This is a genomic window from Burkholderia sp. FW306-1C-G01B (assembly GCF_058781685.1).
The window spans coordinates 338,679-394,280 of record NZ_JBYSWZ010000004.1; the positions used below are offsets into that span (position 1 = coordinate 338,679).

The following is a 55,602-nucleotide window of genomic DNA, read 5'->3' on the forward strand; positions in this document are numbered from 1 at the left end:
GATTGCCGGCCTCGTCGACGTGACCGAACTGCACGCGGCCGAGCGGCATCGCGAGGAAGCGCTGCACCTGCTGTCGCACGACATGCGCTCGCCGCAGGCTTCGATCCTCGCGCTCGTCGAGATCGAGCGCGACCGCGTCGACACCGATGCGATGCGCGGGCTGCTCGCGCGGATCGAGCGCTACGCGCACCGCGCGCTGTCGCTTGCCGACGAGTTCGTGCAGCTGGCGCGCGCGGAGTCGCAGGCGTACCAGCTCGAAGCGACGAGCCTCGTCGACGTGCTGATCGATGCGAGCGACGAGGTATGGCCGCAGGCGCAGGCGAAGCACATCCGCATCGACACCGACGTCGGCGCCGACATATGCTGGGTGCGCGCGGACCGCTCGCTGATCACGCGCGCGTTCGTGAACCTGCTGAACAACGCAGTCAAATACAGTCCGTCCGACACCGTGATCACGTGTACGCTGACGGTCGAGCACGCGTCGAAGCGGATGTTCTGTACGATTCGCGATCAGGGGTACGGCATTGCGCCGGAAGATCATCGGCATCTGTTCGAGCGTTTCAAGCGATTCCATGCCGGCGAGCGGCCCGAGATCCCGGGTTCCGGGCTCGGCATGGCATTCGTAAAGACGGTCGTCACGCGCCATGGGGGCAGCGTGTCGGTCGACAGCGAAGTGGGTGTCGGCACCGCGGTGACGGTGTCGCTGCCCGCGATCGACGAGCCGTCCGCCTGACAGGGCCGGGCGCGACGGCAGGATTGGGGAAAGCCATGAGAAAGGAATGGGCAGCGACCGCGCTGGCGGCGTCGTTGTTGACGGGTTGCGCCGGCGTGACGAGCGGCGTGAGTGCGGTCGGGCAGCCTGATGCATTCGCATCCGGCGCGCACGGCTACGATTTCGTCCGGACGGCCGCGCAGGCCAACGATGCCGAATACCGGCAGATCGAGACGCTCGTGCGCGACGAACTCGCGCGCAGCGGCTTCGACGCGCAGCCGCTCAAGGACGCGCGCTACCGGCTGTCGATCGCGTATGCGACGCAGCCGGCGGCGGTCGCGGCCAGCGCCGACCAGTGCGGCGCCGCGAGCAGCGCGTGCGTGACGGTCGACGGGCCGTCGCCGCCCGCGCTGCCGTTCGCGGGTAGCGTGTATCGCCACGTGCTGACGCTGCGTTTCGTCGATGCGAAATCGGGCGCCGACGTCTATCGCGTGACGGCCGCAATGCGCGATCGCGAACCGGCCACGCAGCAGGCCGCGCCGGCGCTCGTGAAGAGCGCGCTCGCGAAGCTGCCGTTCGGCGATGGCGGCGGCTGGCTCGTGAAGACGAAAAAAGACGACGCGGGCGGGATGCCGGGCGTCGTCTCGGTGAAGCCGGCCGAAGCGCGCTGAGCGCCGGCCGGTGAGGTGAGGGCGGGCCCGCCGGGGCGAGCCCTTGCCGCGCTCAGGCGGCCGGTTGCGCGCCGCCGCGCGTGCGCAGGTATTCGTCGAATTCCGCGCCGACTTCCGGGTGGCGCAGCGCGAATTCGACCGTCGCCTTCAGGTAGCCGAGCTTGCTGCCGCAGTCGTAGCGCGTGCCCTGGTACTTGTAGGCCAGCACCTGCTCGTCGGCGAGCAGCGCCTGGATCGCATCGGTGAGCTGCAGTTCGCCGCCCGCGCCCGGCTTCAGCGCGCGCAGGTGTTCGAAGATCCGCGGCTTCAGGATGTAGCGGCCGACCACGCCGAGGTTCGACGGCGCGACTTCCGGCGCGGGCTTCTCGACGATCGCCGACATCTTGACGATCGACTCTTCCCATTCCTTGCCGTCGACGATCCCGTACGACTTCGTTTCCGACGGCGGGATCTCTTCGACGCCGATCACCGAGCTGTGATAGTGGTCGAACACGTCGACCATCTGCTTCATCACGGGCGGGTTGCCGTCGAGCAGGTCGTCCGCGAGGATCACCGCGAACGGGTTGTCGGCCACCAGCTTCTCCGCGCACAGCACCGCATGGCCGAGGCCGAGCGCTTCCGGCTGACGCACGTAGAAGCAGTCGACATGGCTCGGCTTGATGCTGCGCACGAGCTCGAGCAGCTTTTCCTTGCCGCGCGCCTCGAGCTCGGCTTCGACCTCGTACGACTTGTCGAAATGATCCTCGATCGCGCGCTTGCTGCGCCCGGTGACGAAGATCATCTCGGTGATGCCCGCGGCGATCGCTTCCTCGACTGCGTACTGGATCAACGGCTTGTCGACGACCGGCAGCATTTCCTTCGGGCTCGCCTTCGTTGCCGGAAGGAACCGCGTGCCGAGGCCGGCAACGGGGAATACCGCCTTGGTGACTTTCAACATGATCGAACCTTTATTCCTGTAATCGACTTGTCAGACGATGTATGTTCACGTCCGCATTATAGTGAACGCAAACGGCCTTACGGTTTGTTACGCAGGCAACCGCTCGAGCTGCGCACGCAGTTTCTCGAGCGTGCTCTGGAATTCGGCGACGCGCTTCTGCTCCTGTTCGACCACGGCCGGCGGCGCTTTCGCGACGAATGCCTCGTTGCCGAGCTTCGCGTTGCACTTCGCGATTTCGCCCGTCAGGCGCGCGATTTCCTTCGACAGGCGCTCGCGTTCGGCCGCGACGTCGATTTCCACCTTCAGCACCAGCTTGTTCGGGCCGACGATCGCGATCGGCGCGCCGTGCGCTTCCTTGTCGAGCGTCGCTTCGTCCGCGAGGATCTGCACTTCCGACAGGCGCGCGAGCGCCTGGACGTACGGCGCGAACGAGCGCAGGCGCTCGGCATCGCCGGCCGCGAGCAGCGGCACCTTCGTCGCCGGCGACAGGTTCATCTCGCCGCGCAGGTTGCGGCATGCGTCGACGATCGCCTTCAGGTCGGCCGCCCACTGCTCGGACGCCTCGTCGATCTTCTGCAGGTCGGCAACCGGATAGGCCTGCGTCATCAGCGACGCTTCGCCCTCGGCCGAGCCCCGCGGATAGCGGCCCGCGAGCGGCGCGACCTTCTGCCAGAGCGCTTCGGTGATGAACGGGATGACCGGGTGCGCGAGGCGCAGCACCGTCTCGAGCACGCGCAGCAGCGTGCGGCGCGTGGCGCGCTGCTGTTCCGGCGTGCCGTTCTGGATCTGCACCTTCGCGAGTTCGAGATACCAGTCGCAGTACTCGTCCCACACGAACTTGTAGATGCTGGTCGCGACGTTGTCGAAGCGGTAGTCGGCGAAGCCCTTCGCGATGTCGGCCTCGGTACGCTGCAGCAGCGACACGATCCAGCGGTCGGCCGCCGAGAAATCGAGGTAGCCGCCGGGGCCGCAGTCGCCCGCGCCGCAGACTTCCGGCTTGTCGGCGCCGCAGTCGTGGCCTTCGCAGTTCATCAGCACGAAGCGCGTCGCGTTCCACAGCTTGTTGCAGAAGTTGCGGTAGCCTTCGCAGCGCGCGAGGTCGAAGTTCACGTTGCGGCCGAGCGTCGCCATCGACGCCATCGTGAATCGCAGCGCGTCGGTGCCGAACGCGGGGATGCCGTCCGGGAATTCCTTGCGCGTCTTCTTCTCGATCGTCGCGGCCTGCTTCGGATTCATCAGGCCCGTCGTGCGTTTCGCGACCAGCGTCTCGAGGTCGATGCCGTCGACGATGTCGATCGGGTCGAGCGTGTTGCCCTTGCTCTTCGACATCTTCTGGCCTTCCGCGTCGCGCACGAGGCCGTGCACGTAGACGGTATGGAACGGCACCTTGCCGGTGAAGTGCGTGGTCATCATCACCATCCGGGCGACCCAGAAGAAGATGATGTCGAAGCCCGTGACGAGCACCGACGACGGCAGGAAATGCTTCAGTTCAGGCGTCTCGTTCGGCCAGCCGAGCGACGAGAACGGCACCAGCGCCGACGAGAACCACGTGTCGAGCACGTCTTCATCGCGCTTCAGTTCGCCCGTGTACCCCTGCGCGGCGGCCTTCGCGCGCGCGTCTTCCTCGCTGCGCGCGACGAACACCTCGCCGTTCTCGCCGTACCACGCGGGGATCTGGTGGCCCCACCACAGCTGGCGCGAGATGCACCAGTCCTGGATGTTCTCGAGCCACTGGTAGTAGGTGGTCGTCCAGTTTTCCGGGACGAACTTGATCTGGCCGTTGCGCACGACGTCGAGCGACGTTTCGGTGATCGACTTGCCGGGATTGAACGTGCCTTCCGGTGCCGGCTTCGACATCGCGACGAACCACTGGTCGGTCAGCATCGGCTCGATCACGACGCCCGTGCGGTCGCCGCGCGGCACCATCAGCTTGTGCGGCTTCACGGAGTCGAGGAAACCCAGCGCGTCGAGATCGGCGACGATCGCCTTGCGCGCGTCGAAGCGGTCGAGGCCGCGATACTGCTCGGGGCCGTTATCGTTGATCTTCGCGTCGAGCGTCAGGATCTCGATCGGCACGAGATTGTGGCGCAGGCCGACCTGGTAGTCGTTGAAGTCGTGCGCGGGCGTGACCTTCACGACGCCCGTGCCGAACTCGCGGTCGACGTAGTCGTCGGCGATCACCGGGATCTCGCGGCCGGTCAGCGGCAGCGTGACGAGCTTGCCGATCAGGTGTGCGTAGCGCTCGTCTTCCGGATGGACCATCAGTGCGACGTCGCCGAGCATCGTCTCGGGGCGCGTCGTCGCGACGGTCAGCGAGCCCGAGCCGTCGACGAGCGGGTAGCGGATGTGCCACAGGTGGCCGTTTTCCTCTTCGCTCGCGACTTCGAGATCCGACACCGCGGTGAGCAGCACCGGATCCCAGTTGACGAGGCGCTTGCCGCGGTAGATCAGGCCCTGTTCGTGGAGCGTGACGAACACGTCGCGCACGGCGGCCGACATCTTGTCGTCCATCGTGAAGTATTCGCGCGACCAGTCGGTCGATGCGCCGAGGCGGCGCACCTGGCCCGTGATCGTCGAACCGGACTGCTGCTTCCATTCCCACACGCGCTCGACGAACTTCTCGCGGCCGAGGTCGTGGCGCGACACGCCCTGCGCGTCGAGCTGGCGTTCGACGACGATCTGGGTGGCGATCCCCGCGTGGTCGGTGCCGGGCACCCACAGCGTGTTCTCGCCGAGCATCCGGTGATAGCGGGCGAGGCCGTCCATGATCGTCTGGTTGAACGCATGGCCCATGTGCAGCGTGCCCGTCACGTTCGGCGGCGGCAACTGGATCGCGAAATCGGGGCGGGACGGATCGAACGCCGGGGCGGCATAGCCGCGTTTTTCCCACTCCGGCCCCCATTGGGACTCGATGGTATGGGGCTCGAAGCTCTTCGCAAGCGTGTTGTCGCTCATGTTGGAAATCTGCCGAAAAATGCGTGAATTGGATGCCGAATCCGACAATTATAAATGGATGCACATCGACCAGCCATCGCATTGCCGGCGCAGGCTTGTCGCGAAGCGGCCGCAACGCGCTTGGCGGCGCTCGACCGAACGGATCGGGAACGGCATCGCGCCGCCGACTTATAATGTCGGGTCCGCATTTTTCTCGCCCGTCTGCCGCCGCTCCATGCCCGATCTGCTCGCCAATCTGAACCCCGAACAACACGCCGCCGTCACGTTGCCGAACGAACCGGCGCTGATCCTCGCAGGGGCGGGCAGCGGCAAGACCCGCGTGCTGATCACGCGCATCGCGTGGCTGATCCAGCAGGGCTACGCGTCGCCGCCCACCGTGCTCGCCGTCACCTTCACGAACAAGGCCGCGCGCGAGATGATGGCGCGCCTGTCGGCGATGATGCCGATCGACACGCGCGGGATGTGGATCGGCACGTTCCACGGCCTGTGCAACCGGATGCTGCGCACGCACTGGCGCGACGCCGGCCTGCCGCAGACCTTCCAGATCCTCGATACGGCCGACCAGCTGTCCGCGATCAAGCGGCTGATGAAGGCCGCGAACGTCGACGACGAGAAGTACCCGCCGAAGAACGTCCAGTACTTCATCAACAACGCGAAGGAGCAGGGGCTGCGTCCCGACAAGGTCGACGCGACCGACAACTTCAACCGCAAGTTCGTCGAGCTGTACCAGGCGTACGACCAGCAGTGCCAGCGCGAGGGCGTCGTCGATTTCCCCGAGCTGCTGCTGCGCTGCTACGAGCTGCTGGCGTACAACGCGCCGCTGCGCGCGCACTACCAGGCGCGCTTCAAGCACATCCTCGTCGACGAGTTCCAGGACACCAACAAGCTGCAATATGCGTGGCTCAAGATGCTCGCGGGCGGCCAGAACGCGATCTTCGCGGTCGGCGACGACGACCAGTCGATCTACGCGTTCCGCGGCGCGAACGTCGGCAACATGCGCGATTTCGAAGACGAATTCCGCGTGCGCAACCTGATCAAGCTCGAGCAGAACTACCGGTCGCACGGCAACATCCTCGATGCGGCGAACCAGCTGATCTCGAACAACGCGCACCGCCTCGGCAAGAACCTGCGCACCGACGCGGGCCACGGCGAGCCCGTGCGCGTGTACGAGGCCAGCACCGATTCGCAGGAAGCCGGCTGGATCGTCGAAGAAATCCGCTCGCTGATCAACACCGGGATGGCGCGCAGCGAAGTGGCCGTCCTGTACCGCAGCAACGCGCAGTCGCGCTCGATCGAGCACACGCTGATGTCGTCGGGCATCCCGTATCGCGTGTACGGCGGCCTGCGCTTCTTCGAGCGCCAGGAAGTGAAGCATGCGCTCGCGTACCTGCGCCTGATCGACAACCCGAACGACGACACGGCGTTCGTGCGCGTGGTGAACTTCCCGACCCGCGGGATCGGCGCGCGCTCGATCGAGCAGCTCGCCGACGCCGCGCGCCTCTACGGCTGCTCGATGGCGGCTGCGATTCCGTACGTGACGGGCAAGGCCGGCACGAGCCTCGGCGGGTTCGCGAACCTGGTCGCGAAGATGCGCGCCGACACGCAGCAGATGAGCCTGCCCGAGACCGTCGAGCATGTCGTGCGCGCGAGCGGTCTCGCCGATTTCTACCAGGGCGAGCGCGAAGGGCAGGACCGTCTCGAGAACTTGCAGGAACTCGTGAACGCGGCCACCGCGTTCGTCAGCGAGGAAGGCTACGGGCTCGACACGCCGGCCCGCTCGATCCCGCTGCGCGCGGGTGCGATCGCGGCGCCCGAACTCGGCGCGGCGACGGACGATCCGGCGGTCGAGGTGCTCGATCCCGCGCCGCTCGCCGATCCTGCACAGAACCCCGACACGATGACGCCGCTCGCCGGCTTCCTGTCGCATGCATCGCTGGAGGCCGGCGACAACCAGGCGCAGGCCGGGCAGGACGCCGTGCAACTGATGACGGTGCACGCGGCGAAGGGGCTCGAATTCTCGGCCGTGTTCATCACGGGCCTCGAGGAAGGGCTGTTCCCGCACGAGAACAGCGTGCTCGAATCGGACGGCCTCGAGGAGGAGCGCCGGCTGATGTACGTGGCGATTACGCGCGCGAAGGAGCGGCTCTACCTGTCGTTCGCGCAGAGCCGGATGCTGCACGGCCAGACGCGCTACAACGTGCGTTCGCGCTTCTTCGACGAGTTGCCGGAGCACGTACTGAAGTGGCTGACGCCGAAGGTCGAAGCCGGTTCGCGCTGGGGCGGGCGTTCGGACAACGCGGGATACGGGCGCGACTGGTTCGCGCGGCCGGGCGGCGGCAGCCGCGAGCAGATCGTCGATGCGGCGGTGTCCGCGCCGCTGCCTGCGTTCGCGGACAAGCAGCGCGCGGCCGGCGCCGGCTTCCGGGTCGGCCAGCAGGTGTTCCATACCAAGTTCGGCGAAGGCACGGTCACCGCGCTCGAAGGCAGCGGCGCCGATGCGAAGGCGCAGGTGAAGTTCAAGCGGCACGGCGAGAAGTGGCTCGCGCTCGCGGTCGCGAAACTGCAGGCGGTGGAATGATGAGCATCGACATGGTTGCCACGCCTGCGACGCGCCCGCTCGGCATTCTGGCCGCGCTGCCCGAGGAACTCGGCGACCTGATCGCCGCGATGCGCGCCGACGGCGCGATGAAGACGGTCACGTTCGGCCGCCGCGATTACCACGTCGGCACCGTGCACGGCGCGGCCTGCGTCGTCACGCTCGCGCGGGTCGGCAAGGTCGCGGCCGCCGCGACGGTCAGTGCGCTGATCCACGTGTTCGGCGTGGCGGGCGTCGTATTTACCGGCGTCGCGGGCGGCGTGTCGCGCACGGTGCGCGTCGGCGATGTCGTCGTGGCCGACATGCTGCTGCAGCACGATCTCGACGCGTCGCCGCTCTTTCCGCGCTACGAGGTGCCGCTGCTCGGCATCACGCGCTTCGCGACCGACGCGGCACTGACGGCCCGTCTCAGGGCCGCGTGCACGTTGTTCGTCGCGGAAGAGGGCGCGTTGTTCGCCGAGCGCTTCGGGCTCGCCGGCGCGACGCTGCACGCAGGGCTCGTCATCAGCGGCGACCGCTTCGTGTCGAGCGAGCGCGAGGTCGTCGCGCTGCGCGATGCGCTGCCGGACGCGCTCGCGGTCGAAATGGAAGGCGCGGCGATCGCGCAGGTGTGCGCGGAGCACGACGTGCCGTTCGCGCTGGTGCGCACGATCTCCGATACGGCCGACGATCACGCGACGCAGTCGTTCTCGCACTTCCTGTCGGCGATCGCGAGCAGCTATTCGTCCGGCATCCTCAAGCGTTTCCTGACGCTGCATGCGACGACGGCGGCCTGAAGCCGCCGTCGTTTTCTCCGTACAAGCCTTTGGGCCGGCCGCGGCGCGCACGCCGCGGCCGGCTTGTCACGCCTGTTTGCGCCGGCTGCTTTCGAGGTTCGGCAGGAACACCGTCAGCATGCCGATCAGCGGCAGGAACGAACACACCTTGTAGACGAACGTGATGCTCGTCGCGTCGGCGAGCTGGCCGAGCACGGCCGCGCCGACGCCGCCGAGGCCGAACGCGAAGCCGAAGAACAGGCCCGCGACCATCCCGACCTTGCCGGGCATCAGTTCCGTCGCGTAGACGAGGATCGCGGCGAACGCCGACGCGAGCACGATGCCGATGATCACGGTCAGCACGCTCGTCCAGAACAGGTTCGCGTACGGCAGCAGCAGCGTGAACGGCGCGACGCCGAGGATCGACACCCAGATCACGTACTTGCGGCCGATCCGGTCGCCGACCGGCCCGCCGATCAGCGTGCCGGCCGCCACGGCCGCGAGGAACACGAACAGGTGGATCTGTGCGGCCTGCACCGACAGGTGGAACTTGTCGATCAGGTAGAACGTGAAATAGCTGTTGATGCTCGCGAGGTAGAAGTACTTCGAGAACACGAGCAGCACCAGCACGCCGATCGCGCCGATCACGCGGCCGCGCGACAGCGTCGGGTGGCCGGCCGCCGCGGCCTTCTTCTTCATCGACGGATGCTTCTTGTACCAGTGGCCGATCTGCGTGAGCACGACCATCGCGACGAGCGCGGCCGCGGAGAACCACGCGATGCTGTGCTGGCCGTGCGGAATGATCACGAGCGCGGCGAGCAGTGGCCCGAGCGCGGAGCCCGCGTTGCCGCCGACCTGGAACACCGACTGCGCGAGCCCGTGCTGGCCGCCCGACGCCATCCGCGCGACGCGCGACGATTCGGGATGGAATACCGACGAGCCGCAGCCGACCAGCGCCGCGGCCACCAGCAGCACGGGGAAGCTCGGCGCGACCGACATCAGCAGCAGCCCCGCGAGCGTGAAGCCCATCCCGACCGGCAGCGAATACGGCTTCGGACGCTTGTCGGTATAGAGGCCGACGAGCGGCTGCAGCAGCGACGCGGTGATCTGGTAGGTGAGCGTGATCAGGCCGATCTGCGCGAACGACAGCGCGAACTGGCTCTTGAGCATCGGATAGATCGCGAGGATCAACGACTGGATCATGTCGTTGAGCATATGCGAGAAGCTGATCGCGCCGAGCACCGGATAGACGGTGCGCGATGCGGGGGGCGCGGACGGCTGCGCGGCGGCTGCGCCGGCGGCTCCGGTGTCGAGGCTGGTTTCCATGTGAGCTGAACGAGTTGAGGTAGCGGGCGCGCTCTGATGGGGATCGGCGCGTTTGGAATCGTTGATGCGTCAAAGAAGTGTAATGTGGCGTATCGAGAATGTCAGGCCAAGTTTTATCGCGAATCGGACATTCATCCGACAGATCGGCCGTTATCCGTTTTTTTGACCGGGTATAACGCTGGCGGCGCGTCTGCCTGACTGCGAGGCCGCGCCGGGGCCCGGTGCGTGTTTTGCCGGACTCAAGAAACGGCGGTGGCGGCCGTAGAACGACCCAATGACCACAGGTGCGCCGCGCCCGGCACCGGCTACCCGCCGTGCAGGCGCAGGACGCGCGGCATGGCCTGCCATCGCGGAGGGCCGGAACCGACCTTTCCGGCAGCGTGATCCATACGGGGATATATCGATGAAAGCAGCATCATTGCATCCGCAGCCGGGTGCGGCCGCCGCCGCACCCGACGTTGCCGCCGGTCGCGCCGCACGGCGCCCGCGCGCGGCGCGTCGCGAGCGCCGGCCGTGGACCGTCAAGGCGACCTTGCGCGCCGCGTTCGCGATCCTGTTGATCGGCACGCTCGCGATCGGCGTGTTTTCGCTGTGGCAGATCAGCCGGTTGAACGCGTCGATCTCGTCGGTCTACGAGCAGGGCCACGTCGCGAGCCGCGCGGCGCAGGAAGTCCGGGCCGAGGTGCTGCGGGCGAGCCGTGCGCAGAAGATGCTGCTGACCGCGACCACCGCGAAGGAGCGCGACGAGCTGGGCGCGGAGGTCGGCGCGGGGCTCGCGTCGATCGGCCAGGCGCTCGGCACGCTGCAGCGCTACGCGGATCCGGCCGACGCCGGCGATTCGGCACGGTTGCGCGCGTTCTCGACGGCCGTCGGCACGTGGAGCGCGCATCTGCGCGATTTCGTCGCGCTCGTGCGCGCGCAGCCGCTCGACCTGTCGCAGATGAACTGGCAGGTCGGCACGCAGGACGTGTCGCTGCTGGTCGAAACCGGCAAGCTCGAAAAGCTCGTCGCCGAACTCGTGAAGACGCGCGGCGAGAAGTCGAAGGCGACGCTCGATGCGTCCGCCACCATCTTCTCGTCGTCGTTCGCGATGATCGCGGTCATGACGGCCGCGCTGATCGTGCTCGCGATCGCGATCGCCGAACGCGTCGTGCGGCGCCTCGCGTCGCAGCTCGGCGGCGAGCCCGCGCACGCGAAGGCGATTGCGGCCAACATCGCGCGCGGCGACCTGACGCGGCCGATCGCGCTCGGCCGCCACGACCGCGACAGCATGGTGCGCGCGCTGGCCGAGATGCAGACGGGGCTCGCGGCGACCGTCGGCGAGATCGCCGTCAGCGCCGAGGCCATCGCGGCCGCGTCCGGCGAGATCTCGACCGGCAATCTCGACCTGTCGCGGCGCACCGAGCAGCAGGCCGTCGCGCTCGAACGCACCGCGGCCAGCATGGAGCAGCTCACGTCGACCGTGCGGCAGAACGCCGAGAATGCGCGGCAGGCGAGCACGCTCGCGGCCAATGCGTCGGCCGTTGCGGAAACGGGCGGTGAAGTCGTCGGGCGCGTGGTCGCGACGATGAGCGAGATCGACGACAGCGCGAAGAACATTCGCGACATCATCGGCACGATCGAGGGGATCGCGTTCCAGACCAACATTCTCGCGTTGAATGCGGCAGTCGAGGCTGCGCGCGCCGGCGAACAGGGGCGCGGCTTCTCGGTGGTCGCGGGCGAGGTGCGCCTGCTCGCGCAGCGCGCGGCGACCGCGGCGAAGGAGATCCGCGCGCTGATCGGCGCATCGGTGGAGCGCGTCGCGAACGGCGCGGCGCTCGCGCACGACGCGGGCCGCACGATGGACGACGTCGTGCGCGCGGTCAAGCGCGTGACGGACATCATCGGCGAGATTTCCGCGGCATCGGACGAGCAGAGCGCCGGGATCGAAGAGATCGGCCGCGCGGTCACGCAGATGGACGCCGGCACGCAGCAGAATGCGGCGCTCGTCGAACAGGCGGCGGCTGCCGCGAACGCGCTCGACGAACAGGCGCAGGCGTTGAAGTCGCTGGTCGGGCGTTTTCGCATCGCGGCCTGAGCGCGCCCGGCCGTTCCGCGCTTACGATTTCTTCTGCTTGTCCGGATCGATGATGACCGTGCAGGTCGTGCCCGCCGACAGCACCACGTCGGCCGGCACTTCGTCGATCCGGATGCGCACCGGCACGCGCTGCGCGAGGCGCACCCAGTTGAAGGTCGGGTTCACGTCCGCGACGAGGTCGCGGCTTTGCGGGTTGTCGCGATCGTAGATGCCGCGCGAGATGCTTTCGACGTGGCCCTTCATCACGCCGCCGCTCATCAGCCGCATCTCGGCCGGCGCGCCGATCTTCACGCGCGGCAGCTTGGTTTCCTCGAAGTAGCCGTAGACCCAGAACGAGTGGCTGTCGACGATCGCGAGCTTCGCCTGGCCGGCCACCGCGTAGTTGCCCTTGAACGTCTGCAGGTTCGTGATGTAGCCGTCGACCGGCGCGACGACGCGCGTGCGTTCGAGATTGAGCTTCGCGGCGTCGAGCGCGGCGATTGCCTGCTGGTACTGCGCATCGGCGCTCGACGCACTGTGCGCTGCGTTCTCGCGGTTTTCCTTCGACACGACGAGCGCATCGAGATCCGCGCGGCGGGCCGCGTCGTCGCGGCGCATCTGCAGTTCCGCGCGGCGGGCGGCGACGGCCGCCTGCGCCTGCTCGACCGCGATCTGGTAGTGCGACGGGTCGATCTGCATGATCAGGTCGCCTTTTTTCACGAGCTGGTTGTCATGCACGGGCAGCTCGACGATCGCGCCCGACACGTCCGGCGCGACGTTGACGATCTCGGCGCGTACGCGCCCGTCGCGCGTCCACGGATCGTCCATGTAGTGCACCCACAGCGAGCGCCCGATCAGGATCGCGACGAGAAGGATGACGGCGGTCGCGACGAAGCCGAAGAGTTTTCTGAGAATCATGATGGTTCGGAATCAACGGTAAACGGCAAGACTCAGTCCGCCGCAAATGCAGACGAGAAGGCAGGCCCGGAACAGCGACGGGTGCCAGACCAGACGGTAGAGGCCTGTATAGGCGAGCAGACGGTCGACGGCCCAGGTCGCGAGCGCGCCGAGGACGAACATCAGCACCACCGTGGGCATGTAGGCATCGAGAATGGCGATTTCACGCGGCATCATGACGAGGCTCCTGGTTGGGGACGCACGGGGCGGTTGCGGTTGAGCGGCTCGAGCGGCGATTCCGGATCGAGCAGCGCGGTGCGCACGAAATGCAGATGGCTCAGGATGCGTTGCAGCCGATGGCGCTCGTCGCGCGTCGGCTCGAACGCGTCGAGCGTCTGCCGGGTCGCGTCGATTGCGGCATTGGTCGCGGCGAGCGTTGCATCGAAGCGCTCGGCGCTCGGTTTCGCGAACAGCGTCGACAGCGAGCCGCGCATCGTCTCGATCGCGCGACGCCACGGCATCGCCGGCGCATAGCGCGGGTCGGACGGCAGCGTTGCCAGCTCGTGGCGCAGGTCGATCGCCGCGTTGCCGGTTTCGAGCACCGCGAACATCCAGCGCAGCGCATCGCGCTGCACGTCGGGCTGGTCGGCCGACAGCGTGTGGGCCTGGTACATCAGGTCGCGCGCGCCGCTCTCGAAGCGCGTGCGCAAGCCGGCGAGCCGTGCGTGGCAGGCCGCGACGGCCTGGTGGCGCAGGTCGGCGAACAGCCGCTTCTTGAGCCACGGCGCTGTCGGCGGGAACAGCACCGCGAACGCGATCGCCGACACCAGCATCGACAGCACGAGCGCGAGCGCGTCGTTCATGAAGCTGGTCGGATCGTAGTGCGTGATGTTGTCCGGGCCGGCGAGGAAGCTGAAGAAGATCAGGTAGCCCATCCCGTAGCCCGCGAGCTTCGGCTTCAGCGTCATGAAGATGCCGATCGAGAGCAGCGGCGCGAGCGCGACGCACAGCAGCGGGAAGCCGTCGATGTGCGGATAGATGCCGAACGTCAGCAGGAAGCCCGTGCAGACGGCGAGTGCCGTCCCCATGCCCATCTGCGCGGACATCGCGGTCGGGCGCGGCGTCGACGACGCGAGCGCGCAGGTGGCCGCCGCCGTCAGCGTGAGCGTCACGCCGCTCGGCCACGCGCTCTCGATCCAGAACCAGCCGAGCACGAGGATCACGGTCGCGGTGCGAATCGCCGCGATCACCATCGCCGTCATGTTGGTGCGCGGCTCGTAGCGTTCGATCCAGCGTTCGCGTTCGTGCGTCGCGGTCGACAGCGACGCATAGGTCGCTGCGTACTCGTGCAGGTCGGTGATGAAGCGGTACAGCAGTTCGGCGGCCGTATCGAAGTCGAGCAGCGGAAAGTCCGGCTGCGTTTCGAGCGCCGCACGGGTCGAGCGGATGCGGCGCGGCAGCGCGTCGCGCCATGCGAGCAGTTGCTCGGCCGCGTGCCCCGCGTCGGTCGACGTGCGCACGGGTTCGCCCGTGGGCGTCAGCAGCAGCGGCGCGATCTCGCGGAAGTACGGCTCGATCGCGTCGATCGCGGCCTGCGCGCCGGCTGCATGCAGCCGGTTCATCAACTGGTGCAGCGCATGGAAACGGCTCGACGCGCTCATGAACTCGCTGTTCAGCCGCGCGAGGCGGCCGCTGCGCATCCGCGTGTCCGGATCCTCGAACACGGCCATGCTGCGCGCGGCCTCGAAACCGACCACGTCGGCGACGAAGCGCGTATGGATGGTTTCGATATGCGCGCGGTCGAGCTGGCCCGACAGCGCCGACGCGACGTAGTCGACGAAGCTGCCGAAGCGCTTGCGCACCGTCGTGCGCATCTGCTCGCCCGTGTACTGCGGAAACACGAGCGCGCTGACCACGCCGGCCGACACGATCCCGACCATGATTTCGGCAACGCGCGTCAGCGCGCTCATGAACGCGCCGTCCGGGTGCTGCGAAGCGGGCAGCCCGATCAGCGCGGTCGTATAGCCGGCCAGCAGGAAGCCGTAGCTGCGGAAGTTGCGGTTGCGTGCGGCGCCGGCCGTGCACAGCGCGACCCACAGTGCGACCGCCAGCAGGAACAGCTGCGGCTGCTGCGGAAACAAGCCGACGAACGTGAGCGTCGCGATGAGCCCGAAGATCGTGCCGGCGACGCGGTAGAAGCTCTTCGCGAGCACCGCGCCGCTTTGCGGCTGCATCACGATGAACACCGTGGTCATCGCCGTTTTCGGCGCGGGCAGGTCGAGCCGCATCGACACGCCGGTCGCGATGAACGCGGCGAGTAGCGCCTTGAACAGATAGAGCCACGCGGCGCCGTCGCTGCGGGCCCAGTCGCCGAACGCGGCGGACCAGGCCGCGAGCGGACCGCCGGCGTGCGTGGAAGCGGGGGAGGAGGAGGCTGACATGGCGGGCACTCCGCGTTACCGTGCGGCCGGCGTGCCGGACGTGCCGGCAGCGGCGACCTGTGCGGGGCGGGGGACCGCCGCTACGGGCTTCGTGCCCGATGCGGCGGCAGGTGCTGCGGCGCCCGCGGCGGGTACGTCGGCGGCGGGAACGTCTTTGCCCGTCTCGACGCCGCCGCCGAGCGCGGCCATCAACTGCGCGTGCGCGGCAAGGCGTTCCGCATCGATGCGGGCTGCCGTCTCCTGCGCGCGCAGCAGCTGCTGTTGCGCGATCAGCACGTTCACGTAATCGGTCAGCCCGCGGCGGAAGCCCTCGCGCGACAACTGGTAGCTGCGGTCGTTGGCGGCCACCGAACGCGCGGCGTCCTTCTTCTGCGTATCGAGCGAGCGGATCCGCACGACCTGGTCGGCGATGTCCTTGAGCGCACCGACGATCGTCTGGTTGTAGCGCTCGACCGCCTGGTCGTAGCCGGCATTCGCCGCGCCGAGCTGCGCGCGCAGCCGGCCGCCTTCGAAGATCGGCAGCGACAGCGCGGGGCCGGCCGTCCAGCCGCCGTTCATCGCGCGCAGGAAGTCGGTGAACGGCGCGGTCACGCCGAAGCCGCCGACCGTCGCCAGCAGGTCGATGTTCGGGTAGAACGAGGCCTTCGCGACATCGATGCCGCGCGCCTGCGCGTCGACCGTCCAGCGCGCCGCGACCACATCGGGGCGGCGGCCGAGCAGGTCGGCCGGCAGCGCCGACGGCAGGCCGGCCGGCGCGTCGAGCGCAAGCTGCGGCCGCTTGATCGCGTCGCCGGCGCCCGGGCCCTTGCCGGCCAGTGCGGCGAGCTGGTGGCGCGCGAGCTGGATCCCTTCTTCATAGCTGTCGATCTGGCGCTCGTAGTCGGGCAGCGTCGAATCCGCCTGGCTCACTTCGAGCTGCGTGCCGAGGCCGGCCTGCAGCCGCTTGCGCGCGAGATCGGCGAGCGAGCGCTGGCGTTCGAACGTTTCATGTGCGAGGTCGAGCAGCGCATAGTTCATCGACATGCCGACATACGCGCGCACGACGTTGACTTCGAGTTCGAGCTTCGCCGCGCGCGCGTCGGCGGCGCTCGCATGCGCGGTGTCGAGCGCGCGCTCGGTCGCGTTCTTGTCCTTGCCCCACAGGTCGAGGTGATACGACAGGCCGAGCGTGCCGGTGTTGTTCCAGGTATCAGTGTTCGCGAGCGGGCCCGGGCCGTAGTACACGTTGTCGGGCCAGTGCTGGCGCATCAGCGACAGGTTGCCGTTGATCTGCGGCAGTTCGGCCGAGCGGGCGACGCGCGCCATCGCCTGCGCTTCGCGCACGCGTGCCTCGGCGGCCGCGAGCGTCGGGTTGCCGGCCTGGGCGGCGGCGATCCAGGAATCGAGCTGCGGATCGCGGTAGGCACGCCACCAGTCGGCCGCGGGCCAGCCCGCGTCGCGGTCGGCCGCTCGGATCGCGGCGCCGGCGTCGAGCGCGTTCGCTTCGATGCGGGCCGACTGCGGCTTGTTGTCGCCCATGCTCGCGCATCCGGCCATTATTAATGAGACTGCAAGAACCGCCAGTGCGAGCGTCCCTTTTGTCGCCGGAGACTGCACGATTTTCTCCCTTTCGGATATAGATGAGTCGGATGCGATTATATTTTTCAGTGATTCCTGAATAAACGAACAAAGGTGCAAGTCATTTTTACGAATCCTGAGACAATACTTGTTCGCCTCTGTGCAACAATCCGTCCGGATTCAAACGGGTAATCGGATGGATACGTTACAAAACATGCGGGTATTCGTCCGCGTGGTCGACGCGGGGAGCTTTACCGCGGCCGCCCAGCAGATGAATTCGACCACCGCCTATGCGTCGCGCGCGGTCTCGGATCTCGAGGCGCACCTGCGCACGCGCCTCCTGAACCGCACGACGCGCCGGATCGCGCTGACCGAAGCCGGCGAGCGCTACCTGCAGCGCTGCGAGCAGATCCTCGCGTACGTCGACCAGGCCGAAGCCGAGGCCGGCGACGCGCACGCGCGCCCGTCCGGCAAGCTGAAGGTCCATTGCTTCACGAGCCTCGGCCAGCACTACCTGGTGCCGGCCGTCGCGCGCTATCGCGAGCGCTATCCGGACGTGCACGTCGAGCTGACGCTCGCGCAGCGGATGCCCGACCTGCTCGACGAGGGGTACGACGTTGCAATCGTCGTCGGCCGCGACCTGCCCGATTCGGGGCTCGTGTCGCAGCGGCTCGGCGAAAGCTACAGCGTCGTGTGCGCGTCGCCCGGCTACGTCGAGGCGCACGGCGTGCCGCAGCGGCCGGCGGATCTCGCGCAGCACGTGTGCCTCGGGATGGTCGCGCCGGGCTTTCACTACGACGAATGGGCGCTGGCGGGGCCGAACGGCGAAGAGGTCGTTCCGATCACGGCGCCGCCGTTTCGCGTGAACGTTGCCGAGGCGCTCGCGGTGGCCGTGCGGGAGGGGATGGGGATCGGCGGGCTGCCGCTTTATTCGGCGATCGGCTGGCTGCGCAGCGGACATATCGTGCGCGTGATGCCCGAGTACCGGTCGCACGTGATGAACATCTACGCGCTGTATCCGTCGCGTCAGTACCTCGACGCGAAAATCCGTACCTGGGTCGATTTCCTGCGCGACGAGCTGCCGTCCACGCTCGCTGCCGACGAAGCCGCACTCGAGCAGTACACGCGTGCGACATGACCGCGCGGTTGACCGCAATCTGACGAGATTTGTCCTTCACGCAACATTTTTTTACGAACGCGTGTCAGACAGTTTGATACTGTTAAAGTAATTGAGATACGTCACCCCGGAGTAGCAATGGATACGCACCTGATGATCGGCCTTGGAGTCCTGCTTGGCGCAGCCGCTGCCGCCGCGGCGACCCGCGACCTGCTGCGCGCGATGAAGGCGAAGGCACGGATGAAGCCGGTGCCGGTGCGCGTGCGCGCGGCGCAGCACGGATCGCGCCGCAACGACCGCTGATCGGGCCATATCAGCCCCGGTCGGAGAAGGCCGCGCAACGCGGCCGGGCGGGCCGGCGTTCAGCCGAGCTCGACGACCTTGTCCCACGCGAACGCGGTATTTTCCAGTTCGCCGGTGCGCCGACGGATGTAGCCGCGCGGATTGCACACCACGCGCGTGCCGCCGTCCGCAACATAGTCGAATGACGTATGCGTGTGGCCGTGGATCCACAAATCCACCGGCGGCCGCACGAGTTCCGCCATATCCGTGATGAACCCCGCCGACGCAAGGTCTTGCGCATAGCGTTCCGCCAGCGAGCGCCGGTGCGGCGCATGATGAGTGACGACGATCGTCCGACCCGCGAACGGCACCGCGAGCTGCGCTTCCAGCCACGCGCGGCCTTGCCGATGCAGCGCGATCGCATCGGCCGGCGAGAAATCCCGCTCCGCCGCGCCCGGTGCCGCATGCAGCGCCGCGTCGTGCGGCCAGGTCACCTGGATCAAGCCCTTGAAATCGAGCATCACGCGCAGCCCGGCGTCGATTGCGGCGGCGATGCTGGCTTCGTCGCTGCCGAACAGCGAGAAATCGGCCCACAGCGTCGTGCCGAGCACGCGGAAGCGCTGTTCGGGATCGACATAGATGCCGTTGTTCAGGTAATGCACGTTGTCGAGCGCCTGCGCCGCGTCGCGCATCGCCGCCTCCAGCGCGCCGAATTCCCCGTCGTAGTACTCGTGGTTGCCCGGCACGTAGATCACCGGCACGGCCGGGTCGAACGTCTCGGCAGCCCAGCGCAGGCCTTCCGCGTGATTGTGGATGTCGCCGGCGAGCACGACGAGATCCGCGTCGGCATGCGCGATCACGTCGGGCTGGTTGCTTTCGAGATGCAGGTCGGACAGTACGCGGACTTTCACGGGCTTCGCTCCGGAGTGGGCGGCTTCAGCGCAGGACCTTGCCGGGATTCATCAGGCCGCGCGGGTCGAGCGCGGTCTTCAGCGTGCGCATCAACGTCGTTTCGACCGGCGACTTGTAGCGCTGCGCGTCGTCGATCTTCAACTGGCCGATCCCGTGTTCCGCGCTGATCGTGCCGTGGTGGCGGTGCACGTTGTCGTAGACGATCCGGTTGATCGGCGCCTGGAACGCGGCGAGGAACGCCTTCGGATCGCCGCCTTCGGGCATCTGCACGTTGTAGTGGAGGTTGCCGTCGCCGAGGTGGCCGAACGTGACCATCCGCGCGCCCGGCGCGGCCTGCTGGATCGCCGCGTCGGTCTCGTCGATGAACCGCGCGACCGACGAGATCGGCACCGCGATGTCGTGCTTGATGTTGAGCCCCTCGTCGGCCTGCGCGAGCGGGATGTGCTCGCGCAGGTCCCAGAACGCGCGCGACTGCGCGAGATTTTCCGCGACCACCGCGTCGACCACGAGCCCGGCCTCGAACGCTTCTTCCATCAGTTTCTCGAACAGCGCGCGCGCATGCGCTTCGCTTTCGTTGTCGGACAGTTCGAGCAGCACCGTCTGCGAATGCGTCTGCGTGAACGGGTAGCGCAGTTGCGGGTAGTGCTTGCCGACCAGTTGCATGCAGAAATCCGACATCAGCTCGAAGCCGGTCAGCAGCGGCCCTGCCGCGCGCTGCGCGAGCGCGAGGAAGTCGAGCGCCGCGTGCGGCGATTCGAGCGCGGCGAGCGCCGTGACCTGCGCGGCCGGCAGCGGATGCAGCTTCATCACGGCAGCGGTAATGATCCCGAGCGTGCCTTCCGCGCCGATGAACAGGTCGCGCAGGTCGTAGCCGGTGTTGTCCTTGCGCAGCCCGCGCAGGCCGTCCCAGATCTCGCCCTGCGGCGTCACGACCTCGAGCCCGAGGCACAGCTCGCGTGCGTTGCCGTAGCGCAGCACCGCGGTGCCGCCGGCATTGGTCGACAGGTTGCCGCCGATCGTGCAGCTGCCTTCCGCCGCGAGGCTCAGCGCGAACAGCCGGCCGCCTTCGCGGGCGCGTGCCTGCACGTCGGCGAGGATCGCGCCGGCTTCGACGGTGATCGTGTTGTTGTGCGGATCGAGCGCGCGCACGCGGTTCAGGCGCGCGACGCTCAGCACGGCCTGGCTGCCGCTCGCGTCGGGCGTCGCGCCGCCGGCGAGGCCCGTGTTGCCGCCTTGCGGCACGAGCGCGATGCCGTGCGCGTTGGCCAGCTTGACGAGCGCGGCGACTTCGGCCGTGTTCGCGGGTTTCAGCACCGCGCACGCGGCGCCCTTGTAGCGGCGGCGCCAGTCGGTCAGGAATGGTTCGGTATCGTGCGGATCGGTCAGCACATGGTCGGCGCCGATCGCGTCGCGGCACGCGGAAACGAAAGCTTCGGAGGACATCATCACCTTGTCGCGTAAGGGTCAGGACGCGGCGCGCGACTTTTTCGCCGCGCGCTTGAACGGCGCGACGTACGCCAGCGCCGCCACGAAGAAGCCGACGGCAAGCGCGGTCTCGCACCAGCCGAGCGTCGCGGACAACCCGCGATCGGACATGCCGCGCACGATGCCTTCGGCGAAATAGACGAGAATCAGCATGCTCGCCCACTGCATCGTATAGATGTTACGCCGCCAGACGCCGGGCAGTGCGAGCGCGAGCGGCACGGCCTTCAGCATCAGCGCGGAGCCGCCCGGGCGCAGCGGCGCGAGCCACAGCTCCCACGCGAGCGACAGCGCGATCAGTGCGACGAGGCACGCGACGGCGGCCAGCGCGCAGCGCGGCCGGGCAGCGACGGCGGGGCGGGCGGGCGCGTTCATGCGGCTTCGGCGGCCTGCGCGTTGGAGAGGGCGGCCGCCGCGCGTGCGAGCCGCACGCCGAGCGCGGCCGCGAGCGCCTTTTCGTCCGCCGACAGCCCTTCGGGGTCGGCGCGGCCGTGCTGCGCGACATGCGACGCGCCGTACGGCGTGCCGCCGGTGCGGGTCGTGCTGAGCGCGGATTCGGTGTACGGGATCCCGACGATCATCATCCCGTGATGCAGCAGCGGCAGCATCATCGACAGCAGCGTCGATTCCTGGCCGCCGTGCAGGCTGCCGGTCGACGTGAACACGCTCGCCGGCTTGCCGGTCAGCGCGCCCGACAGCCATTGCGGCGTCGTGCCGTCGAGGAAATACTTGAGCGCGGCGGCCATGTTGCCGAAGCGGGTCGGTGAGCCGAGCGCGAGGCCCGCGCACTCCTCGAGGTCGCGCAGTTCCGCATAGGGCGGACCGTCGTCGGGAATGTCGGGGGCGCTGGCTTCGCAGACCGTCGACACGGGCGGCACGGTGCGGATGCGTGCCTGCATGCCCGGCACGCTGTCGATGCCGTTGGCGATCGCGAGCGCGAGATCGCGCGTGGCGCCGTGACGGCTGTAATAGAGGACGAGGATGTCTTTCATGGGCTACGGAACCGCGTGCGGCCGCGCGCGTGCCCGGTGCAGTCGGCCCCTGCTGGATCGAGCGGCTATTATAGGGGCTGAAGCCGTCGCGCAGCGCGGCGGCGGCGCGCCTTCGGGCGCGCGGCACCGAGTAGGAGAAGCCGTTTGCCGAAGTTGAGCGTCGATCTCGACACCCTCAAGCGCCTCGCGCAGTTCGCGGCCCGGCGCAGCGCCGAGGATCGCATCCCGCAAGTGGCGGGCAGCCTCACGTTCACGACGATGCTGGCGCTCGTGCCGCTCGTGACGGTCGCGTTCGCGCTGTTTACCGCGTTCCCGATGTTCGCGTCGTTCCAGCTGTCGCTGCAGGGGTTCCTCGCGGATCACCTGATGCCCGCGCAGTTCAACATCCAGATCTTCAAGTACCTGAACCAGTTCGCATCGAAGGCCAAGGGGCTGACGACGGCCGGCCTGATCGTGCTCGTCGTCACGTCGGTGATGACGATGATGACGATCGAATCGGCGTTCAACCTGATCTGGCGGGTGCGCAAGCCGCGGCCGTTCGCGCAGCGCGTGCTCGCGTACTGGGCGCTGATCACGCTCGGTCCGCTGCTGTTCGGCGTGAGCCTGTCGATCTCTTCGTACCTGTTCACGCAGTCGCTGGCGTTCACCGGCGCTGCGCCGTCCACGTCGATCGTCGAGTGGCTGCTCGCGCTTGCGTCGCTGCCGCTGACGGTGCTCGCGTTCACGCTGCTGTACGTGTACCTGCCGAACTGCACGGTCGCGTGGCGCGACGCGGTGATCGGCGGGCTGTTCGCGGCCGTCGCGTTCGAGCTCGCGAAGCGCGGCTTCGGCTACTACGTGCGGCGCATTCCGACCTATACGGCTGTGTACGGCGCATTCGCGGCGCTGCCGGTGTTCCTGCTGTGGGTGTATCTCAGCTGGTTCGTCGCGCTTCTCGGTGCGATGGTGACCTCCGCGCTGCCGGCGATCCGCGTCGGCCAGTTCCATCGCATCCACTATCCGGGCAGCGACCTGCTCGATGCGCTCGAACTGCTCGCGCGGCTTGCCGAGGCGCGCGCGGCCGGCAAGCCCGGGTACGCGGCGCTGCGGCTCGCGGCCATGCTGCGTTGCGACATGGAAACCGCGCAACGGCTGCTGACGACCATGGAGGAACGCGAATGGGTCGCGCGGCTGGACGGCGGCGATGCCGCGCCGCGCTATGTCCTGCTGGCGAACCCGGAGCAGTTGACCCTGGCGCAGCTGTTCGACGTGCTGGTGATCGACCGCACTGAGCTGACTTACCAGTTGCAGCGGCGGCGCAGCCATGTCGACGGCGCTGCGCTGCTCGAGGTGCTGTCGAACGAGCGGTTCGACGTGTCGCTCGCGTCGCTGATCGCCGCGCACCGGCTCGCGGGCGCACAGCCGGCGGGTATCCCGGGGCAGGCGCCGGACGGCGTGCCCGACCCGCACGCGCGGCCGCCGCGGCCCGCGTGAGTGCGGGGCCGGCGGCTACAGTGAAATCTTGCCGATGCAGATGTCCTTGAACATCACCCAGTCGCCCATCAGGCTGTAGATCGGGTGCCGGAACGTGGCCGGGCGATTCTTCTCGAAGAAGAAGTGTCCGACCCACGCGAACCCGTAGCCGCAGACGACAGCCGCCGGCAGCCACAGCCAGTTGCCTGTCGCGATCGCCATCGCGACGCAGCCGATCACGCCGAGCGAGCCGATGAAGTGCAGCCGCCGCGACGTCAGGTTCTGGTGTTCGTTCAGGTAATACGGGTAGAAATCAGCGAAGCTGGCGAATTGCTCCGAATGCGTATGCGCCATGGCCGTCTCCTCGGGCCGCTGTTCATGCGGCCATTGTGCGGCCGGCGGCCGGTGTCCGCAAGCGGGGCGGCCCGCCGCGCCGGCCCGTGCTTTCCTTTTGACAGGCTTTCCGATAGGATCGAAAGAGGTTTTGCATTCAAGCATGAGGGGACTACGATGCGCGTCAGCGATATTCTGAAAGTGAAGGGCAACACGCTGTTTACGGTGACGCCCGATAAGCCGCTGCGCGAAGCGGTCGATACGATGGCCGAGCACGACATCGGTTCGCTCGTCGTGATGGAGTACGGCGATCTCGTCGGGATGCTGACGTTCCGCGAAATCATCCTGCGCCTGCACGTCAACGGCGGTGCGATCGGCGACGTGCAGGTGCGCAAGGTGATGGACGAGCCGCTCACGTGCACGCCGGAAACGGACGTCAACGAAGTGCGCCGGATGATGCTCGAGCGCCACGCGCGCTACATGCCCGTGCTCGACAAGAAGGTGCTGATGGGCGTCATTTCGTTCTACGACGTCGCGAAGACGGTCGTCGAGGCGCAGAGCTTCGAGAACCGGATGCTGAAGGCGTACATCCGCGACTGGCCGGAATCGGAAGCCGAAGCGCACAAGCCGTGAACCACGCCGCGCCCGGCGCCCTGACGCGCGGGCGTCGCCATCCGGCACGCGGCGGCGCAGGTTGGTCCTGCGCCGCCGTTTTTTCAACGACAACACAACAAGGCCCGCGCAGCTTCGCCAAGACGACGCGCGCGTATTCCGCATGAGCGATCAAACGCAAGCCACTTCGGGGCGGCGCGACGAACGGCGCACCCACGCATCGCAGTTCGACCTGCTGCGCGAGCGCCGTTTCGCACCGTTCTTCACGACCCAGTTCCTCGGTGCGCTGAACGACAACGTCTTCAAGATCGGCTTCACGTCGCTCGTCACTTACCACACCGCACGATTCTCCGGCGTCGACGCGAAGACCGCCGCATTCCTGATTTCCGCGATCTTCATCCTGCCGTTCGTGCTGTTCTCGGCGACGTCCGGCCAGATCGCCGACAAGTACGACAAGGCGACCCTCACGCGCTTCGTGAAGACCTTCGAGATCGTGCTGATGCTGGTCGGCGCGGCTGGCTTCGTCATGCACAGCGCGACCCTGCTGTATCTGTGCACGTTCATGATGGGGATGCACTCGACGCTGTTCGGGCCCGTCAAGTATTCGTACCTGCCGCAGCATCTCGGCGAACACGAACTGGTCGGCGGCAACGGTCTCGTCGAGATGGGCACGTTCATTGCGATCCTGATCGGCACGATCATCGGCGGCGCGGCCGCGGGCATCGAAGGCAGCGGCGAGCGCGTGCTCGCGGTGAGCGTCGTCGTCATCGCGCTCGCGGGGCGGCTCGTCGCGCAGCGCGTGCCGTCCACGCCGGCGCCGCAGCCTGATCTCGTGATCAACTGGAATCCGTTCAGCGAGACCTGGCGCAATCTCGGGCTCGCACGGCAGAACCGCACCGTGTTCCTGAGCCTGCTCGGCATCTCGTGGCTGTGGTTCGTCGGCGCGACGTTCCTCACGTCGTTCTTCAATTTCGCGAAGGACGTGCTGTCCGCGAGCCCCGACGTCGTCACGATCCTGCTCGCGACGTTCTCGGTCGGCATCGGCCTCGGTTCGCTGCTGTGCGAGCGCCTGTCGCAGCGGCGCGTCGAGATCGGCCTCGTGCCGCTCGGCTCGATCGGCATCAGCGTGTTCGCGATCGAGCTGTACTTCGCGAGCCACGCGCTGCCGTCGCCCGGCCACCTGCTGTCGGTCGGCGAATTCCTGGCCGGCGCGCGCCACTGGCGCATCCTCGCCGACCTGTTCCTGCTCGCGATGTTCGGCGGCTTCTACAGCGTGCCGCTGTACGCGCTGATCCAGAGCCGCAGCGCACCGACGCACCGCGCGCGGATCATCGCCGCGAACAACATCCTGAACGCGCTGTTCATGATCCTGTCGGCCGTGATGGCGATGGGGCTGACCAAGGCCGGCGTCGGCATCCCGGGCCTGTTCCTCGTCACCGCGCTGTTGAACGTCATCGTCGCGGCGTATATCTACCTGCTCGTGCCCGAGTTCCTGCTGCGTTTCGTCGCGTGGGTGCTCGTGCACACCTTCTACCGGATTCGCCTCGTGCACGCGGAGCGGATTCCGGCGGAGGGCGCGGCCGTGCTCGTCTGCAACCATGTCAGCTATGTCGATGCGCTCGTGCTGGCCGCCGCGAGCCCGCGCCCGATCCGTTTCGTGATGGATCACCGGATCTTCAAGACGCGCTTCGCGAGCTGGGTGTTCCGGCATGCGAAGGCGATCCCGATCGCGCCGCGCCACGAGGATCCCGGGATGCTCGCGCGCGCGTACGACACGTGCGAGGCCGCGCTGAAGGACGGCGAACTCGTGTGTATCTTCCCCGAGGGCAAGCTGACGAAGACGGGCGACATCAACACGTTCCACCACGGCATCACCGAGATCCTGAGCCGCACGCCGGCGCCGGTGATTCCGATGGCATTGCGGGGATTGTGGGGCAGCTATTTTTCGCGGCATTCCGATGCGCGGATGCCGCGGCCCATCAAGCGCGGCGTGATGAGCCGGCTGACGCTGGCGGTCGGCGAGCCGATTCCGGCGTCGGTCGCGACGCCCGAATCGCTGCAGGCCGCGGTGACCGAGCTGCGCGGCGCACGGAAGTAGGCGGGCGGGGTGCCCGCCGGTATCGCGCGGGGCGAGTATTTCGTCTGCAAGCGGGCCGGAACGAGCTTCCGGCCGCACCGCCCGGGCTGCGCGTGCACGTACCGTGCGCCCGGCCTGCGTCTCATGCGGTACGCGCTCCCGGGACGGCTGGCATAATAGCGGTTTACCTCTTTTTCTCGACCGGCAAACGATCGACCTGCCTGCGGCCCGGGCAGCGCATCGGTTTGTCCATTTCTCTTTGGGCGGTTCCATCATGTCCGGCAATACCCTCGGCACGCTTTTCACTGTCACGACCTTCGGCGAATCGCACGGTCCCGCGATCGGCTGCGTGATCGACGGCTGCCCGCCGGGGATGGGGCTGACCGAAGCCGACATCCAGGTCGAGCTCGATCGCCGCAAGCCCGGCACGTCGCGGCACGTGACGCAACGGCAGGAGGCCGACGAGGTCGAGATCCTGTCGGGCGTGTTCGAAGGCGTGACGACCGGCACGCCGATCGCACTGCTGATCCGTAACACCGACCAGCGCAGCAAGGACTACGGCAACATCGTCGAGACGTTCCGTCCCGGCCATGCCGATTACACGTACTGGCAGAAGTACGGCATCCGCGACTACCGCGGCGGCGGCCGCTCGTCCGCACGCCTGACCGCGCCGATCGTCGGCGCGGGCGCGGTCGCGAAGAAGTGGCTGCGCGAGCGCTTCGGCGTCGAGGTGCGCGGCTACATGAGCGGCCTCGGCGAGATCGACGTGCCGTTCGTCGACTGGTCGCACGTGCGCGAGAATCCGTTCTTCTCGCCGAACGCGGCGGTCGTTCCCGAGCTCGAGGCCTACATGGATGCGCTGCGCAAGGATGGCGATTCGATCGGCGCGCGCATCGACGTCGTCGCGTCGGGCGTGCCGGTCGGCTGGGGCGAGCCCGTGTTCGACCGTCTCGATGCGGACATCGCGAAGGCGATGATGAGCATCAACGCGGTGAAGGGCGTCGAGATCGGCGCGGGCTTCGACAGCGTCGCGCAACGCGGCTCCGTGCACGGCGACGAGCTGACGCCGGGCGGCTTCGTCGGCAACCATGCGGGCGGCGTGCTCGGCGGGATCTCGACGGGACAGGACATCACCGTGTCGATCGCGATCAAGCCGACGTCGAGCATTCGCACGCCGCGCCGCTCGATCACGAAGGCCGGCGAGGCGGCTACGGTGGAAACCTTCGGTCGCCACGATCCGTGCGTCGGCATCCGCGCGACGCCGATCGCCGAGTCGATGCTCGCACTGGTGCTGATCGACCATGCATTGCGCCATCGTGCGCAGTGCGGCGACGTCGAGACGACGACGCCGAAGATCGCGGGCAGCGCGACCTGACGCAAGCGGGCGGGGCGCGGCGCGCCCCGTCTCGACCGTCGAGCGACGAATGCAAACGGGGCGCTGCGTGATGCAGCGCCCCGTTTCGTTTGCAGCAGTGTGCAGCGGCCCTAAAAAACGCGCCGCTCGTGGCGGCGCGTTCCGGCAGGTTACATGTTCGGATAATTCGGCCCGCCGCCGCCTTCGGGCGTGACCCACACGATGTTCTGCGTCGGGTCCTTGATGTCGCAGGTCTTGCAGTGCACGCAGTTCTGCGCGTTGATCACCAGCCGATCGCTGCCGTCGTCGTTCCTCACGAACTCGTACACCGCCGCCGGGCAGAAGCGCGCCTCCGGCCCCGCGTACGTGCGCAGGTTCACGTTCACCGGCACGCTCGCATCCTTCAGCGTCAGGTGCGCCGGCTGGTTCTCCTCGTGGTTCGTGTTCGAGATGAATACCGACGACAGCCGGTCGAACGTCAGCTTGCCGTCCGGCTTCGGATACTCGATCGGCTCGCACTGCGACGCCGGCTTCAGCATCTCGTGGTCCGCGTGCTGGTGATGCAGCGTCCACGGTACGTTGCCGCCCATCACCTTCTGCTCGAGCCCGACCATCAGCGTGCCGAGATACAGCCCCTTGGCCATCCACTGCTTGAAGTTGCGCGCGCGGTACAGCTCCGTGTACAGCCACGACTGCTTGAACGCGTCCGGGTACGCGTTGAGTTCGTCCGACTGACGGCCGGCCTGCACCGCGTCGAACGCGGCATCGGCCGCCAGCATGCCGGTCTTGATCGCCGCATGGCTGCCCTTGATCCGCGATGCGTTCAGGAAGCCCGCGTCGTCGCCGATCAGCGCGCCGCCCGGGAACACCGTCTTCGGCAGCGACAGCAGCCCGCCCGCGGTAATCGCGCGCGCGCCGTACGACACGCGCTTGCCGCCTTCCAGGAACGCGCGGATCGACGGATGCGTCTTGTAGCGCTGGAATTCCTCGAACGGCGACAGGTACGGGTTCGTGTAGCCGAGGCCCACCACGAAGCCGACCACGACCTGGTTGTTGTCCATGTGATACAGGAACGAGCCGCCGTACGTATCGGACTTCAGCGGCCAGCCGGCCGTGTGGATCACGAGGCCCGGCTTGTGCTTCGCGGGATCGATTTCCCACAGCTCCTTGATGCCGATCCCGTACGCCTGCGGATCGGCGTTCGCGTCGAGCTTGAACTTCGAGATCAGCTGGCGGCCGAGGTGGCCGCGGCAGCCTTCGGCGAACAGCGTGTACTTCGCGTGCAGCTCCATGCCGAGCTGGAAGTTCTCGGTCGGCTCGCCGTCCTTGCCCACGCCCATGTTGCCGGTCGCGACGCCCTTCACCGAGCCGTCGTCGTGATAGAGAATCTCGGCGGCCGGGAAGCCCGGGAAGATCTCGACACCCAAGGCTTCCGCCTGCTGGCCGAGCCAGCGCGTGACGTTGCCCAGCGAGATCACGTAGTTGCCGTGGTTCTTGAAGTTCTCGGGCAGCGCCCAGTTCGGCGTGGTCACCGCGCTCTTTTCGGACAGGAACAGGAAGCGGTCCTCGCTCACCTCGACGGTCAGCGGTGCGCCCTGTTCCTTCCAGTCCGGAAACAGCTCGGTGATCGCGCGCGGGTCCATCACCGCGCCCGACAGAATGTGCGCGCCGATCTCGGAACCCTTCTCGAGCACGCACACGCCGATCTCGGTGCCTTTCTCGGCGGCCAGCTGCTTGAGCCGGATCGCCGCCGACAGCCCGGCGGGGCCGCCGCCGACGATCACGACGTCGTATTCCATCGATTCGCGCGGGCCGTATTGCTCGATGAGGCTTGCGGGGGTCATTGGCGTTCCTCTAACCGTTAGAATGCTTTTATTCGGGAGCGTATTGTCTGCGAAACGAAACGCTTGCCGCAACAGCATGCGTCTAGATTAGCACGATCGTTCTATTTTTTGTGCTAGGGTTATGCCGCCCGGGCCGTGTTGCCCGGGCTTGCGAAATGACATCGAAAGGGGATGTGCAAATGGGTCGATCGATCAATCTGGAAGGCAAGGTTGCGCTGGTCACGGGCGCGTCGAGCGGCCTCGGGCAGCGTTTTGCGCAGGTGCTGTCGCAGGCCGGCGCGAAGGTCGTGCTCGCGAGCCGCCGCGTCGAGCGCCTGAAGGAACTGCGCGCGGAGATCGAGGCGGCAGGCGGTGCCGCGCACGTCGTGTCGCTCGACGTCACCGACGTCCAGAGCATCAAGGCGGCGGTCGCGCACGCGGAGACGGAAGCCGGCACGATCGACATCCTCGTGAACAATTCCGGCGTGTCGACGATGCAGAAGCTCGTCGACGTGACGCCGGCCGATTTCGAGTTCGTGTTCGATACCAACACGCGCGGCGCGTTTTTCGTCGCGCAGGAAGTCGCGAAGCGGATGATCATGCGCGCGAACGGCAACGGTAACGGCAAGCCGCCGTGCCGGATCATCAACATCGCGTCGGTGGCCGGCCTGCGCGTGTTTCCGCAGATCGGGCTGTACGCGATGAGCAAGGCAGCGGTCGTGCAGATGACGCGCGCGATGGCACTCGAATGGGGGCGCCACGGGATCAACGTCAACGCGATCTGTCCGGGTTATATCGATACCGAAATCAATCATTACCTGTGGGAAACCGAGCAGGGCCAGAAGGTGCAGTCGATGCTGCCGCGCCGGCGCGTCGGCAAGCCGCAGGATCTCGACGGGCTGTTGTTGCTGCTCGCGGCCGACGAGTCGCAGTTCATCAATGGCTCGATCATCTCCGCCGACGACGGCTTCGGCCTCGCCTGAGCGGATGACATTCAGCAACAAAGAAAACTGCAATGAGCGCAACAAGCGATTACTCACCCGTTTTTGAGATGTCGATGCCGATCCGCTGGGGCGACATGGACGCGTTCGGCCACGTGAACAACACGGTCTATTTCCGCTACATGGAGCAGGCGCGGATCTCGTGGTTCGAGGAACTCGGCATCGCCGGCGGCAACGGCGAGGGGCAGGGGCCCGTCATCGTCACGGCGTCGATGGAATTCCTCAAGCAACTGCACTATCCGGGCGACGTGATCGCGAAGATGTCGGCCGCGAAACCCGGCCGAAGCAGCTTCGACACCGGTTTCGAGCTCACGCGTGCGGACGATCCGCAGCACGTCTATGCGCGCGGCAACGCGCGCTGCGTGTGGGTCGACTACGCGCTCGGCAAGTCGGTGCCGCTGCCGCAACTGCTGCGCGACACGATCGAGCGCGCGCTCGCGACGAAAATCGTCTGAGTGCCGATACGGCGAGGCCGGCGCCGGCGCGCCGGTGATTCGCCATGCCTGTTGTTACCCGAATCGGCCGCCATGCGCGGCCGATTGTCATCCGGGCGCCGCCATTCACTGCCCGAGCAGGCGCTGCAGCAGCTCCGGCGTGTTGTTCGTCCCGTACTTGCGCATCAGCCGTGCGCGGTAGATGTCGACCGTGCGCGAACTGATGTCGAGCACGCGCCCGATCTGCTTGCTGGTCTTGCCGGTCGCGAGTTGCGCGGCGATCTCGCGTTCGCGCGGAGTCAGTTCGACCGCGACGCGGCGCGTCGCGCTCAAGTCCTCGAAGGTCCAGACGCCGGCCGCGAGCGGCGCGGTGCGGTCGAGCGCGCGGCCCGTCACGTGGCACCAGAACAGCTCGCCGTCGGCCCGTTTCATGATTCTGTCGTCCGAGTAGATGCCGTTCGCGGCCATCACGCGCGAGATGCGCTCGCCGATTCGCTGGAATTCGTCCGTCGACGGGTAGAGTACCTCGTACGATTTCCCGATCAGGTCGGCCCGCGCGCAGCGGAAGATCGACGCGAGCGCGTCGTTGCAGTCCTCGATTACGCGGTCGCGCGACATCACGAGGCCGAGCGGCGCGAGGTGGAAGGCAGTCTGGTAATCGAGAGCGGGCATGGCGCAGGCAAGCGGAGGCAAACGCTTATGTATTTTTGCGTATTGTGCCGCATCCGCGCCGCATCGTACCCTTTCAGGCATCTCGCGGCAGTTCGTCGCGATATAAAAACAGCGCGCCTCGACGCACACATCGCCGCGCATGCATAGAATGATGCGGCGGGCTTGCGGTCCACATGGGCGCGTGAACCGGTTTCGCTGGTTTCCATAGAGGAAGGGACAACAGATGAACAAAGTTTATCCAAGCGCGGCTGCCGCGCTGGAAGGGATCGTCCGCGACGGACAGACCTTCGCGGTGGGCGGCTTCGGCCTGTGCGGGATTCCGGAGGCGCTGATCGCGGCGTTGCGCGATTCGGGCGTCAAGGGCATCACCTGCATCAGCAACAACGCGGGCGTCGACGGCTTCGGTCTCGGCCTGCTGCTGGAAACGCGCCAGATCAAGAAGATGATCTCGTCGTACGTCGGCGAGAACAAGGAGTTCGAGCGCCAGTACCTGGCCGGCGAACTCGAGCTCGAATTCACGCCGCAGGGCACGCTGGCCGAGAAGCTGCGCGCGGGCGGCGCGGGCATCCCCGCGTTCTTCACCAATACCGGCTACGGCACCGTGATCGCGGAAGGCAAGGAGACGCGCCAGTTCGGCGATCGCCACTACGTGCTCGAGCCGTCGCTGACGGCCGACGTCGCGCTCGTGAAGGCCTGGAAGGCCGACAAATCCGGCAACCTGATCTATCGCCGCACCGCGCGCAACTTCAACCCGATGTGCGCGATGGCCGGCAAGATCACCGTGGTGGAGGTCGAGGAGATCGTCGAGAACGGCGCACTCGATCCGGACCAGGTCCATACGCCGGGGATTTTCGTGCAGCGCATCGTGCTGAACGCGACGCCGGAAAAACGCATCGAACAACGCGTCGTACGCGCGAAAGGAGACTGACATGGCCTGGAATCGTGACCAGATGGCCGCGCGCGCGGCGCAGGAACTGCAGGACGGCTTCTACGTGAACCTCGGCATCGGCCTGCCGACGCTCGTTGCGAACCACGTGCCGGAAGGCGTCGAGGTGTGGCTGCAGTCGGAGAACGGGCTGCTCGGCATCGGCCCGTCGCCGACCGAGGACGAAGTCGACGCCGATCTCATCAACGCCGGCAAGCAGACCGTCACGACGCTGCCGGGTTCGTCGATCTTCTCGTCGGCCGACTCGTTCGCAATGATCCGCGGCGGCCACGTCAACCTCGCGATCCTCGGTGCGATGCAGGTCAGCAAGCAGGGCGACCTCGCGAACTGGATGATCCCGGGCAAGATGATCAAGGGGATGGGCGGCGCGATGGACCTCGTCGCCGGCGTGAAGCGCGTCGTCGTGCTGATGGAACACGTCGCGAAGGGCGACCAGCACAAGATTCTCGACGAGTGCAACCTGCCGTTGACGGGTGTCGGCGTGGTCGACCTGATCATCACCGATCTCGGCGTGATCGAAGTGACGCCGGCCGGCCTGAAGGTTCTCGAGCTCGCCGACGGCGTGAGCGTCGACGAGATCCAGGCGAAGACGGGCGCACCGCTCGACGTGAGCGCGGTCGCGTAAGCCGACGGAGCCTGGCGCCGCGCGCTGTTGCGCGGCTACGCCGCCCCGCATGCTTCGATGCATGCGGGGCGGCGTCTTTTGGCGCGCGGGAATGCGCGTTTCCATCGCGATCGCGCCCGTGTCGCGGACCTTTCTCGACGTACTACGCGATTGCGCCGCCGCCGTCGACGAGCACGGTCGAACCGGTCGAGTACGGCGTCGCCGCCAGATAGACGATCGCGTTCGCGACATCCTCGGGCCGGCCCACGCGGCGCGCCGGCAACCGCTGCGCGGCGCCGGCGAACATGGCGTCGCGCGCGTCGGTCGCGAGCTTGTCCCACAGCGGCGTGGCGATCAGGCCGGGCGACACCGTGTTGACGCGTACGGGGGCCAGTTCGAGCGCCAGGCCGCGGGCCAGTGCATCGAGTGCCGCATTGATGGCACCCTGCAGCACCGACGATGCACTCGGTCGCACGCCGAGAAACCCCGACACGAACGTCAGCGAGCCGCCCGGGACGATGTCGATTGCACGCGCGATGCGATACGCGCCCCAGAACTTGCTGTCCATCGCGGCCTGCGCGGCGTCGAGTGCGAGCGAACGGACCGGGCCCGTTGCGGTCTGGGCTGCGGAAATCACGACGTGGTCGAACTGGCCGGCGCGTGCGCAGAATGCGTCGACTTCGTCGGTTCGCGTGATGTCGAGCGGTGCGAAGCGCGTGCCGCGGCCGATTGCGGCTGCGATCGCCTCGCCCTTGCGTGCGTCGCGCGAAGCGATCGTCACGCGTGCGCCACGTTGCGCGAATGCCTGTGCGGCGGCCGCGCCGATCCCGGAGCTCCCGCCGACCACGAGCACCGCGTTGCCATTGAATGAATCGTTCATGATGGTTCGTTTCCGTTGAGAAGAAAGAAATCCGGTCAGATCGTCTCGGTTTCGCGCAGTGTCGCCGCGCTGCCGAGCGCGTAACGCGCGATCTCGTCCTTGCGCATGAACGCGACACCCGGATGCGCTCGCGCGTAGCGCAGGAATTCGTCCCACGCACGGACCATCTGCGGCGTGCCGCTGATCCGGTCGTGTGCGCTGATCGACATCAGCCTGCGTCGCTGCCCGGCCTCCGCGTAGAGCTGGTCGAAATCGAGCTTGATCTGCTCCAGGAACATCGTCGGCGAGTAATTGCGGCCTTCGATCAGCAGGATGTCATTGTTGCGCAGCGTGTACGGGACGACCACGAAATCGTGCCCGTTCACGGTCTCGATGAACGGCTCGTCGCGGCTGACGTCGTCGATGTGATAGACGTAGCCGAGTTCCTGCAGCAACGACAGCGTATTTGGCCCGCGCCGCAACCAGTTGCAGTTGTAGCCGATTGGCCTCGTGCCGGTCGCCGCCTCGACCATGTCGCGCGCTTCGGTCAGGAAGCGTTGCTCGTCGTCGCGGCTCATCGCGAATTGCGCGCGCCAGGTCGGGCCGTGCGCGGCCGCTTCGTGGCCGCGCGCGACGATCTCGCGGGCCAGTTCGGGATGGCGGCGCGCGGCTTCCCCGATCATGTGCGACGTGACTTTCACGTCGTGGCGGTCCCACAGATCGAGAAGGCGCGGAATCCCTTCCCGGTAGCCGTAAGCGAACCAGGTGGCTGACGCGAGATCGACCGGCACGGACGGTGGAAACGCGACGGGCGGGAAGGGGCTGTCCGCGCCCTTGGGCGGTTGCCCGCCGGCTTCGAACTGCATCGAGATCGAGATCGCCAGGCGGATGTCGTTCGACCAGAACTTGCCGTGTGCGGCGGTCGGCGCGGCGAGCGGCCCGGCCGTTGCGGCGCTTGCGCCCCGCGCCGCGCTGCCGAGTACCGCGCCGGCGGCGGCCAGCCCGGCGCCCGCACCGGCCTGTGCGAGAAACGCGCGGCGGGCCGTGCGCATCGAAGGATCGAAGTTCGTCATCGGCCGAGCCCTCAGTTTGCGACGCCGAGTTGGCGCATCAGCGTCAGGTTGTCTTCGATGTGCCAGTTCTCGGCGATCCGGCCGGCCGCGATCCGGTAGATGTCGGTCGCGATGAAATCGACCGCCTGTCCATGACCGGTCGTGTTACCGAAGACCTCGGTGAAATGCCCGCGAAACCGCAGGTGGACGACGACGCGATCGCCGGCGACGATCATCTGCTCGATCTCGCAATGCAGGTCGGGAATCGCCGCGCGCATCGTTCGTGATGCCGCGAGCGGCCCCGGCAGGCCCTGGGCGCGTCCGGCCGGCAGCGTGCGATCCGTGAAGTCGGCAGCGAGTGCCGCGCGCGCAAGCGCCTCGTCTCCGGTGTCCCAGAACGTGGCGTAGCGGCGCGCCGCAAGGATCTGGTCGCGCGCCTGCGCGGCAGGCAGTCCGGCCGCGACCGTCAGGTGCAACGGAGCCGCGAGATCGGCCGCATTGGCGGTGACAGGCGGTAGCGCGACTGCGGCAAACGTCGTCGTCGCGAGCGTGCCGGCAATCGAGCGGCGCAGGAATCGTTGCAAGGCAGACATCGGATTCTCCTTTTTCATGATGGTGCGCCTGGATGGCGCAGTGACGTCATGGTAGGTTTCCGAATTCGATATAAATACCAAAGGGAAGCGAATGGATTATTCGAAAAAAGGAAAGGGCGGCGGCTCGAGGATGCTCGAATGCTGATCGACGACCTGCCTGCGCTGGAAACCTTCTCGATCGTCGTCGCGGCGGGCAGCCTGTCGGCGGCGGCGCGGGAGCAGGACTTGTCGCTGTCGGTCATCAGCAAACGGCTTGCGCACCTGGAGGCTCGGCTCGGCGTGCGCCTGCTGCACCGGACGACTCGTCGGCAGACGTTGACCGACGAGGGCGCTCTGTTCCATGCACAGGTGCTGCGCATCCTCGCCGAAGTCGACCTGGCGGAAACGCTGATGCAGGATCGTCGCGGCACGGTGAGCGGCCTGCTGCGCGTGACCGCACCGGGCGAGATCGGGCGATTGCGGATCGCGCCGCTCGTCGCCGAGTTCCGGCGCCGGCATCCGCAGGTGTGCGTGCAACTGATTCTGACCGACACGGTCGTCGATCTGCTCGCGCACGAAATCGACGTCGCGGTGCGGATCGGCAGTCTCGCCGATTCGTCGATGATCGCGCGTGAACTGGCGCCGAACCGCCGTGTGCTGTGCGCGTCGCCGGCATACGTGGCCGAATGCGGCTTACCGGTGCATCCCGGCGAGCTGCGTGCGCACCGTTGCATCGTGATGGGCGAGCAACTGCAGGCCGAATGGCGGTTCGATGGCTTGGACGGCCCGATCGCGGTCGAGGTCGCGGCGGCGGTGCTGACCAACGACGGAGGCGCGGCGCGCATGCTTGCGCTCGACGGCGCGGGCGTTGCGTTGAAGTCGATCTGGGACGTCGCGTCCGATCTCGAGGCGGGCCGGCTCGTGCGGGTGCTGCCTGCGTATGCGGCGCCAGCGGCGCCGCTGCATGCGGTCTATCCGGGCGGGCGGCATCTCGCGTTGCGCGTGCGGACGTTCGTCGACTTCATGCGCGAGCACTTGCAGGCGGCGTGGCGCTGGGACGAGAGCTGACGTTGCGCGCGATTGTGCGGATCGTTTCGTCGAAAGAGGGCGCACGGCGAACATCACGCGCGCAGCATTCCGCGGCACGGATGGCCGGCGGCGGGCCGCGTCGGGCCGCGCCGCGCGACCGAAGCGGTTTACAATCGTCTGCATTGGGCCGCACCAGCGTTGCCTCGCTGCGCGCCCCCGTTCGACAGGATGCCAACGATGCCAACGACCCCAGCGAATCCCCCGGTTCCTCGCCAGCGGCGCGTGCAGTGTGCGAGCGCTGCCGGCCTTCATCACGTCGCCTATACCGAATGGGGCGACCCCGCCAACCCGCGCGTGCTGGTCTGCGTGCATGGCCTGACCCGTTCCGGGCGTGATTTCGACCGGCTCGCCGCCGCGCTGTCCGATACCTATCGCGTCGTTTGCCCTGATGTCGTCGGGCGCGGCCGGTCTGACTGGCTTGCCGATCCGCGGCTCTATGCGATCCCGCAATACGTGGCCGACATGGTGACGCTGATCGCGCGGCTCGACGTCGAATCGGTCGACTGGTTCGGCACGTCGATGGGCGGCCTGATCGGCATCGCGTTCGCGGGGCTGCCCGGCTCGCCGCTGCGGCGGATGATCGTCAACGACGTCGGCCCGCGCATCGAACCCGATTCGTTGACGCGCATCGGCGAGTATCTCGGCGTGCAACCGCGCTTTGCGACCGAGCAGGAGGGTGTCGACTATCTGACGTCGTTGTCGCTGCCGTTCGGCGCGCTGAGCGCCGACGAGTGGCGCGAGATCAACGGGCCGCTGCTGCGCGAACTGCCCCAAGGCGGCTGGACGATGCGTTACGATCCGCGCATTGCCGAGCCGTTCAAGGCGACGACGCCCGAACTGGCCGCGCTCGGCGAGGCCGCGCTGTGGCGTGCCGTCGAGACGACGGACGCGTCGTTGCTCGTCGTGCGCGGCGAGACGTCCGACCTGCTGTCGCGCGAGACGGTGGCCGACATGATGCGTCGCGGCCGGCATGTGACGCAGGCCGAGATTCCCGGTGCGGGCCACGCGCCGGCGTTCATCGGGGCCGACCAGATTGCGCTCGCGCGGCGGTTTTTCGTCGAAGGCGACGCATAAACGCGTCATAATATGCGGTTCGGTGGCACGCGGGCCGTGTCGTCGTCCGATTCTTTACCCACTCACGACCGGAACATTCCATGGCAGTCATTCGTCATCACGTCGGGGCCCGTCTCTCCGAAACCGCGATCCACAACGGTACCGTGTATCTGGCCGGCCAGATCGCCGAAGACACCGCGCAGGACATCAGGGGCCAGACGCGCGAAGTGCTCGGCCACATCGACCGCCTGCTCGCCGAAGCGAACAGCGACAAGGCGCATCTGCTGTCGGTACAGATCTACATCTCGGATCTGGCGAACTTCGAAGGCATGAATGCGGAGTGGGACGCATGGGTCGCGCAGGGCAACACGCCGCCGCGCGCCACCGTCGAGGCGAAGCTCGCTGATCCGGCGCTGCTCGTCGAGATCGTGGTCGTCGCCGCGCAGCGGAGCTGAGCGGGGCAGAGCTGAGCATCAACCGACGATGACCGCATTCCGTCAGGCCGTGTAATGACCGAGTCCGTTTCCACTTCTCCCGTCGCGGCACCGTCGTTCGACGACGTGCTCGCGTTCGTGCGCGAGCGGGCCGGCGACGCACGGCTGTCGTCCGGCGAACTGCTCGCCGATCACTCGGCGGGCACGGCGTCGATCATGCGCACGCTGAACGTCGATCCGCCCGCGATGCAGGCCGCCGCACTGTTCGTACTGACGCCGCACCTGAACGACCCGGAGCGCGAGCTCACCGAACGTTTCGGCGACGAAGTGGCGCGACTCGTGTCGGACGTGCGCAAGCTGTTGCGGCTCGGCACCGTCAGCCTGCGCGCCGCGCAGAACGCGGTGCCCGACGCCGGGCGCGACGCGGCGGAAGAGCGGCGCACGCAGATCGAGGCGCTGCGCAAGATGCTGCTCGCGTTTGCGCAGGACATCCGCGTGGTGCTGATCCGGCTCGCGTCGCGGTTGCAGTCGCTGCGCTACTACGCGGCCGCGAAGATCGATCCGCCGCCCGACGTCGCGCGCGAGACGCTCGAGATCTATGCGCCGCTCGCGAACCGCCTCGGGATCTGGCAACTGAAGTGGGAGCTCGAGGACCTCGCGTTCCGCTTCGAGGATCCCGTCACCTACAAGCGGATCGCGAAGCTGCTCGACGAGAAGCGCATCGAACGCGAGGCGTACGTCACGCAGGCGATCGGTCGGCTGCAGCACGAGTTGGCGGACGCGCACATCCAGGCCGACGTGAGCGGCCGGCCGAAGCATATCTACAGCATCTGGCGCAAGATGCGCGGCAAGGAGCTCGATTTCGCCGAGCTGTACGACGTGCGTGCGTTTCGCGTGATCGTGCCCGACATCAAGGATTGCTACGCGGTGCTTGGCATCGTGCATCACCTGTGGCAGCCGGTGCCGAAGGAGTTCGACGACTACATCTCGCGGCCGAAGCCGAACGGCTACAAGTCGCTGCATACGGTCGTAATCGGCGACGACGGCCGTGCGTTCGAAGTGCAGATCCGCACGCAGGAGATGCACCGCTTCGCGGAGTACGGCGTTGCCGCGCACTGGCGCTACAAGGAGGCCGGCGCGCGCGGCTACGGCGGCCAGTTTTCGGCGAGCGACAAGTATGACGAGAAGATCGCGTGGCTGCGTCAGTTGCTCGCATGGAAGGACGATGTCGAGGACGGCCCGGGGGTATCGGGCGACCAGGCGTGGGCGCAATTGCGCGAGACGTCGCTCGACGACGACCACATCTACGTGCTGACGCCGCAGGCGCGCGTGATCGCGCTGCCGCAGGGCGCGACGCCGGTCGATTTCGCGTACCACTTGCACAGCGAACTCGGTCATCGTTGCCGCGGCGCGCGCGTCGACGGCGTGATGGTGCCGCTGAACACGCCGCTCGCGAACGGCCAGACGGTCGAGATCGTCGCGGTGAAGGAGGGTGGGCCGTCGCGCGACTGGCTGAACCTGCAGCTCGGTTACCTGAAGAGTTCGCGCGCGCGTCAGAAGGTGCGGGCGTGGTTCAACTCGATCGAGCAGGAGGAAAACGTCGCGCATGGCCGGGCGCTCGTCGAAAAGACGCTGCAGCGTGAGGGCAAGACGTCGGTCAACCTGGACAACCTCGCCGCGAAGCTCGGCTTCAAGTCGCCCGAGGAGTTGTTCTCGGTCGTCGGCAAGGAAGAATTCAGCCTGCGCAACGTCGAACATGCGCTGTCGGATGCGCCGCCGCCCGAGCCGGCGCCCGAGGCGCCAGCCGATTTCGAGAAGCGCAGCAGTGGCGCGAGCGTTGCGCACGGTGCGTCGACCGGCGTGCTGGTGGTGGGCGTCGACGCGCTGCTGACCCAGCTCGCGCGTTGCTGCCGGCCGGCGCCGCCCGATCCGATCAGCGGCTTCGTCACGCGCGGCAAGGGGATGTCGATCCACCGCAGCGATTGCCCGACGTTTCGCCGGATGGTCGAGCGCGCGCCGGAACGCGTGCTGCAGACGACCTGGTCGGCCGACGTGCTCGGCGGGCGCGGCGCGTCCGTCTATCCGGTCGACCTGATGATCGAGGCGAGCGACCGGCAAGGGTTGCTGCGCGACATCTCCGAAGTGTTCGCGCGCGAAAAGATGAACGTGGTGGGCGTGAAGACGCAGAGTCGCCGCAATGCGGCATTCATGCAGTTCACGGTCGAGGTGTCGAACTCGGCGCAAGTCCAGCGCGCCTGCACGCTGCTCGGTGAGGTGCAGGGCGTCGTACGGGCCGGTCGCAAGACATGATGGGGTTGGAACACCGTTATTTTGCTGCGACCGCATAAAAACGCTTGCCAAACCGATAGCAGCTCCATATAATTTCAGCTTCTCTAGGCTCGTAGCTCAGCTGGTTAGAGCACCACCTTGACATGGTGGGGGTCGTTGGTTCGAGTCCAATCGAGCCTACCAACGAATTGAGAATGCCCGGTCTCCGGGTATTCGATGCAGTAAATAGCTCAACGCGAACAAGGCGAATACGGTTATGACACCGCGAACGTTGACCGAAACCACTTCGGAGCGACGCTAGTCGAGGAACGTTTTCGCCCTTTCAGTTTGAGTGAAGTATCGAATGCGGCCCCTCGAAAGCGGGGCCGCATTTTTTTTGTCGCGAAAATTCCGCGCGTGACTTTTACATCGCGTGCCTGGTCTGCCGCCCACTGTCGGCATCACGGAGATTGCTATGGTTTCGATACGCTTGCCTGACGGCTCAGTTCGACAATACGAGCATCCGGTGACAGTTGCCGAGGTTGCAGCCTCGATCGGTCCCGGCCTTGCGAAGGCTGCGCTTGGTGGCAAGCTCGACGGCGAGCTCGTCGATACGTCCGCGGTGATCGACCGCGACGCGTCGCTCGCCATCGTCACGGACAAGGATGCCGACGGTCTCGACATCATTCGTCACTCGACCGCGCACTTGCTTGCGTATGCAGTGAAGGATCTGTATCCGGATGCGCAGGTGACGATCGGCCCCGTGATCGACAACGGCTTCTATTACGACTTCTCGTATAACCGTCCGTTTACGCCGGAAGATCTGGAAAAGATCGAAAAGCGCATGCAGGAACTCGCGAAGAAGGACGAGCCCGTGACGCGCCGTGTCGTGTCGCGCGACGAGGCCGCGGGTTACTTCCGCAGCCTCGGCGAGAAGTACAAGGCCGAGATCATCGAATCGATTCCGCAGAGCGACGAAATCAAGCTGTATTCGCACGGGGGCTTCACCGATCTGTGCCGCGGCCCGCACGTGCCGTCGACCGGCAAGCTGAAGGTCTTCAAGCTGATGAAGGTCGCGGGCGCGTACTGGCGCGGCGATTCGAAGAACGAGCAGCTGCAGCGCATCTACGGCACGGCCTGGACGAAGAAGGAAGACCAGGATCAGTACCTGCACATGCTCGAGGAAGCGGAAAAACGCGACCACCGCAAGCTCGGCAAGCAGCTCGACCTGTTCCATATGCAGGAAGAGTCGCCGGGCATGGTGTTCTGGCATCCGAAGGGCTGGGCGCTGTGGCAGCAGGTCGAGCAGTACATGCGCCGCCGCGTGAACGAAGCCGGCTACCTCGAGATCAAGACGCCGATGATCATGGACCGCTCGCTGTGGGAAGCGTCGGGCCACTGGCAGAACTACCGCGAGAACATGTTCACGACGGAGTCGGAGAAGCGCGACTACGCGATCAAGCCGATGAACTGTCCGGGGCACGTCCAGGTGTTCAAGCACGGCCTGCGTTCGTATCGCGACCTGCCGTTGCGTTACGCGGAATTCGGCTCGTGCCACCGCAACGAGGCGTCGGGCGCGCTGCACGGCCTGATGCGCGTGCGCGGCTTCGTGCAGGACGACGCGCACATCTTCTGTACGGAAGACCAGATCATTGCCGAGTCGATCGCGTTCAACAGGCTGGCGATGAGCGTGTATGGCGATTTCGGCTTCGACCACATCGACATCAAGCTGTCGCTGCGTCCGGAGCAGCGCATGGGTTCCGACGAAACGTGGGACCGTGCCGAGCAGGGCCTGCGTGATGCGCTGACGGCGTGCGGCCTCCAGTGGGAAGAGCTGCCGGGCGAGGGTGCGTTCTACGGTCCGAAGATCGAGTACCACATCAAGGACGCGCTCGGCCGTTCGTGGCAGTGCGGCACGCTGCAGCTCGACATGATGCTGCCGGAACGTCTCGGCGCCGAGTACGTGGCGGAAGACAACAGCCGTCGCCGGCCCGTGATGCTGCACCGTGCGATCGTCGGTTCGATGGAGCGATTCCTCGGCATTTTGATCGAGCACCACGCTGGTGCGATGCCGGTCTGGCTCGCGCCGATGCAGGCTGTTGTGCTCAATATCGCCGAAAGTCAGGTCGAATATGCGCAATCTCTGGCCCAATCGTTGCAAAAACAAGGGGTTAGAGTGACGGCCGATTTGCGCAACGAGAAGATTAGCTATAAAATACGCGAGCACACGCTGGAAAAGGTGCCTTATCTCCTCGTCGTGGGCGATAAGGAGCGTGATGCGCAAACGGTAGCCGTGCGTGCCCGTGGCGGCGTCGATCTTGGCGTGATGCCGGTCGATGCCTTCGTTGAGCGTCTGCAGGAAGACCTGCGCTCGTTCAAGTAACCGCCCTGGCAGCGCGGCTCGTTTTTTTAATTTTTAGAGGAAACGTAACATCGCTACTGATAAGTCGTCGCATCGCATCAACGGTGAAATCACTGCGCCGGAAGTGCGTCTGGTCGGGATCGAGAACGAACCGCTCGGTATCGTAAAACTCGCTGATGCTTTCCGTAAATCGGAAGAACTGGATGTTGACCTGGTGGAAATCGCGCCGCAAGCGGTTCCCCCGGTTTGCCGTCTGATGGATTACGGCAAGTTCAAGTACCAGGAATCGAAGAAGCAGCATGAAGCGAAGCTGAAGCAGAAGGTCATCCAGGTCAAGGAAGTCAAGTTCCGCCCGGGTACCGATGACGGGGATTACAACGTCAAGCTTCGCAATCTCGTGCGCTTCCTCGAAGAGGGCGACAAGACGAAGATCACGTTGCGTTTCCGCGGTCGCGAAATGGCTCACCAGGAAATCGGTATGCGGATGCTTGAGCGTCTGCGCACGGATCTCGAGGAAGTCGGCCAGGTCGAGCAGATGCCGAAGATGGAAGGGCGCCAGATGATCATGGTGCTCTCGCCGAAGAAAAAGAAGTAACGGGCCCGCGCGCTTCGCGCGCAGGTTCGGAAGTGGTTCGGCGCGTTGCCCGGTCAGGGCGGCGCGCCAACAATGACGGCGGCTGCGCAAGCGGTACGCCGTACACAAGTGGACTGGGTTTCGAAGGGCGGGTCAAGGGCGCAAGCCAACCGCACACCCATCGCCATCTAATAAACTGGAGTTGTTCGTCATGCCTAAGATGAAGACCAAGAAGAGCGCTGCAAAGCGCTTCGTGGTGCGTCCGGGCGGTACCGTCAAGCGCGGTCAAGCCTTCAAGCGCCACATCCTGACCAAGAAAACCACGAAGAACAAGCGCCATCTGCGCGGCGCAACGGCAGTTCATGATTCCGATCTGAACTCCGTCCGCGCGATGCTCCCGTTCGCGTAACCCCTCAATCGATACTCTAAGGAGAGAAACATGCCTCGAGTCAAACGTGGGGTAACCGCACGGGCCCGCCACAAGAAGATCATCAACCTGGCCAAGGGTTATCGCGGCCGCCGCAATAACGTCTACCGCATCGCCAAGCAGGCGGTGATGCGCGCTGGCCAGTACGCGTACCGCGATCGCCGCAACAAGAAGCGTGTGTTCCGCGCACTGTGGATCACGCGTATCAACGCGGCAGTTCGCCAGCACGACATGACCTACAGCGTGTTCATCAACGGCCTGAAGAAGGCGTCGATCGAACTCGACCGTAAGGTGCTGGCCGACATGGCGGTGTTCGACAAGGCTGCTTTTGCTGCGATCGTCAAGCAGGTGAAAGCCGCCGTTGCAGCCTAATTGCGAAATTAGCACTGCGTGGTTAGTTGCAGCGATGATCCGGTAGTCTCGGCCGCTGCAGCGAAAACGGGGCTCTCCGAGCCCCTTTTTTTATCGGCCCTCGCTGGGCCGCCCCAAGAGGGCCGATCGCCCCCTCGGGGGGGCAGCGAATGTGTCGATCCGGAGTTAGCGCCTTTGGCGCTTACTCCGGTCCCATGCAAAGCACGAGAGCGTGGGGGCCGTTTTTTGTTGGCCGGGCGATTTCGCTCGCCAAGACCGAATGACGTTGGAAATGATGGGATCTATGGATCTGGACCAGATTGTCGCCGACGCGCAGCAGTCCTTCGAACAGGCTGCCGACATCACCACGCTCGAAAACGAGAAAGCACGATTTCTCGGCAAGTCGGGTGCGCTGACCGAGTTGCTGAAGGGCCTCGGCAAGCTCGATCCCGAAGCACGCAAGACCGAAGGCGCACGCATCAACGTCGCGAAGCAGCAGGTTGAAGCCGCGCTGACCGCACGTCGCCAGGCGCTGGCCGACGCGCTGTTGAACCAGCGCCTCGCCGCCGAGGCGATCGACGTGACGTTGCCGGGCCGCGGCGCCGGTGCAGGCAGCCTGCACCCCGTGATGCGCACGTGGGAGCGCGTCGAACAGATTTTCCGCTCGATCGGTTTCGACGTGGCCGACGGTCCCGAAATCGAGACCGACTGGTACAACTTCACGTCGCTGAACAGCCCGGAGAACCATCCGGCGCGTTCGATGCAGGACACCTTCTATGTCGAAGGCAAGGACGCCGACGGCCGCCAACTGCTGCTGCGCACGCACACGAGCCCGATGCAGGTGCGTTACGCGCGCATGAACCGTCCGCCGATCAAGGTGATCGCGCCGGGCCGCACGTATCGCGTCGACAGCGATGCGACCCACTCGCCGATGTTCAATCAGGTCGAGGGGCTGTGGATCGACGAAAACATCAGCTTCGCCGACCTCAAGGGCGTCTATACCGACTTCCTGAAAAAATTCTTCGAGCGCGACGACATCCTCGTGCGCTTCCGGCCGTCGTATTTCCCGTTCACGGAACCGTCGGCCGAAATCGACATGATGTTCGAGCAAGGCAAGAACGCCGGCAAGTGGCTCGAGATCTCCGGCTCGGGGCAGGTGCATCCGACCGTGATTCGCAACATGGGCCTCGATCCCGAGCGTTACATCGGCTTCGCGTTCGGCAGCGGCCTCGAGCGCCTGACGATGCTGCGCTACGGCGTCCAGGATCTCCGGCTGTTCTTCGAGAACGACCTGCGTTTCCTGCGCCAGTTCGCATAACGCCGCTCGCCGCGCCGACCTGTGCCCGCGCACGCCCCGACGGACGATCCGACGGACGATCCGATGGGGCCCCGGGCGTCGATCTAACCTGTTTCGAACGTAGACATCCATGCAATTCCCTGAATCCTGGTTGAGAACCTTTGTCGACCCGCAGCTCACGACCGACGAACTGTCGCACGCGCTGACGATGGCGGGGCTCGAAGTCGAATCGCTGAGCAAGGCTGCGCCGCCGACGTCGAAGATCGTCGTCGGCCGCGTGCTCGAAGTCGTCAAGCATCCGGATGCGGACAAGCTCAATGTCTGCCAGGTCGACGCCGGCACCGGCGCGACGCTGAACATCGTCTGCGGCGCGCCGAACGTGGCGCCCGGCATCAAGGTGCCGGTCGCGCTGGTCGGAGCGGAACTGCCGCCGGCAGAAGAGGGCGGCAAGCCGTTCGCGATCAAGCTGTCGAAGCTGCGCGGCGTGGAGAGCCAGGGGATGCTGTGCTCGGCGCGCGAGCTGAAGCTGTCCGAGGACCACAGCGGCCTGCTGATCCTGCCGGAAGACACGCCGGTCGGTCAGGACATCCGCGAGACGCTCCATCTCGACGACACGATCTTCGAAATCAAGCTGACGCCGAACAAGGCCGACTGCCTGTCCGTGTTCGGCATCGCGCGCGAGACGGCCGCGATCACCGGCGCGCCGCTGACGCCGGTCGACATCCGCCCGGTGCGCGTCGAGCTCGACGAAACGCTGCCGGTGCGCATTGCCGCTCCGGATCTATGCGGCCGCTTCTCGGGTCGCGTGATCCGCGGCGTGAACGCGCATGCGAAGACGCCGCAGTGGATGGTCGAGCGTCTCGAGCGTTCGGGCCAGCGCAGCGTGTCCGCGCTTGTCGATATCTCGAACTACGTGATGTTCGAGCTCGGCCGTCCGTCGCACGTGTTCGATCTCGACAAGATCCACGGCGGCATCGAGGTGCGCTGGGGCAAGCGCGGCGAATCGCTGAAGCTGCTCAATGGCAACACGGTTGAACTCGACGAAACGGTCGGCGTGATTTCGGACGACCGCCAGGTCGAAAGCCTGGCCGGCATCATGGGCGGCGACAGCACGGCCGTCACGCTCGACACGACCAACATCTACCTGGAAGCCGCGTTCTGGTGGCCGGACAGCATCCGCGGCCGCGCGCGCAAGTACAACTTCTCGACCGATGCGGCCCATCGCTTCGAGCGCGGCGTCGATTACGCGACGACCGTCGAGCACGTCGAGCGCATCACGCAGCTGATCCTCGAGATCTGCGGCGGCAAGGCCGGCCCGGTCGACGATCAGTCCGTGAACCTGCCGCAGCGCGCGCCGGTGAAGATGCGCGTGTCGCGCGCAAACCGCATCATCGGCGTGAAGATCGGCGCCGACGAGATCGCCAGCATCTTCACGCGCCTCGGCCTGCCGTTCGAGCGTGAAGACGACGCGTTCCTCGTGACGCCGCCGTCGCACCGCTTCGACATCGAGATCGAGGAAGACCTGATCGAGGAAGTGGCGCGTATCTACGGCTTCGAGAAGATCCCCGCGCGTCCGCCGGTCGCGACGAGCGAAATGCGTGCGACCAACGAGACGCGGCGCTCGATCCACGACATCCGTCATGCGCTCGCCGCGCGCGACTATGCGGAAACCGTCAACTTCAGCTTCGTCGATGCGGAGTGGGAGCACGATTTCGCAGGCAACGACAACCCGATCAGGCTGCTGAACCCGATCGCGAGCCAGCTTTCGGTGATGCGCACGACGTTGTTCGGCAGCCTGATCGCCGTGCTTCGTCACAACCTGAACCGGCGCGCCGATCGCGTGCGCGTGTTCGAATCGGGCCGCGTGTTCCTCGCCGATTCGTCGGTGAAGGCCGGCGAGCTGGCCGTCGAAGGTCATGCGCAGCCGAAGCGTGTCGGCGCGCTTGCGTACGGTCCAGCCCTCGACGAGCAGTGGGGCACCGAGACCCGCGCTGTCGATTTCTTCGACGTGAAGGGCGATCTGGAGGCGCTGCTCGCGCCCGCGGCCGCGCGTTTCGTGAAGGCAGAGCATCCGGCCCTCCATCCGGGCCGCAGCGCGCGGATCGAGGTCGATGGCCGCGCGGTCGGCTGGATCGGCGAGCTGCACCCGCGCCTGATGCAGAAGTACGAGCTGCCGCACGCGCCCGTGATGTTCGAAATCGATGCGGACGCGCTGATTGCGCGTGCGCTGCCCGCGCCGACCGACGTGTCGAAATTCCCGCCGGTACGTCGCGATATCGCCGTTGTCGTCGATCAGGCGGTCGAGGTTCAGGCACTTTTCGACGAAATGAAGAAGGCGCTTGCCGAAGAGGCCTGCCGATTCGTTCAGAAGGTTGTACTATTCGACGAATTTCGTGCAAAATCAAATACTTCCGGTGGTCTTGCCGCGCACGAGAAGAGCCTTGCCTTCCGTGTGACGCTGCAGGACGCGGCTGGCACGCTACAGGACGAGGTCGTCGATCAGGCGATCCAGACGCTGGTCGAGCGGATGGCTCGTGCCGGTGCGCGCCTGCGCGGCTAAGGAGAGGGCCCGCCCGCTTGCGGGCGGCTTTTTCCCATCGTAAGTTTTGATTCAACGCGCTGTATGGCAGATATGAACGACATGACCTCGAGTGAATTCGAAGCCCTCCTGACGGCGCAACGCAGCGCCATGAACCGCGACGCTTCGGCGCCGGCGTCCGCCGAGACGCCCACGCTGACGAAGGCGGAACTGGCAGAGCTGCTGTTCGACAGCGTCGGGCTGAACAAGCGTGAAGCGAAGGACATGGTCGAGGCGTTTTTCGAGGTGATCCGCGACGCGCTTGAAAACGGCGAAAGCGTCAAGCTGTCGGGGTTCGGCAATTTCCAGCTGCGCGACAAGCCGCAGCGTCCTGGCCGTAATCCGAAGACGGGCGAGGCGATTCCGATCGCGGCCCGCCGGGTGGTAACCTTCCACGCGAGCCAGAAGCTGAAGGCGCTGGTCGAAAACGGCGCGGAGTAAGCCCCGCGCGCTGACGTCTCCGCGCGGCCGCCGCGCACCCTTACCGACGGTTAACCGACGATGACCACCACGGTTGAGAAAGTCGTTTTGCCTCCGATTCCCGCGAAGCGCTACTTCACGATCGGCGAAGTCAGCGAACTGTGCGGGGTCAAGCCGCATGTGCTGCGTTATTGGGAACAGGAATTCACCCAGCTGCGGCCGGTGAAGCGGCGCGGCAATCGTCGGTATTACCAGCATCACGAAGTGCTGCTGATCCGGCGGATTCGCGAGTTGCTGTACGAGCAGGGGTTCACGATCAACGGTGCACGCAACCGGCTCGATTCGCCGGGCGGCGGGCGGGCTGCGGCGGAACCGGTCGAATCCGCCGAGATGCAGGCCGCCGACGCGCGTGTGCCCGGCAAGCCGGGCGCAACCGTCGACGTCATCGCGTTGCGCCAGGCGCTGCTCGACGTGATCGAAGGACTGAAGCACGACTGAAGCGCGAAGTACGAAGGACGAAATGAAAAGCCCGGTTGGCGAAGCGCCACCGGGCTTTTTCATGCGCGTCGCGCACGCGGATCAGCGCGACGCGAGCGGATTCTTCTGCCCCATGTCGACGACCAGCGTGCCGTCCGGCAGCATTCTCACCGAGCCCTGCGCGACCTGGCTGCGGTAGCCGTACAGGTCGAAACGCATCGGGCCGGCCTCGGCCGAATTCCGGATCAGCGCGCGCACGTTCAGTTCGAGCACGTTGAACATCTTCATGTCGCCGCCTTCCATCCACATGTAGCTCGGCGCATCGATCTGCGGCCGCTTCGGCGCGGGCGCGCCCGCCGCCCGCCGGAACGTGAGGCGCAGCCCGTCGCGCTCGACCGTTGCCTGCCCGAGCTTGCCGTTCAGCACCGGCGGCGGGAACACGGTGTACTGGTCGAGCACGAGCGTGTCGCCGCGCAGTTCCGCGCCGCGACGCTGCAGCGGCGTCAGCGAAGCGAGCTCGATACCGAGCGAGCGCAGCAGCTTCGCCTGCGGAATGCCGAGCACCGACACCTCGGACGGCTTGAACGCGAGGTGCCGGTCGTCGAGTACCGTCAGCGAGCCCTTCATGTCGGTCGGCAGCCAGACGCCCGGCACGTGATTCCACAGCTTGATGCCGCCCTGGACGCGCAGGTTCTGGCCGTCCGCACTGAGCTGCAGGTCGTTCAACGAACGTGGCGAGTAGTCGAGCAGGTAGTTGTTGAAGAGCGCGGACATCGCCTTCCATGACTCGACGACCGTGCCGCCGAGAATGCGGATGTCGTACTGGTTCGGATCGTCGAGGTCGACGGGCTCGCCGGGACGCTTCGACACGAGTTCGACGTCGAGATCCTCGACATGAAAGCCGATATCGCCGGACAGGTTGAAGTCGACGTTGTGCAGATGGATCGTCGGGTTGCGGTTCGACACGTGCCGCTCGTTGAACGGCGTGGTCGACGTGCGCCGCATCGCGACCTTCTGCATGCCGGGCCGCGCCGTGTCCGCCGCGAGCGCGTAGGCTTCCCAGTGCTGGCGCACCTCGCGCAGCGCATACTGCTGCGCGGCGAGGAAGCTGTCGTTCAGGCGTGCGGCCGCGTTGCCGAGCAGCGCGCCGCTGGCCGGACCCGTGTACGAAGGCATCCGGATGGCCATCGCACCGCTTTCGTCGAAATTGAAGTAACCAGCCGACACCTGGTCGCGATAGTGATACAGGTCAAACACGAAATTCTGGTCGCGCTTCGTCGAATCGACCGGGCCGATCAGGATGTCTGCGTTCATCGGCATCGAGCGCATGAACTTCACGTCGCCGCCGCGGATGACCATCGCCTGCTGCGGCGCGTTCGCAGGCATCGCAAAGCCCGCATGCGTGCCGTCGTCGAGCGTAAGGTCGAGGCCGGCCGGCGTCACGCGCAGCGCGGTGATCGTGAGCTTCAGGCGCGGCGGCGGCATCAGCTTGTCGACCGACATTACGAGATCGTCGCCGGCGAGCTGCGCGATCGGCGTCTGGACCTTCAGCAGGTCGGCCATCTTCACGTTGGCCGCGCGCATCACCGGCTGCGCGTTGATGCCCGACACGCGCACCCCGGTCGGATGGAACACGAGCTGGCTGCCGTCGCGGATCGCGAGCGTGCCGGTCAGCGAGAACGGCACCCAGCCGTCGCGCTGCATTTCGCCCTGCAGGTGGATCACGCCGTCGCCGGCCGACACGGCGAGCTTGCGCAGCGGTGCGTTGCGGTAACCGAAGATATAGGTATTGAAGAGGGCGGTCAGCTTCGCGTTGTCGAGCGTGACCGTGCCTTCGTGCACGTCGATCTCGAAGCTCGTCGGATCGTCGAACACGATCGGCGCGCCGGCCTGCGTCGGCACGAGCGTGGCCGACAACCGATGGACGAAGAAGCCGAGGTTGTTGACGATGCGGAAATCGACGTCGCGCAGGAACGTCATCGCGCCGTTCTGGCCCGAGTCGCGCAGCGTGAACGGGCGCGGTTGCGTGAGGCTGATCGATGCGAGCGACGGCACGGTGCGCGCGATCTGCTGCTCGCGGGCGAGGCGTTCGGCTTTGGTGCGCTCGATCTTCGTCGACGTGACCGACGCGTTGCCGTCGCGCTGCGCGGACGATTCCGCACAACCGGTGCAGAGCAGCACGAGCGCCAGCGCGCCGCAGCCGAACACGCGGGCTGTCTTGTGCGAGACCGGGGCGGCCGCGCGTCGCGGGCCGGAAATCCAGTCGAAAATTGCCAAAGGCGAGCGATGGCCGCGCCGGACCGCATTCCGCATCGTCTGTCTCCATGTCTTGTCGTGATCGACGGCGGCGCGCGCCACTGTACGGCGCGAGCGTCGATGCCGTGCAGTGTGTCATAGCGCGCTAGAGCGACGTTACCAAACAACGGGCGCCCGGGCGCGGCGCGCCGACGGGCGGCGGGACAACGGATTCGGGGTGGCTGGGCGGCTGGATCAAACGGTCGTTTGGTTTGTGCGGACCCTCGGCCGACGTGTTTTTAGACGAACGGGCGAATCTGCTGCCAGCCTTGGCCGGCGCGGGTTTTCAGCGGATTCGCGACGCGTCGGCCGAGGCGGTCGAAGCAAGCGTGCGATCCGGCCCCGTCGTGCAGCGTCGACAGGTACGATCGGCGGCAACGGCGAGGTAAGATCAGCTTTATGGCTGTACGGATCAAAACACTTGGCCGTCACGGGGAAGCGTCATGGATCTGAAGGAAGTCGACGTATTGGGTGCGGGTGTGGGCGATCACTGGTACTACGCGTCGAAGGCGAGCGCGATCCGTCGGTTCCTGGGCGGGGCGGGCGCGAACCGGATACTCGACGTCGGTGCAGGCTCCGGCTTCTTCTCGAAGCACTTGCTCGAACGCACGCAGGCGACGGAAGCGTGGTGTGTCGATACGAGCTACGCCGACGATACCGACGAAGAGACGGCCGGCAAACCCATCCACTTTCGGCGGTCCGTCGAGCGATTCGATGCCGATCTCGTTCTGCTGATGGACGTGCTCGAGCATGTCGACGACGATGTCGGGCTGCTGGCGCAGTATGTGAAGGGGGCGCCTCCGGGCAGCCGGTTCCTGATCACGGTTCCCGCGTTCCAGTTCCTCTGGAGCGGCCATGACGATTTTCTCGAGCACAAGCGCAGGTACACGCTCGGCGGTCTCGAGGATGTGGTTCGTCGTGCGGGGCTCGACGTCGAACGCGGCGCCTATTACTTCGGCCTCACGTTTCCGCTCGCGGCAGCGCTGCGGCTGGGCGAGCGGGCGCGTCGGCATCCACGCGAGCCGGCGTCGCAATTGCGTCGGCACCATCCGCTCGTCAACGGCTTGCTCAAGACGATCTGTCGCGTCGAGTTGCCGATGTTCCGGTTCAACCGCGTTGCCGGCCTGACGGTCATCTGCGTTGCGCGCAAGCGGTGAATGCGATGCGGACGCCGTGCAGTGGGAGCGCAGATCGCGCCAGCATGCGCGGCTTCACTCGTATCGGCACCGGCACGCCAAAAAATTTCACAAGAACATTCACAAAATGCATGCGACCCGATTCTAAATCGGAAAAGTGTCTGTTATAATTTTCTTCTTTCGGGGCGTAGCGCAGCCTGGTAGCGTACCTGCATGGGGTGCAGGTGGTCGGAGGTTCAAATCCTCTCGCCCCGACCAGACAAGAACCCGCGTCAGTTCATGCTGACGCGGGTTTTTTCTTGCCGGTCGCTTTTTTGCACATCGCGGCGCGGCCCCGGTAAAATGCAAGGTTGATCCACGGAAAGCGCCGTGATTTAGCGGAAGAGGATTCCCCGAACATGACTGATCTTCGTCTTACCATGCGGTTCGCTGCAGTGCTCGCCACTGGCGCGCTCGTCGCCGGTTGCGGTACGTCGTCGCCCACGAAAGTGGACTACAAGAGCGATTCGAAATCGAAGGAAGCGTCGCTCGCAGTGCCGCCCAACATGCTCGACGAGACGGCCGATCAGCGTTCGCTGCCGCCCCAGGGCGGCGCGACTTCCCTGTCTGCGCTTCAGCAGGTCCAGCAGGCGGCGCCTGCACTGGACACCGTCGCGCCAGCCGTGGCCGGCATGCATATCCAGCGCGACGGCACCGAGAGCTGGCTCGTGATCGACGGCAAGCAGCCGGCCGCCATCTGGCCGCAGGTGCGTCGTTTCTGGCAGGAGCAGGGCTTCCTGCTCGTCGTTGACCAGCGCGACAAGGGCGTGATGGAAACCGACTGGAACGAAACCCATCCGCAGATCAACGACGGCCTGATCCGCAGCGTGATCTCGAAGGCGATGGGCAACTCGTACGTGACGGCCGAGCGCAACAAGTACCGCACGCGTCTCGATTCGGCACCGAGCGGCGGCACCTACGTGTTCATCAGCCAGAAGGGGATGCGCGAGGCGATCACCGGCGCGAACAACGATTCGAGCAAGTGGGAGCCGAAGCCGAACGATCCGGCACTCGAGACCGAATACCTGAAGCGGCTGATGGCCGTGCTCGCGCAGAACGAGCAGCGTGCGAAGAACGGCGAGCCGCCGATCGCGAACATCAAGGACAACGAGGTGCCGAAGGACAAGAAGGCCGACGCCGACGCATCGTCGAAGGCTGCCGCCGCGATCGCCGCGCAGAACGTCTCGCGCACGTCGGCGCAGGGTAACGATGCGGCCGACGCGGCAGTGCCGTCCGAAGTCACGCTCGGCGAGCCGTACGACCGATCGTGGCTGCACGTCGGTCTCGCGCTCGATCGCGCGAACTTCACGGTCGACGATCGCGATCGCTCGAAGGGGTTGTATTTCGTGCGCTATGTCGATCCGAAGGACCTGAGCTCGGCCGAGCAGGGCTTCTGGAGCCAGCTGTTCCACGGCAAGAAGGAAAAGCAGGCGAAGCAGTACCGCGTCAACGTGAAGGCGCTCACGGCCGACCAGACGCGCGTCGCGGTCGTCGACGATTCGGGTTCTATCGACACGTCGTCGGCGGCTCGTCAGATCATGGGGCTGCTCGTGAATCAGCTCCGCTGATCCCGACGTTTCCCCGCATCCGTGCAAAGCCCGCCATTCGGCGGGCTTTTTTTATGGCCGCTCGCCGGCGTGCGGCTTGTGCGAGAGGTTCGGTCCCCCATCGTGACGTTACGTAACATCCGTGCGTTACGGCGGCAGAACACGTGTCACATTGTTGTCGACCGAAAAATTATCCTTATGAATCAACGGTATGGCCGGTGTTCGATGCTTGGCACGCAAACTGCTTTATATGTTGGAATCGTTAGAGCAGGGAGGATGGCGTCAGATGCCGGGCGAGCGTCGCGAGCGCTCGATCAACGGTCTCGACGTTTTCAAATGCCGGCACGACAAGTGCCGGCGCAACTGATGACGATCCGTGCGCCAGCGCGCGGATCTCGATGGCCCCGTCGCCTATCCTCGTAGGGCGACGGTTTCGCCCGCGCTTCTCCGAAGCGCGGGCTATTTTTTTGGCCGTCGCGTAGTGCTGCATCGGCGTGGCCGATGCACGATGCGTGATTCGCGTATTCTCGGAATTTTTTGGATGAAGGAGTCGGGAATGGCGGAAATTGCAGTCGTGGCGCTGATCGTCGCGAAGCCGGGCGCCGAGGACAAGCTGCGCACCGCGCTCGAAGGGATCGTCGAGCCGACCCGCAACGAAGCCGGTGCCTTGCAGTACGACCTGCACCGGGATCTGAAGGAGCCCGCTCGGTTCGTGTTCGTCGAGCGCTGGGAGAGCGAGGAGGCGCTGGCCGCCCATGCGCGTTCCGCGCACATTCTCGCTTATCGCGAAGCGGCCGCGGACTGGATCGAAAGTTCCGAAATCCGCGTGCTGTCGAAGCTCGTCTGAGCAGGGTGGGGCGACCGGACGTGTCCGGTCGCAGTAGCGCGTCAGTGCGACGTGCCGGGTACGTCGAGGATCAGGATGATCGTCCAGTCGGCGTCGCCGTCGTGATGATACTGGCGCTCGGCAACGATGAACGGTTGCTGCTTGCCTTGCGGGCCGAGGAAGAGCACGTCGCCCTCCATCGGCAGGCACTCGATCGGCGGCAGCGCCAGGAATGCGTCGGCCGAGCCGCGGGGCATCAGTTGCTTGATCTGGCGAGTGGCGGCTTCGGTCCACTCGATGTCGAGTTGAATGTTGCTCATGCTGTCCTCCGCACCGGGGTGCGCACGGGTGGAAAATTTCGGTGCGCGACTTTAGCACAGCGCGCGGGCGCCGCAACCAAAAAAGCCGAACCCGGTCGCCCGGATTCGGCTTTTCGCTTGTGCGGTACCGCCGAACTTACTGGCTGGCAGCTTCTGCCGGAGCGGCCTTGGCAGCCTTTTTGCCGGCCTTCTTCGCTGCAGCCTTGTGGTGAGCAGCCTTCTTGCCGTGGTGATGCTCTTCCTGCATCGCCGGCTGAGCGGCTTCAGCCGCTTGTTGCTGCTGCAGCGCCTGTGCGCGCTGCTCGATCTCGGAGATCTTGGCCGGATCGGTAATGGTCTTGATTTCCGTGCTCTCTTGCGCATACGCTGCGCCAGTCAGCGCCGACATCGCTACCAGGATAGCCAGGGACGTCTTCTTCATTGCTTTACCTCCGCTAAGTGGTGATGAACCCGAATGTTGCCGTGTTGTCTGGCGACTGCAAACGAGTGCGTGTCGAGTGTAACAAAAGTGACGGATCAATGTGCACCGGATCTTGGCGCGACGCAAGGCCGCGTTGAAGTCGCGCAACACTTCGCGCACTTCGTCACGCGCCTGCCATCCTGGGCAGTGCTGCCATTCCGCTCCCCTTC

At 66.3% G+C, this 55,602-nt stretch carries 51 protein-coding genes and 2 tRNA genes (1 of these 53 cut by a window edge); 32 read left to right on the top strand and 21 right to left on the bottom strand.

Annotated elements, in window-relative coordinates:
• Positions 1–733: the end of a CHASE2 domain-containing protein gene (locus AC3WLY_RS11085; RefSeq protein WP_175961613.1), read on the top strand. The gene continues 1,655 nt to the left of window position 1, outside the view; 733 of the gene's 2,388 nt are visible here — the last part of the coding sequence; its start codon lies off the left edge, out of view; it ends in the stop codon at positions 731–733.
• A gap of 35 nt (positions 734–768) precedes the next feature.
• Entirely contained in the window at positions 769–1,383 is a 615-nt protein-coding gene (locus AC3WLY_RS11090) for a DUF4136 domain-containing protein (RefSeq protein ID WP_492309443.1), read from the top strand.
• 52 nt (positions 1,384–1,435) lie between these two features.
• Here the strand turns inward: AC3WLY_RS11090 and galU are convergent, their stop codons facing one another.
• Positions 1,436–2,320: a UTP--glucose-1-phosphate uridylyltransferase GalU gene (gene galU / locus AC3WLY_RS11095; RefSeq protein WP_034183387.1), complete on the bottom strand. Its 885-nt coding sequence runs from the start codon at positions 2,318–2,320 to the stop codon at positions 1,436–1,438.
• Positions 2,321–2,407: 87 nt separating this feature from the next.
• Positions 2,408–5,275: a valine--tRNA ligase gene (locus AC3WLY_RS11100; protein ID WP_175961611.1), complete on the bottom strand. Its 2,868-nt coding sequence runs from the start codon at positions 5,273–5,275 to the stop codon at positions 2,408–2,410.
• Positions 5,276–5,489: 214 nt separating this feature from the next.
• On the opposite strand from AC3WLY_RS11100, the gene AC3WLY_RS11105 reads away from it, so the two are divergent.
• Together AC3WLY_RS11105 and AC3WLY_RS11110 are read left to right on the top strand one after the other, a co-directional pair.
• A complete protein-coding gene (locus AC3WLY_RS11105) occupies positions 5,490–7,853 on the top strand; it encodes a UvrD-helicase domain-containing protein (protein WP_175961610.1) in 2,364 nt (787 codons plus the stop codon).
• Positions 7,850–8,647, top strand: coding sequence for a 5'-methylthioadenosine/adenosylhomocysteine nucleosidase (locus AC3WLY_RS11110; RefSeq protein WP_175961609.1), 798 nt, complete (start codon positions 7,850–7,852; stop codon positions 8,645–8,647). Before AC3WLY_RS11105 ends, AC3WLY_RS11110 begins: the two co-directional genes overlap by 4 nt.
• A 66-nt stretch (positions 8,648–8,713) precedes the next feature.
• Here AC3WLY_RS11110 and AC3WLY_RS11115 read toward each other — a convergent pair whose 3' ends face one another.
• Positions 8,714–9,952, bottom strand: a complete 1,239-nt coding sequence (locus AC3WLY_RS11115; RefSeq protein WP_492309444.1) for an MFS transporter — start codon at positions 9,950–9,952, stop codon at positions 8,714–8,716.
• Positions 9,953–10,355: 403 nt separating this feature from the next.
• Between AC3WLY_RS11115 and AC3WLY_RS11120 the strand changes: the two genes are divergently transcribed.
• Positions 10,356–12,029 (top strand): methyl-accepting chemotaxis protein, encoded by a 1,674-nt coding sequence (locus AC3WLY_RS11120; RefSeq protein ID WP_492309445.1) that lies wholly within the window; start codon positions 10,356–10,358, stop codon positions 12,027–12,029.
• Positions 12,030–12,050: 21 nt separating this feature from the next.
• Here AC3WLY_RS11120 and AC3WLY_RS11125 read toward each other — a convergent pair whose 3' ends face one another.
• The 4 genes from AC3WLY_RS11125 to AC3WLY_RS11140 are packed head-to-tail and all read right to left on the bottom strand — an operon-like array spanning position 12,051 to position 16,942.
• Entirely contained in the window at positions 12,051–12,926 is an 876-nt protein-coding gene (locus tag AC3WLY_RS11125) for an efflux RND transporter periplasmic adaptor subunit (protein ID WP_014897260.1), read from the bottom strand.
• A 12-nt stretch (positions 12,927–12,938) separates the two neighbouring features.
• Complete coding sequence (locus AC3WLY_RS11130; RefSeq protein ID WP_011351756.1) at positions 12,939–13,142, bottom strand: DUF1656 domain-containing protein; 204 nt, start codon at positions 13,140–13,142, stop codon at positions 12,939–12,941.
• On the bottom strand, positions 13,139–15,346 hold the full coding sequence (locus AC3WLY_RS11135; RefSeq protein WP_492309446.1) for an FUSC family protein: 2,208 nt from the start codon (positions 15,344–15,346) through the stop codon (positions 13,139–13,141). The genes AC3WLY_RS11130 and AC3WLY_RS11135 overlap by 4 nt, the downstream gene beginning before the upstream one ends.
• 15 nt (positions 15,347–15,361) lie before the next feature.
• Positions 15,362–16,942 (bottom strand): efflux transporter outer membrane subunit, encoded by a 1,581-nt coding sequence (locus AC3WLY_RS11140; RefSeq protein WP_492309447.1) that lies wholly within the window; start codon positions 16,940–16,942, stop codon positions 15,362–15,364.
• A gap of 157 nt (positions 16,943–17,099) precedes the next feature.
• Here AC3WLY_RS11140 and AC3WLY_RS11145 point away from each other — a divergent pair, with 157 nt between their 5' ends.
• Positions 17,100–18,041, top strand: a complete 942-nt coding sequence (locus AC3WLY_RS11145) for a LysR family transcriptional regulator (protein ID WP_072444324.1) — start codon at positions 17,100–17,102, stop codon at positions 18,039–18,041.
• A 117-nt stretch (positions 18,042–18,158) separates the two neighbouring features.
• The gene (locus AC3WLY_RS11150; protein WP_175961604.1) at positions 18,159–18,323 is read left to right on the top strand and encodes a hypothetical protein; all 165 of its coding nucleotides are present in this window, start codon (positions 18,159–18,161) and stop codon (positions 18,321–18,323) included.
• A gap of 59 nt (positions 18,324–18,382) precedes the next feature.
• On the opposite strand, the gene AC3WLY_RS11155 is transcribed toward AC3WLY_RS11150, so the two are convergent.
• The 4 genes from AC3WLY_RS11155 to wrbA are packed head-to-tail and all read right to left on the bottom strand — an operon-like array spanning position 18,383 to position 21,688.
• The gene (locus AC3WLY_RS11155; protein WP_175961603.1) at positions 18,383–19,213 is read right to left on the bottom strand and encodes a metallophosphoesterase; all 831 of its coding nucleotides are present in this window, start codon (positions 19,211–19,213) and stop codon (positions 18,383–18,385) included.
• Between the two features lie 25 nt (positions 19,214–19,238).
• Entirely contained in the window at positions 19,239–20,660 is a 1,422-nt protein-coding gene (locus AC3WLY_RS11160) for an FAD-binding oxidoreductase (protein WP_175961602.1), read from the bottom strand.
• An 18-nt stretch (positions 20,661–20,678) separates the two neighbouring features.
• Positions 20,679–21,071, bottom strand: coding sequence for a DUF2069 domain-containing protein (locus AC3WLY_RS11165; RefSeq protein ID WP_034183397.1), 393 nt, complete (start codon positions 21,069–21,071; stop codon positions 20,679–20,681).
• The gene (wrbA, locus tag AC3WLY_RS11170; RefSeq protein ID WP_175961601.1) at positions 21,068–21,688 is read right to left on the bottom strand and encodes an NAD(P)H:quinone oxidoreductase; all 621 of its coding nucleotides are present in this window, start codon (positions 21,686–21,688) and stop codon (positions 21,068–21,070) included. Before wrbA ends, AC3WLY_RS11165 begins: the two co-directional genes overlap by 4 nt.
• Before the next feature lie 144 nt (positions 21,689–21,832).
• Here wrbA and AC3WLY_RS11175 point away from each other — a divergent pair, with 144 nt between their 5' ends.
• The gene (locus AC3WLY_RS11175) at positions 21,833–23,161 is read left to right on the top strand and encodes a YihY family inner membrane protein (RefSeq protein ID WP_204426233.1); all 1,329 of its coding nucleotides are present in this window, start codon (positions 21,833–21,835) and stop codon (positions 23,159–23,161) included.
• A 15-nt stretch (positions 23,162–23,176) separates the two neighbouring features.
• On the opposite strand, the gene AC3WLY_RS11180 is transcribed toward AC3WLY_RS11175, so the two are convergent.
• A complete protein-coding gene (locus AC3WLY_RS11180; RefSeq protein ID WP_111017253.1) occupies positions 23,177–23,494 on the bottom strand; it encodes an Mpo1-like protein in 318 nt (105 codons plus the stop codon).
• 156 nt (positions 23,495–23,650) lie between these two features.
• On the opposite strand from AC3WLY_RS11180, the gene AC3WLY_RS11185 reads away from it, so the two are divergent.
• The 3 genes from AC3WLY_RS11185 (at position 23,651) to aroC (ending at position 27,537) form a co-directional block, all read left to right on the top strand.
• Positions 23,651–24,106 (top strand): CBS domain-containing protein, encoded by a 456-nt coding sequence (locus AC3WLY_RS11185; RefSeq protein ID WP_006488504.1) that lies wholly within the window; start codon positions 23,651–23,653, stop codon positions 24,104–24,106.
• A gap of 142 nt (positions 24,107–24,248) precedes the next feature.
• Entirely contained in the window at positions 24,249–26,183 is a 1,935-nt protein-coding gene (locus AC3WLY_RS11190; RefSeq protein ID WP_175961599.1) for an MFS transporter, read from the top strand.
• Between the two features lie 253 nt (positions 26,184–26,436).
• Complete coding sequence (gene aroC, locus AC3WLY_RS11195) at positions 26,437–27,537, top strand: chorismate synthase (RefSeq protein ID WP_492309448.1); 1,101 nt, start codon at positions 26,437–26,439, stop codon at positions 27,535–27,537.
• Between the two features lie 149 nt (positions 27,538–27,686).
• On the opposite strand, the gene AC3WLY_RS11200 is transcribed toward aroC, so the two are convergent.
• The gene (locus AC3WLY_RS11200) at positions 27,687–29,360 is read right to left on the bottom strand and encodes an electron transfer flavoprotein-ubiquinone oxidoreductase (RefSeq protein ID WP_492332670.1); all 1,674 of its coding nucleotides are present in this window, start codon (positions 29,358–29,360) and stop codon (positions 27,687–27,689) included.
• A 179-nt stretch (positions 29,361–29,539) separates the two neighbouring features.
• On the opposite strand from AC3WLY_RS11200, the gene AC3WLY_RS11205 reads away from it, so the two are divergent.
• On the top strand, positions 29,540–30,322 hold the full coding sequence (locus AC3WLY_RS11205; protein WP_175961580.1) for an SDR family oxidoreductase: 783 nt from the start codon (positions 29,540–29,542) through the stop codon (positions 30,320–30,322).
• 32 nt (positions 30,323–30,354) lie between these two features.
• A complete protein-coding gene (locus tag AC3WLY_RS11210) occupies positions 30,355–30,795 on the top strand; it encodes an acyl-CoA thioesterase (protein WP_034184001.1) in 441 nt (146 codons plus the stop codon).
• Between the two features lie 105 nt (positions 30,796–30,900).
• Here AC3WLY_RS11210 and AC3WLY_RS11215 read toward each other — a convergent pair whose 3' ends face one another.
• Entirely contained in the window at positions 30,901–31,446 is a 546-nt protein-coding gene (locus tag AC3WLY_RS11215; protein WP_072444303.1) for a LuxR C-terminal-related transcriptional regulator, read from the bottom strand.
• Between the two features lie 223 nt (positions 31,447–31,669).
• Here AC3WLY_RS11215 and AC3WLY_RS11220 point away from each other — a divergent pair, with 223 nt between their 5' ends.
• Both AC3WLY_RS11220 and AC3WLY_RS11225 read left to right on the top strand, forming a co-directional pair.
• Complete coding sequence (locus AC3WLY_RS11220; RefSeq protein WP_069621345.1) at positions 31,670–32,374, top strand: CoA transferase subunit A; 705 nt, start codon at positions 31,670–31,672, stop codon at positions 32,372–32,374.
• 1 nt (position 32,375) lies between these two features.
• A complete protein-coding gene (locus AC3WLY_RS11225) occupies positions 32,376–33,017 on the top strand; it encodes a CoA transferase subunit B (RefSeq protein ID WP_175961579.1) in 642 nt (213 codons plus the stop codon).
• 142 nt (positions 33,018–33,159) lie between these two features.
• Here the strand turns inward: AC3WLY_RS11225 and AC3WLY_RS11230 are convergent, their stop codons facing one another.
• Genes AC3WLY_RS11230 through AC3WLY_RS11240 form a run of 3 tightly spaced genes read right to left on the bottom strand, consistent with a single transcriptional unit; the run spans position 33,160 to position 35,500 of the window.
• Positions 33,160–33,876, bottom strand: coding sequence for an SDR family oxidoreductase (locus AC3WLY_RS11230; protein ID WP_175961578.1), 717 nt, complete (start codon positions 33,874–33,876; stop codon positions 33,160–33,162).
• A gap of 35 nt (positions 33,877–33,911) precedes the next feature.
• Complete coding sequence (locus AC3WLY_RS11235) at positions 33,912–34,928, bottom strand: polysaccharide deacetylase family protein (protein WP_175961577.1); 1,017 nt, start codon at positions 34,926–34,928, stop codon at positions 33,912–33,914.
• A gap of 11 nt (positions 34,929–34,939) precedes the next feature.
• Positions 34,940–35,500, bottom strand: a complete 561-nt coding sequence (locus AC3WLY_RS11240) for an ester cyclase (RefSeq protein ID WP_175961576.1) — start codon at positions 35,498–35,500, stop codon at positions 34,940–34,942.
• Positions 35,501–35,638: 138 nt separating this feature from the next.
• On the opposite strand from AC3WLY_RS11240, the gene AC3WLY_RS11245 reads away from it, so the two are divergent.
• From AC3WLY_RS11245 to AC3WLY_RS11305, 13 genes are all read left to right on the top strand, one after another.
• The gene (locus tag AC3WLY_RS11245; protein WP_175961575.1) at positions 35,639–36,547 is read left to right on the top strand and encodes a LysR family transcriptional regulator; all 909 of its coding nucleotides are present in this window, start codon (positions 35,639–35,641) and stop codon (positions 36,545–36,547) included.
• Between the two features lie 198 nt (positions 36,548–36,745).
• Positions 36,746–37,642 carry an alpha/beta fold hydrolase gene (locus AC3WLY_RS11250; protein WP_175961574.1) on the top strand — a complete coding sequence of 299 codons (897 nt, stop codon included), beginning with the start codon at positions 36,746–36,748 and terminating at the stop codon, positions 37,640–37,642.
• An 80-nt stretch (positions 37,643–37,722) separates the two neighbouring features.
• On the top strand, positions 37,723–38,076 hold the full coding sequence (locus tag AC3WLY_RS11255; RefSeq protein ID WP_034184009.1) for a RidA family protein: 354 nt from the start codon (positions 37,723–37,725) through the stop codon (positions 38,074–38,076).
• Between the two features lie 54 nt (positions 38,077–38,130).
• Positions 38,131–40,365: a RelA/SpoT family protein gene (locus AC3WLY_RS11260; RefSeq protein WP_175961573.1), complete on the top strand. Its 2,235-nt coding sequence runs from the start codon at positions 38,131–38,133 to the stop codon at positions 40,363–40,365.
• A gap of 85 nt (positions 40,366–40,450) precedes the next feature.
• Positions 40,451–40,527: transfer RNA gene (locus AC3WLY_RS11265), tRNA-Val, on the top strand.
• 271 nt (positions 40,528–40,798) lie between these two features.
• Positions 40,799–42,706 carry a threonine--tRNA ligase gene (gene thrS, locus AC3WLY_RS11270; protein ID WP_492310288.1) on the top strand — a complete coding sequence of 636 codons (1,908 nt, stop codon included), beginning with the start codon at positions 40,799–40,801 and terminating at the stop codon, positions 42,704–42,706.
• 49 nt (positions 42,707–42,755) lie between these two features.
• The gene (infC, locus tag AC3WLY_RS11275) at positions 42,756–43,280 is read left to right on the top strand and encodes a translation initiation factor IF-3 (RefSeq protein ID WP_071734130.1); all 525 of its coding nucleotides are present in this window, start codon (positions 42,756–42,758) and stop codon (positions 43,278–43,280) included.
• Positions 43,281–43,470: 190 nt separating this feature from the next.
• Complete coding sequence (gene rpmI, locus AC3WLY_RS11280; protein WP_004191477.1) at positions 43,471–43,668, top strand: 50S ribosomal protein L35; 198 nt, start codon at positions 43,471–43,473, stop codon at positions 43,666–43,668.
• 30 nt (positions 43,669–43,698) lie between these two features.
• On the top strand, positions 43,699–44,058 hold the full coding sequence (gene rplT, locus AC3WLY_RS11285; RefSeq protein WP_004192938.1) for a 50S ribosomal protein L20: 360 nt from the start codon (positions 43,699–43,701) through the stop codon (positions 44,056–44,058).
• 283 nt (positions 44,059–44,341) lie between these two features.
• On the top strand, positions 44,342–45,355 hold the full coding sequence (gene pheS / locus AC3WLY_RS11290; protein ID WP_031402190.1) for a phenylalanine--tRNA ligase subunit alpha: 1,014 nt from the start codon (positions 44,342–44,344) through the stop codon (positions 45,353–45,355).
• Between the two features lie 109 nt (positions 45,356–45,464).
• Positions 45,465–47,894, top strand: a complete 2,430-nt coding sequence (pheT, locus tag AC3WLY_RS11295) for a phenylalanine--tRNA ligase subunit beta (RefSeq protein ID WP_175961571.1) — start codon at positions 45,465–45,467, stop codon at positions 47,892–47,894.
• A gap of 72 nt (positions 47,895–47,966) precedes the next feature.
• On the top strand, positions 47,967–48,353 hold the full coding sequence (locus tag AC3WLY_RS11300) for an integration host factor subunit alpha (RefSeq protein ID WP_040144036.1): 387 nt from the start codon (positions 47,967–47,969) through the stop codon (positions 48,351–48,353).
• Positions 48,354–48,413: 60 nt separating this feature from the next.
• Positions 48,414–48,830 carry a MerR family transcriptional regulator gene (locus AC3WLY_RS11305; protein WP_175961570.1) on the top strand — a complete coding sequence of 139 codons (417 nt, stop codon included), beginning with the start codon at positions 48,414–48,416 and terminating at the stop codon, positions 48,828–48,830.
• 81 nt (positions 48,831–48,911) lie between these two features.
• On the opposite strand, the gene AC3WLY_RS11310 is transcribed toward AC3WLY_RS11305, so the two are convergent.
• Positions 48,912–51,122, bottom strand: coding sequence for a hypothetical protein (locus AC3WLY_RS11310; RefSeq protein WP_492310289.1), 2,211 nt, complete (start codon positions 51,120–51,122; stop codon positions 48,912–48,914).
• A gap of 425 nt (positions 51,123–51,547) precedes the next feature.
• Here AC3WLY_RS11310 and AC3WLY_RS11315 point away from each other — a divergent pair, with 425 nt between their 5' ends.
• The 3 genes from AC3WLY_RS11315 (at position 51,548) to bamC (ending at position 53,847) form a co-directional block, all read left to right on the top strand.
• Positions 51,548–52,261 (top strand): class I SAM-dependent methyltransferase, encoded by a 714-nt coding sequence (locus AC3WLY_RS11315; RefSeq protein ID WP_034184016.1) that lies wholly within the window; start codon positions 51,548–51,550, stop codon positions 52,259–52,261.
• Positions 52,262–52,421: 160 nt separating this feature from the next.
• Positions 52,422–52,498, top strand: a tRNA-Pro gene (locus AC3WLY_RS11320).
• 140 nt (positions 52,499–52,638) lie between these two features.
• Positions 52,639–53,847 carry an NlpB/DapX family lipoprotein gene (gene bamC, locus AC3WLY_RS11325; protein WP_425132956.1) on the top strand — a complete coding sequence of 403 codons (1,209 nt, stop codon included), beginning with the start codon at positions 52,639–52,641 and terminating at the stop codon, positions 53,845–53,847.
• Positions 53,848–54,088: 241 nt separating this feature from the next.
• Here the strand turns inward: bamC and AC3WLY_RS11330 are convergent, their stop codons facing one another.
• Positions 54,089–54,316 (bottom strand): hypothetical protein, encoded by a 228-nt coding sequence (locus AC3WLY_RS11330; protein WP_310134492.1) that lies wholly within the window; start codon positions 54,314–54,316, stop codon positions 54,089–54,091.
• Between the two features lie 66 nt (positions 54,317–54,382).
• Here AC3WLY_RS11330 and AC3WLY_RS11335 point away from each other — a divergent pair, with 66 nt between their 5' ends.
• Positions 54,383–54,673 (top strand): putative quinol monooxygenase, encoded by a 291-nt coding sequence (locus AC3WLY_RS11335; protein WP_131948517.1) that lies wholly within the window; start codon positions 54,383–54,385, stop codon positions 54,671–54,673.
• Positions 54,674–54,714: 41 nt separating this feature from the next.
• Here AC3WLY_RS11335 and AC3WLY_RS11340 read toward each other — a convergent pair whose 3' ends face one another.
• Positions 54,715–54,972 carry a hypothetical protein gene (locus AC3WLY_RS11340; RefSeq protein WP_034184019.1) on the bottom strand — a complete coding sequence of 86 codons (258 nt, stop codon included), beginning with the start codon at positions 54,970–54,972 and terminating at the stop codon, positions 54,715–54,717.
• A 136-nt stretch (positions 54,973–55,108) separates the two neighbouring features.
• The gene (locus tag AC3WLY_RS11345) at positions 55,109–55,393 is read right to left on the bottom strand and encodes a hypothetical protein (protein ID WP_034184020.1); all 285 of its coding nucleotides are present in this window, start codon (positions 55,391–55,393) and stop codon (positions 55,109–55,111) included.
• Positions 55,394–55,602: the final 209 nt, after the last annotated feature.

What these genes read in the sequence shown, in the direction of transcription:
- AC3WLY_RS11230 (WP_175961578.1), bottom strand. Translation starts at nt 33,876, where the DNA reads ATGAACGATTCATTCAATGGCAACGCGGTGCTCGTGGTCGGCGGGAGC.
- AC3WLY_RS11110 (WP_175961609.1), top strand. Translation starts at nt 7,850, where the DNA reads ATGATGAGCATCGACATGGTTGCCACGCCTGCGACGCGCCCGCTCGGC.
- pheT (WP_175961571.1), top strand. Translation starts at nt 45,465, where the DNA reads ATGCAATTCCCTGAATCCTGGTTGAGAACCTTTGTCGACCCGCAGCTC.
- bamC (WP_425132956.1), top strand. Translation starts at nt 52,639, where the DNA reads ATGACTGATCTTCGTCTTACCATGCGGTTCGCTGCAGTGCTCGCCACT.
- AC3WLY_RS11090 (WP_492309443.1), top strand. Translation starts at nt 769, where the DNA reads ATGAGAAAGGAATGGGCAGCGACCGCGCTGGCGGCGTCGTTGTTGACG.
- AC3WLY_RS11120 (WP_492309445.1), top strand. Translation starts at nt 10,356, where the DNA reads ATGAAAGCAGCATCATTGCATCCGCAGCCGGGTGCGGCCGCCGCCGCA.
- AC3WLY_RS11190 (WP_175961599.1), top strand. Translation starts at nt 24,249, where the DNA reads ATGAGCGATCAAACGCAAGCCACTTCGGGGCGGCGCGACGAACGGCGC.
- AC3WLY_RS11215 (WP_072444303.1), bottom strand. Translation starts at nt 31,446, where the DNA reads ATGCCCGCTCTCGATTACCAGACTGCCTTCCACCTCGCGCCGCTCGGC.
- AC3WLY_RS11255 (WP_034184009.1), top strand. Translation starts at nt 37,723, where the DNA reads ATGGCAGTCATTCGTCATCACGTCGGGGCCCGTCTCTCCGAAACCGCG.
- AC3WLY_RS11180 (WP_111017253.1), bottom strand. Translation starts at nt 23,494, where the DNA reads ATGGCGCATACGCATTCGGAGCAATTCGCCAGCTTCGCTGATTTCTAC.
- AC3WLY_RS11125 (WP_014897260.1), bottom strand. Translation starts at nt 12,926, where the DNA reads ATGATTCTCAGAAAACTCTTCGGCTTCGTCGCGACCGCCGTCATCCTT.
- rpmI (WP_004191477.1), top strand. Translation starts at nt 43,471, where the DNA reads ATGCCTAAGATGAAGACCAAGAAGAGCGCTGCAAAGCGCTTCGTGGTG.
- AC3WLY_RS11345 (WP_034184020.1), bottom strand. Translation starts at nt 55,393, where the DNA reads ATGAAGAAGACGTCCCTGGCTATCCTGGTAGCGATGTCGGCGCTGACT.
- thrS (WP_492310288.1), top strand. Translation starts at nt 40,799, where the DNA reads ATGGTTTCGATACGCTTGCCTGACGGCTCAGTTCGACAATACGAGCAT.
- AC3WLY_RS11185 (WP_006488504.1), top strand. Translation starts at nt 23,651, where the DNA reads ATGCGCGTCAGCGATATTCTGAAAGTGAAGGGCAACACGCTGTTTACG.
- AC3WLY_RS11235 (WP_175961577.1), bottom strand. Translation starts at nt 34,928, where the DNA reads ATGACGAACTTCGATCCTTCGATGCGCACGGCCCGCCGCGCGTTTCTC.
- wrbA (WP_175961601.1), bottom strand. Translation starts at nt 21,688, where the DNA reads ATGAAAGACATCCTCGTCCTCTATTACAGCCGTCACGGCGCCACGCGC.
- AC3WLY_RS11340 (WP_034184019.1), bottom strand. Translation starts at nt 54,972, where the DNA reads ATGAGCAACATTCAACTCGACATCGAGTGGACCGAAGCCGCCACTCGC.
- AC3WLY_RS11305 (WP_175961570.1), top strand. Translation starts at nt 48,414, where the DNA reads ATGACCACCACGGTTGAGAAAGTCGTTTTGCCTCCGATTCCCGCGAAG.
- AC3WLY_RS11315 (WP_034184016.1), top strand. Translation starts at nt 51,548, where the DNA reads ATGGATCTGAAGGAAGTCGACGTATTGGGTGCGGGTGTGGGCGATCAC.
- AC3WLY_RS11205 (WP_175961580.1), top strand. Translation starts at nt 29,540, where the DNA reads ATGGGTCGATCGATCAATCTGGAAGGCAAGGTTGCGCTGGTCACGGGC.
- aroC (WP_492309448.1), top strand. Translation starts at nt 26,437, where the DNA reads ATGTCCGGCAATACCCTCGGCACGCTTTTCACTGTCACGACCTTCGGC.
- AC3WLY_RS11220 (WP_069621345.1), top strand. Translation starts at nt 31,670, where the DNA reads ATGAACAAAGTTTATCCAAGCGCGGCTGCCGCGCTGGAAGGGATCGTC.
- AC3WLY_RS11300 (WP_040144036.1), top strand. Translation starts at nt 47,967, where the DNA reads ATGAACGACATGACCTCGAGTGAATTCGAAGCCCTCCTGACGGCGCAA.
- AC3WLY_RS11115 (WP_492309444.1), bottom strand. Translation starts at nt 9,952, where the DNA reads ATGGAAACCAGCCTCGACACCGGAGCCGCCGGCGCAGCCGCCGCGCAG.
- AC3WLY_RS11260 (WP_175961573.1), top strand. Translation starts at nt 38,131, where the DNA reads ATGACCGAGTCCGTTTCCACTTCTCCCGTCGCGGCACCGTCGTTCGAC.
- AC3WLY_RS11245 (WP_175961575.1), top strand. Translation starts at nt 35,639, where the DNA reads ATGCTGATCGACGACCTGCCTGCGCTGGAAACCTTCTCGATCGTCGTC.
- AC3WLY_RS11310 (WP_492310289.1), bottom strand. Translation starts at nt 51,122, where the DNA reads ATGCGGAATGCGGTCCGGCGCGGCCATCGCTCGCCTTTGGCAATTTTC.
- AC3WLY_RS11105 (WP_175961610.1), top strand. Translation starts at nt 5,490, where the DNA reads ATGCCCGATCTGCTCGCCAATCTGAACCCCGAACAACACGCCGCCGTC.
- AC3WLY_RS11330 (WP_310134492.1), bottom strand. Translation starts at nt 54,316, where the DNA reads ATGCAGCACTACGCGACGGCCAAAAAAATAGCCCGCGCTTCGGAGAAG.
- AC3WLY_RS11165 (WP_034183397.1), bottom strand. Translation starts at nt 21,071, where the DNA reads ATGAACGCGCCCGCCCGCCCCGCCGTCGCTGCCCGGCCGCGCTGCGCG.
- AC3WLY_RS11150 (WP_175961604.1), top strand. Translation starts at nt 18,159, where the DNA reads ATGGATACGCACCTGATGATCGGCCTTGGAGTCCTGCTTGGCGCAGCC.
- rplT (WP_004192938.1), top strand. Translation starts at nt 43,699, where the DNA reads ATGCCTCGAGTCAAACGTGGGGTAACCGCACGGGCCCGCCACAAGAAG.
- AC3WLY_RS11130 (WP_011351756.1), bottom strand. Translation starts at nt 13,142, where the DNA reads ATGATGCCGCGTGAAATCGCCATTCTCGATGCCTACATGCCCACGGTG.
- AC3WLY_RS11100 (WP_175961611.1), bottom strand. Translation starts at nt 5,275, where the DNA reads ATGAGCGACAACACGCTTGCGAAGAGCTTCGAGCCCCATACCATCGAG.
- AC3WLY_RS11335 (WP_131948517.1), top strand. Translation starts at nt 54,383, where the DNA reads ATGGCGGAAATTGCAGTCGTGGCGCTGATCGTCGCGAAGCCGGGCGCC.
- AC3WLY_RS11135 (WP_492309446.1), bottom strand. Translation starts at nt 15,346, where the DNA reads ATGTCAGCCTCCTCCTCCCCCGCTTCCACGCACGCCGGCGGTCCGCTC.
- AC3WLY_RS11225 (WP_175961579.1), top strand. Translation starts at nt 32,376, where the DNA reads ATGGCCTGGAATCGTGACCAGATGGCCGCGCGCGCGGCGCAGGAACTG.
- AC3WLY_RS11210 (WP_034184001.1), top strand. Translation starts at nt 30,355, where the DNA reads ATGAGCGCAACAAGCGATTACTCACCCGTTTTTGAGATGTCGATGCCG.
- AC3WLY_RS11240 (WP_175961576.1), bottom strand. Translation starts at nt 35,500, where the DNA reads ATGTCTGCCTTGCAACGATTCCTGCGCCGCTCGATTGCCGGCACGCTC.
- galU (WP_034183387.1), bottom strand. Translation starts at nt 2,320, where the DNA reads ATGTTGAAAGTCACCAAGGCGGTATTCCCCGTTGCCGGCCTCGGCACG.
- AC3WLY_RS11145 (WP_072444324.1), top strand. Translation starts at nt 17,100, where the DNA reads ATGGATACGTTACAAAACATGCGGGTATTCGTCCGCGTGGTCGACGCG.
- AC3WLY_RS11160 (WP_175961602.1), bottom strand. Translation starts at nt 20,660, where the DNA reads ATGATGTCCTCCGAAGCTTTCGTTTCCGCGTGCCGCGACGCGATCGGC.
- AC3WLY_RS11200 (WP_492332670.1), bottom strand. Translation starts at nt 29,360, where the DNA reads ATGACCCCCGCAAGCCTCATCGAGCAATACGGCCCGCGCGAATCGATG.
- pheS (WP_031402190.1), top strand. Translation starts at nt 44,342, where the DNA reads ATGGATCTGGACCAGATTGTCGCCGACGCGCAGCAGTCCTTCGAACAG.
- AC3WLY_RS11250 (WP_175961574.1), top strand. Translation starts at nt 36,746, where the DNA reads ATGCCAACGACCCCAGCGAATCCCCCGGTTCCTCGCCAGCGGCGCGTG.